Annotated in this window: 60 protein-coding genes (2 of these 60 cut by a window edge); 30 read left to right on the top strand and 30 right to left on the bottom strand. The window is 59.9% G+C overall.

Annotated features, from left to right (window positions below; translation table 11 throughout):
• A protein-coding gene (locus FNU79_RS01140; protein WP_143719080.1) for an acyl-ACP desaturase crosses the window boundary here: on the top strand, window positions 1-274 show its end. 821 nt of this gene lie to the left of the window's left edge; only the last 274 of its 1095 coding nucleotides appear in the window; the start codon falls outside the window, past its left edge; the stop codon is at window positions 272-274.
• Window positions 275-429: 155 nt separating this feature from the next.
• The gene (locus tag FNU79_RS01135; RefSeq protein WP_143719079.1) at window positions 430-1743 is read left to right on the top strand and encodes a VanW family protein; all 1314 of its coding nucleotides are present in this window, start codon (window positions 430-432) and stop codon (window positions 1741-1743) included.
• Window positions 1744-1804: 61 nt separating this feature from the next.
• Here FNU79_RS01135 and FNU79_RS01130 read toward each other — a convergent pair whose 3' ends face one another.
• From FNU79_RS01130 to FNU79_RS01105, 6 genes are all read right to left on the bottom strand, one after another.
• Complete coding sequence (locus FNU79_RS01130; protein WP_143719078.1) at window positions 1805-2650, bottom strand: ParB/RepB/Spo0J family partition protein; 846 nt, start codon at window positions 2648-2650, stop codon at window positions 1805-1807.
• Window positions 2634-3383 (bottom strand): ParA family protein, encoded by a 750-nt coding sequence (locus tag FNU79_RS01125; RefSeq protein ID WP_143719077.1) that lies wholly within the window; start codon window positions 3381-3383, stop codon window positions 2634-2636. The genes FNU79_RS01130 and FNU79_RS01125 overlap by 17 nt, the downstream gene beginning before the upstream one ends.
• Window positions 3384-3396: 13 nt before the next feature.
• Entirely contained in the window at window positions 3397-4161 is a 765-nt protein-coding gene (gene rsmG, locus FNU79_RS01120) for a 16S rRNA (guanine(527)-N(7))-methyltransferase RsmG (protein ID WP_225429800.1), read from the bottom strand.
• A 200-nt stretch (window positions 4162-4361) separates the two neighbouring features.
• Entirely contained in the window at window positions 4362-6248 is a 1887-nt protein-coding gene (mnmG, locus tag FNU79_RS01115) for a tRNA uridine-5-carboxymethylaminomethyl(34) synthesis enzyme MnmG (protein WP_143719076.1), read from the bottom strand.
• A gap of 91 nt (window positions 6249-6339) precedes the next feature.
• Complete coding sequence (locus tag FNU79_RS01110) at window positions 6340-7107, bottom strand: metallophosphoesterase (protein WP_225429799.1); 768 nt, start codon at window positions 7105-7107, stop codon at window positions 6340-6342.
• Window positions 7108-7115: 8 nt separating this feature from the next.
• Window positions 7116-7724 carry a single-stranded DNA-binding protein gene (locus FNU79_RS01105; protein WP_143719075.1) on the bottom strand — a complete coding sequence of 203 codons (609 nt, stop codon included), beginning with the start codon at window positions 7722-7724 and terminating at the stop codon, window positions 7116-7118.
• Between the two features lie 175 nt (window positions 7725-7899).
• On the opposite strand from FNU79_RS01105, the gene FNU79_RS01100 reads away from it, so the two are divergent.
• Genes FNU79_RS01100 through FNU79_RS01075 form a run of 6 tightly spaced genes read left to right on the top strand, consistent with a single transcriptional unit; the run spans window position 7900 to window position 12515 of the window.
• Window positions 7900-8811 (top strand): ABC transporter ATP-binding protein, encoded by a 912-nt coding sequence (locus FNU79_RS01100; RefSeq protein ID WP_143719074.1) that lies wholly within the window; start codon window positions 7900-7902, stop codon window positions 8809-8811.
• Window positions 8808-9356: a hypothetical protein gene (locus FNU79_RS01095; RefSeq protein WP_143719073.1), complete on the top strand. Its 549-nt coding sequence runs from the start codon at window positions 8808-8810 to the stop codon at window positions 9354-9356. The genes FNU79_RS01100 and FNU79_RS01095 overlap by 4 nt, the downstream gene beginning before the upstream one ends.
• A gap of 39 nt (window positions 9357-9395) precedes the next feature.
• Entirely contained in the window at window positions 9396-10187 is a 792-nt protein-coding gene (locus FNU79_RS01090) for an ABC transporter permease (RefSeq protein WP_143719072.1), read from the top strand.
• Between the two features lie 9 nt (window positions 10188-10196).
• Entirely contained in the window at window positions 10197-11369 is a 1173-nt protein-coding gene (locus FNU79_RS01085; RefSeq protein WP_143719071.1) for a sensor histidine kinase, read from the top strand.
• Window positions 11366-11968: a response regulator transcription factor gene (locus tag FNU79_RS01080; protein ID WP_143719070.1), complete on the top strand. Its 603-nt coding sequence runs from the start codon at window positions 11366-11368 to the stop codon at window positions 11966-11968. Before FNU79_RS01085 ends, FNU79_RS01080 begins: the two co-directional genes overlap by 4 nt.
• Before the next feature lie 40 nt (window positions 11969-12008).
• On the top strand, window positions 12009-12515 hold the full coding sequence (locus FNU79_RS01075) for a hypothetical protein (RefSeq protein ID WP_143719069.1): 507 nt from the start codon (window positions 12009-12011) through the stop codon (window positions 12513-12515).
• Here the strand turns inward: FNU79_RS01075 and FNU79_RS01070 are convergent.
• From FNU79_RS01070 to mutY, 3 genes are all read right to left on the bottom strand, one after another.
• Window positions 12509-12817, bottom strand: coding sequence for an AbrB/MazE/SpoVT family DNA-binding domain-containing protein (locus tag FNU79_RS01070; RefSeq protein WP_143719068.1), 309 nt, complete (start codon window positions 12815-12817; stop codon window positions 12509-12511). The genes FNU79_RS01075 and FNU79_RS01070 overlap by 7 nt on opposite strands.
• 94 nt (window positions 12818-12911) lie before the next feature.
• Window positions 12912-13760 (bottom strand): isoprenyl transferase, encoded by an 849-nt coding sequence (locus FNU79_RS01065; protein WP_225429798.1) that lies wholly within the window; start codon window positions 13758-13760, stop codon window positions 12912-12914.
• Window positions 13761-13800: 40 nt separating this feature from the next.
• Window positions 13801-14826, bottom strand: a complete 1026-nt coding sequence (gene mutY / locus FNU79_RS01060) for an A/G-specific adenine glycosylase (protein ID WP_143719067.1) — start codon at window positions 14824-14826, stop codon at window positions 13801-13803.
• 59 nt (window positions 14827-14885) lie between these two features.
• Here mutY and FNU79_RS01055 point away from each other — a divergent pair, with 59 nt between their 5' ends.
• Together FNU79_RS01055 and dnaE are read left to right on the top strand one after the other, a co-directional pair.
• Entirely contained in the window at window positions 14886-15554 is a 669-nt protein-coding gene (locus FNU79_RS01055; protein ID WP_225429797.1) for a DUF2270 domain-containing protein, read from the top strand.
• Between the two features lie 64 nt (window positions 15555-15618).
• Window positions 15619-19662: a DNA polymerase III subunit alpha gene (gene dnaE / locus FNU79_RS01050; protein WP_143719066.1), complete on the top strand. Its 4044-nt coding sequence runs from the start codon at window positions 15619-15621 to the stop codon at window positions 19660-19662.
• Window positions 19663-19826: 164 nt separating this feature from the next.
• On the opposite strand, the gene vapC is transcribed toward dnaE, so the two are convergent.
• Genes vapC through FNU79_RS01035 form a run of 3 tightly spaced genes read right to left on the bottom strand, consistent with a single transcriptional unit; the run spans window position 19827 to window position 22176 of the window.
• Window positions 19827-20237 carry a type II toxin-antitoxin system tRNA(fMet)-specific endonuclease VapC gene (vapC, locus tag FNU79_RS01045; protein ID WP_225429796.1) on the bottom strand — a complete coding sequence of 137 codons (411 nt, stop codon included), beginning with the start codon at window positions 20235-20237 and terminating at the stop codon, window positions 19827-19829.
• Entirely contained in the window at window positions 20234-20461 is a 228-nt protein-coding gene (locus FNU79_RS01040) for an antitoxin (RefSeq protein ID WP_143719065.1), read from the bottom strand. Before FNU79_RS01040 ends, vapC begins: the two co-directional genes overlap by 4 nt.
• Window positions 20462-20520: 59 nt before the next feature.
• Window positions 20521-22176 carry a ribonuclease J gene (locus FNU79_RS01035; RefSeq protein WP_143719064.1) on the bottom strand — a complete coding sequence of 552 codons (1656 nt, stop codon included), beginning with the start codon at window positions 22174-22176 and terminating at the stop codon, window positions 20521-20523.
• A 364-nt stretch (window positions 22177-22540) separates the two neighbouring features.
• Here FNU79_RS01035 and FNU79_RS01030 point away from each other — a divergent pair, with 364 nt between their 5' ends.
• The 4 genes from FNU79_RS01030 to FNU79_RS01015 all read left to right on the top strand — a co-directional run bounded on the left by FNU79_RS01030 (window position 22541) and on the right by FNU79_RS01015 (window position 25989).
• Window positions 22541-23206 carry a response regulator transcription factor gene (locus tag FNU79_RS01030; RefSeq protein WP_124870377.1) on the top strand — a complete coding sequence of 222 codons (666 nt, stop codon included), beginning with the start codon at window positions 22541-22543 and terminating at the stop codon, window positions 23204-23206.
• 283 nt (window positions 23207-23489) lie between these two features.
• Complete coding sequence (locus FNU79_RS01025; protein WP_143719063.1) at window positions 23490-23945, top strand: response regulator; 456 nt, start codon at window positions 23490-23492, stop codon at window positions 23943-23945.
• Between the two features lie 30 nt (window positions 23946-23975).
• On the top strand, window positions 23976-25496 hold the full coding sequence (locus tag FNU79_RS01020; RefSeq protein WP_143719062.1) for a potassium/proton antiporter: 1521 nt from the start codon (window positions 23976-23978) through the stop codon (window positions 25494-25496).
• A gap of 112 nt (window positions 25497-25608) precedes the next feature.
• Complete coding sequence (locus tag FNU79_RS01015) at window positions 25609-25989, top strand: Fur family transcriptional regulator (RefSeq protein WP_124870387.1); 381 nt, start codon at window positions 25609-25611, stop codon at window positions 25987-25989.
• A 267-nt stretch (window positions 25990-26256) separates the two neighbouring features.
• Here FNU79_RS01015 and FNU79_RS01010 read toward each other — a convergent pair whose 3' ends face one another.
• Entirely contained in the window at window positions 26257-26925 is a 669-nt protein-coding gene (locus FNU79_RS01010; RefSeq protein ID WP_124870390.1) for a response regulator transcription factor, read from the bottom strand.
• A 415-nt stretch (window positions 26926-27340) separates the two neighbouring features.
• Window positions 27341-28375: a response regulator gene (locus FNU79_RS01005; protein WP_143719061.1), complete on the bottom strand. Its 1035-nt coding sequence runs from the start codon at window positions 28373-28375 to the stop codon at window positions 27341-27343.
• Window positions 28376-28541: 166 nt separating this feature from the next.
• Between FNU79_RS01005 and rpsF the strand changes: the two genes are divergently transcribed.
• The 4 genes from rpsF (at window position 28542) to rplI (ending at window position 30688) form a co-directional block, all read left to right on the top strand.
• Window positions 28542-28853 (top strand): 30S ribosomal protein S6, encoded by a 312-nt coding sequence (rpsF, locus tag FNU79_RS01000; protein ID WP_124870396.1) that lies wholly within the window; start codon window positions 28542-28544, stop codon window positions 28851-28853.
• A gap of 144 nt (window positions 28854-28997) precedes the next feature.
• The gene (gene ssb / locus FNU79_RS00995; RefSeq protein ID WP_143719060.1) at window positions 28998-29891 is read left to right on the top strand and encodes a single-stranded DNA-binding protein; all 894 of its coding nucleotides are present in this window, start codon (window positions 28998-29000) and stop codon (window positions 29889-29891) included.
• Window positions 29892-29966: 75 nt separating this feature from the next.
• Window positions 29967-30239: a 30S ribosomal protein S18 gene (rpsR, locus tag FNU79_RS00990; protein ID WP_124870403.1), complete on the top strand. Its 273-nt coding sequence runs from the start codon at window positions 29967-29969 to the stop codon at window positions 30237-30239.
• Window positions 30240-30247: 8 nt separating this feature from the next.
• Window positions 30248-30688: a 50S ribosomal protein L9 gene (gene rplI, locus FNU79_RS00985; protein ID WP_143719059.1), complete on the top strand. Its 441-nt coding sequence runs from the start codon at window positions 30248-30250 to the stop codon at window positions 30686-30688.
• 191 nt (window positions 30689-30879) lie between these two features.
• Here the strand turns inward: rplI and xseA are convergent, their stop codons facing one another.
• Both xseA and crcB read right to left on the bottom strand, forming a co-directional pair.
• A complete protein-coding gene (gene xseA, locus FNU79_RS00980) occupies window positions 30880-32064 on the bottom strand; it encodes an exodeoxyribonuclease VII large subunit (protein WP_143719058.1) in 1185 nt (394 codons plus the stop codon).
• 37 nt (window positions 32065-32101) lie between these two features.
• On the bottom strand, window positions 32102-32488 hold the full coding sequence (crcB, locus tag FNU79_RS00975; RefSeq protein WP_124870411.1) for a fluoride efflux transporter CrcB: 387 nt from the start codon (window positions 32486-32488) through the stop codon (window positions 32102-32104).
• A 55-nt stretch (window positions 32489-32543) separates the two neighbouring features.
• Here crcB and FNU79_RS00970 point away from each other — a divergent pair, with 55 nt between their 5' ends.
• On the top strand, window positions 32544-33548 hold the full coding sequence (locus FNU79_RS00970) for a magnesium transporter CorA family protein (RefSeq protein WP_225429795.1): 1005 nt from the start codon (window positions 32544-32546) through the stop codon (window positions 33546-33548).
• Between the two features lie 27 nt (window positions 33549-33575).
• Here the strand turns inward: FNU79_RS00970 and FNU79_RS00965 are convergent, their stop codons facing one another.
• The 3 genes from FNU79_RS00965 to FNU79_RS00960 are packed head-to-tail and all read right to left on the bottom strand — an operon-like array spanning window position 33576 to window position 35181.
• Window positions 33576-34046: a hypothetical protein gene (locus tag FNU79_RS00965; protein WP_143719057.1), complete on the bottom strand. Its 471-nt coding sequence runs from the start codon at window positions 34044-34046 to the stop codon at window positions 33576-33578.
• Window positions 34047-34056: 10 nt separating this feature from the next.
• Complete coding sequence (locus tag FNU79_RS19010) at window positions 34057-34194, bottom strand: hypothetical protein (protein WP_185974569.1); 138 nt, start codon at window positions 34192-34194, stop codon at window positions 34057-34059.
• Between the two features lie 54 nt (window positions 34195-34248).
• On the bottom strand, window positions 34249-35181 hold the full coding sequence (locus FNU79_RS00960; RefSeq protein ID WP_124870416.1) for a magnesium transporter CorA family protein: 933 nt from the start codon (window positions 35179-35181) through the stop codon (window positions 34249-34251).
• Between the two features lie 390 nt (window positions 35182-35571).
• On the opposite strand from FNU79_RS00960, the gene rpoZ reads away from it, so the two are divergent.
• The 3 genes from rpoZ (at window position 35572) to argR (ending at window position 37707) form a co-directional block, all read left to right on the top strand.
• Window positions 35572-35871, top strand: coding sequence for a DNA-directed RNA polymerase subunit omega (gene rpoZ, locus FNU79_RS00955; protein ID WP_124873026.1), 300 nt, complete (start codon window positions 35572-35574; stop codon window positions 35869-35871).
• Window positions 35872-35987: 116 nt separating this feature from the next.
• The gene (gene coaBC / locus FNU79_RS00950; protein WP_225429794.1) at window positions 35988-37223 is read left to right on the top strand and encodes a bifunctional phosphopantothenoylcysteine decarboxylase/phosphopantothenate--cysteine ligase CoaBC; all 1236 of its coding nucleotides are present in this window, start codon (window positions 35988-35990) and stop codon (window positions 37221-37223) included.
• A 22-nt stretch (window positions 37224-37245) separates the two neighbouring features.
• Window positions 37246-37707 carry an arginine repressor gene (gene argR, locus FNU79_RS00945; protein WP_124870419.1) on the top strand — a complete coding sequence of 154 codons (462 nt, stop codon included), beginning with the start codon at window positions 37246-37248 and terminating at the stop codon, window positions 37705-37707.
• A 64-nt stretch (window positions 37708-37771) separates the two neighbouring features.
• Here the strand turns inward: argR and FNU79_RS00940 are convergent, their stop codons facing one another.
• Genes FNU79_RS00940 through FNU79_RS00930 form a run of 3 tightly spaced genes read right to left on the bottom strand, consistent with a single transcriptional unit; the run spans window position 37772 to window position 40192 of the window.
• Complete coding sequence (locus tag FNU79_RS00940; RefSeq protein WP_143719056.1) at window positions 37772-38518, bottom strand: PIG-L deacetylase family protein; 747 nt, start codon at window positions 38516-38518, stop codon at window positions 37772-37774.
• A 51-nt stretch (window positions 38519-38569) separates the two neighbouring features.
• Window positions 38570-39604 carry an endonuclease/exonuclease/phosphatase family protein gene (locus tag FNU79_RS00935; RefSeq protein WP_143719055.1) on the bottom strand — a complete coding sequence of 345 codons (1035 nt, stop codon included), beginning with the start codon at window positions 39602-39604 and terminating at the stop codon, window positions 38570-38572.
• A 6-nt stretch (window positions 39605-39610) separates the two neighbouring features.
• A complete protein-coding gene (locus tag FNU79_RS00930; protein ID WP_143719054.1) occupies window positions 39611-40192 on the bottom strand; it encodes a PadR family transcriptional regulator in 582 nt (193 codons plus the stop codon).
• Between the two features lie 77 nt (window positions 40193-40269).
• On the opposite strand from FNU79_RS00930, the gene FNU79_RS00925 reads away from it, so the two are divergent.
• Window positions 40270-40800 carry a DUF4188 domain-containing protein gene (locus FNU79_RS00925; protein ID WP_143719053.1) on the top strand — a complete coding sequence of 177 codons (531 nt, stop codon included), beginning with the start codon at window positions 40270-40272 and terminating at the stop codon, window positions 40798-40800.
• On the opposite strand, the gene FNU79_RS00920 is transcribed toward FNU79_RS00925, so the two are convergent.
• The 8 genes from FNU79_RS00920 to FNU79_RS00885 form a co-directional block, all read right to left on the bottom strand.
• A complete protein-coding gene (locus FNU79_RS00920; RefSeq protein ID WP_143719052.1) occupies window positions 40797-41639 on the bottom strand; it encodes an SDR family oxidoreductase in 843 nt (280 codons plus the stop codon). The genes FNU79_RS00925 and FNU79_RS00920 overlap by 4 nt on opposite strands.
• Window positions 41640-41771: 132 nt before the next feature.
• Window positions 41772-42512 carry an enoyl-CoA hydratase-related protein gene (locus tag FNU79_RS00915; protein ID WP_143719051.1) on the bottom strand — a complete coding sequence of 247 codons (741 nt, stop codon included), beginning with the start codon at window positions 42510-42512 and terminating at the stop codon, window positions 41772-41774.
• A 33-nt stretch (window positions 42513-42545) separates the two neighbouring features.
• Window positions 42546-43550: a hypothetical protein gene (locus FNU79_RS00910; protein ID WP_143719050.1), complete on the bottom strand. Its 1005-nt coding sequence runs from the start codon at window positions 43548-43550 to the stop codon at window positions 42546-42548.
• 241 nt (window positions 43551-43791) lie between these two features.
• Window positions 43792-44685, bottom strand: coding sequence for a pyridoxal kinase PdxY (gene pdxY / locus FNU79_RS00905; RefSeq protein WP_143719049.1), 894 nt, complete (start codon window positions 44683-44685; stop codon window positions 43792-43794).
• Window positions 44686-44704: 19 nt separating this feature from the next.
• Window positions 44705-45670 (bottom strand): NAD-dependent epimerase/dehydratase family protein, encoded by a 966-nt coding sequence (locus FNU79_RS00900; RefSeq protein ID WP_143719048.1) that lies wholly within the window; start codon window positions 45668-45670, stop codon window positions 44705-44707.
• A gap of 13 nt (window positions 45671-45683) precedes the next feature.
• A complete protein-coding gene (gmk, locus tag FNU79_RS00895) occupies window positions 45684-46316 on the bottom strand; it encodes a guanylate kinase (protein ID WP_225429829.1) in 633 nt (210 codons plus the stop codon).
• A gap of 568 nt (window positions 46317-46884) precedes the next feature.
• A complete protein-coding gene (locus tag FNU79_RS00890) occupies window positions 46885-47439 on the bottom strand; it encodes a DinB family protein (protein ID WP_143719046.1) in 555 nt (184 codons plus the stop codon).
• Between the two features lie 77 nt (window positions 47440-47516).
• Entirely contained in the window at window positions 47517-48554 is a 1038-nt protein-coding gene (locus tag FNU79_RS00885) for a tRNA dihydrouridine synthase (protein ID WP_225429793.1), read from the bottom strand.
• A 313-nt stretch (window positions 48555-48867) separates the two neighbouring features.
• Here FNU79_RS00885 and FNU79_RS00880 point away from each other — a divergent pair, with 313 nt between their 5' ends.
• From FNU79_RS00880 to FNU79_RS00850, 7 genes are all read left to right on the top strand, one after another.
• Window positions 48868-49353, top strand: coding sequence for a GNAT family N-acetyltransferase (locus tag FNU79_RS00880; protein ID WP_143719045.1), 486 nt, complete (start codon window positions 48868-48870; stop codon window positions 49351-49353).
• A gap of 40 nt (window positions 49354-49393) precedes the next feature.
• Window positions 49394-50143 carry an acetylglutamate kinase gene (gene argB, locus FNU79_RS00875; protein ID WP_143719044.1) on the top strand — a complete coding sequence of 250 codons (750 nt, stop codon included), beginning with the start codon at window positions 49394-49396 and terminating at the stop codon, window positions 50141-50143.
• On the top strand, window positions 50140-50793 hold the full coding sequence (locus FNU79_RS00870; RefSeq protein ID WP_143719043.1) for a histidine phosphatase family protein: 654 nt from the start codon (window positions 50140-50142) through the stop codon (window positions 50791-50793). Before argB ends, FNU79_RS00870 begins: the two co-directional genes overlap by 4 nt.
• 75 nt (window positions 50794-50868) lie before the next feature.
• Entirely contained in the window at window positions 50869-52104 is a 1236-nt protein-coding gene (locus FNU79_RS00865; protein ID WP_143719042.1) for an ABC transporter substrate-binding protein, read from the top strand.
• A gap of 8 nt (window positions 52105-52112) precedes the next feature.
• A complete protein-coding gene (locus FNU79_RS00860) occupies window positions 52113-54155 on the top strand; it encodes a beta-N-acetylhexosaminidase (RefSeq protein ID WP_143719310.1) in 2043 nt (680 codons plus the stop codon).
• Window positions 54156-54189: 34 nt separating this feature from the next.
• Complete coding sequence (locus tag FNU79_RS00855; protein WP_404825736.1) at window positions 54190-55125, top strand: carbohydrate ABC transporter permease; 936 nt, start codon at window positions 54190-54192, stop codon at window positions 55123-55125.
• Window positions 55126-55885 carry the 5' portion of a carbohydrate ABC transporter permease gene (locus tag FNU79_RS00850; RefSeq protein ID WP_143719041.1) on the top strand. It continues 158 nt past the right edge of the window, so only the first 760 of its 918 coding nucleotides appear in the window; the start codon lies at window positions 55126-55128; the stop codon falls past the right edge of the window.

The following is a 55885-nucleotide window of genomic DNA, read 5'->3' as shown; positions in this document are numbered from 1 at the left end:
AGTGGCTTTCCGCAATCTAGGTATCGAGAGCCGCAGAGCGCTGGAAGAAGGCCTGAAGAAGACCCGTGAAGTGCCGGATTTTGAAGGCGGCAGCTTCAAAACCACTGTTATTTGGGATACCTTCGACTACGGTATGGTCGAAGGAGATGTCAAGCGCCTTCACATCAAGATTCAGGATTATGAAAAGCTGATCGGCTTTGACACCATCGATCCTACTGAGTTTATTAACAATCCTGCCGTTCCCAAGAAAACGAGCCAAGCCGCAGACGATTGAGTTTGCTTTAATCCATAGTCAACGAATAACCGAAGTCGGGGCAAGTGCTCCGGCTTTTTTATTGGTGTTCGGCTTTCTTGGCCGGGCTCTTGAGGCGATGGGGGCAAAAGCTGAGTGTCACGTTTCAACTTTCTCGGCATGGAATACTGGGCGGCATGTCGTTTTTGCCTGCTTCCTCCCGCTTGCTGCTCACGGCGGCGCTGCTGATTTCGCCGCTGGTCGCCAGCGCCCAAGAGATCGCGCCCATTCCTCTTCCCTCGCCTACTGCGGCCCCTGCGCCCACCGCACCGGAGCAGCCGCCAGTGGTTCCCTCCCCCGCTCCAGCGCCGCCTGCGTCCGTCCCTGCTCCGACTTCTCCAAAGCCCGCTCAACCTCAGCCCAACACCACCGACAGCCTGACTTTGCGCTTTGAAGCGAGCTTGCCCGCCGTCATTGCCGGTAGAAAGACCGCTATTCCCTACCGTGAAACTTTGGTGATTGCGCCGGAACGGCTGGTGCAACTCCGCGCCCAAGGCAAAGTGACGGTCAGCTTGGACGCCGACCTGACGGCCTTTTTTAAGAAGCTGACGGCCCCGCCTACCGGTGCCCGCTTTGAAGAACAGCCGGACGGCCAATGGATTATCGTCCAGCACAACGGCTTTGACCTCAACCAAGCCGCTGCCCGCAGCGCTGTAGCCGCCGCCCTCAAAGACGGCCAGACCACTTTTGTCAAACTGACGCCCAGCAGCAGCGCCGCTCCAAAACGAGCTTTAGATTACTTTGTTTCACGTGGAATCACCGCGTTTCTGGCTGGTGGGCAAACTGGCTATGACGGTTCCAGCCCGGCCCGCGTCACCAATATCCATGTCGGCACACAGGCCTTTCAGGACAAGCTGTTTGAGGGCAAGGTGTTTTCGTTCAACCAGATGCTCGGCCCTATCAGCGCCAAAGCCGGATTCGTGCCGGGCTTGGTGATCGCGGGTGAGCGCACCGCCTCGGGCATCGGCGGCGGCATCTGCCAAGTCAGCACCACCGTGTTTCGGGCGCTGTACGGCGCGGGCCTACCTATTGTAGAGCGGCGCAACCACAGCTATCAGGTGTACTACTACGACCCGCAGGGCCTAGACGCCACCATTTATCAGCCGACCCAAGATTTACGCTTTGCCAACGACACGGGCGGGTCACTTTGGTTTCAGTCCGATTGGGACGACACCCAGAAGTTGCTGGTGGTACGGGTGTTCGGCAAAGCGCGTGACTTTGACGTAAGGGTGCAGGAGCCGCGTATTTTGAGCACCACCCCTTCTCCCGCCGATAAAACTGTCTTTGATGCCAGCCTCAAAAAAGGCGAGCGTAAGCAGGTGGATTGGGCGGCAGAAGGCGCAGTCATCGAAGTTGACCGCTTGTTTATCAGGAACGGCCAGACTTTCAAACAGGACACCCTGAAAAGCAGTTACCGGCCTTGGCCGAACATTTTTGCCGTGGGCCGCTAAAGAGAGCCTCCAAAATCAAGCGGGCCACCTTTGACTGGGTGGCCCGCTTGGCTATTGACCTTTACTCTTCAGCGGCGTAGCCGAGAAGCTCAAGCAGGCGCTCCAGCTCGTCGCGTGAGCCGTAATTCAGTTCCAAGCGGCCTTTATCGTCGCCAGTGATTTTGACTTTGGTGCCGGTGCGGCGGCTGAGGCTCAACTCGACTTGCCGCCAAGGGCGGGGCAGGTTGACTTTGATTGGGCGACTCTCCCCTCCCCTGCCGCGTTCCTCACGCTTGAGGGCCTCCGCGCCGCGTACATTCAGGTGGCGGCTCAAAATTTCGCTTAAGGCCCACAGCCGATCTGCTTCCGGCATCGCCAGAACGGCGCGGGCGTGTCCAGCACTGATTTCACCGTTTTCCAGCGCCACCAGCGCTTCGGGAGGCAAACTCAGCAACCTGAGCGCGTTGGCCACGGTGCTTCGCCCCTTGCCGACCGCTTTGGCCACCCCTTCTTGGTTCAGCCCCTGATCCAGCAAAGTTTGATACGCCCGCGCTTCTTCCAGCGGCCCCAAATCTTCACGCTGCAAGTTCTCGACGATGGCAATTTCAAGCGCGTCGCGGTCGGCGAGGTCACGGATCATCACCGGCACTTCAGTCAGGCCGGCCAGTTGCGCGGCCCGCCAACGCCGCTCGCCCGCCACAATTTCAAAGTGCTCGCCGCGTGGGCGCACTAAGAGCGGCTGCAATACCCCTTTGTCACGGATGCTCTGCGCCAGTTCTGCCAGCGACTCCGGCACAAAGACTTGGCGCGGTTGATAAGCGGCCTGCACGATCTGATCGATCTTGAGGTTTTGAGAAGCGGACAACGTGTTGGCTGGACGGCTGAGCAGCGCGTCTAGGCCGCGTCCCAAGCTAGATTTTTTCGGCACGCTGCATCACCTCCTCGGCGAGGCGCTTGTAAGCGGCCGCGCCGCTCGACAGGGGTGCGAACTGATTGATCGCCTTGGAAAAACTTGGCGCTTCCGAGAGCCGGACATTGCGCGGCACCACGCTCCAGAACACCAATTCCCCGAAATGCGCTCTGACACTCTGCTCGACTTCCTGCGCCAAATTGGTGCGCCCGTCAAACATGGTGATCGCCACACCCAAAATTTTGAGCTTGGGATTGAGTGCTTCTTTGACCCGCTCCACCGTTTCGGTGAGGCCCGCCAAGCCCTCCAGCGCGTAATACTCAGCTTGCAGCGGAATCAGCAGCGCGTCCGCCGCCGCAAGCACGTTGATGGTCAGCGGCCCCAAACTCGGCGGAGCGTCAATGATTACCACCTCAAAACCCTCGATTTGGCCGAGCAAGTCGCGCAGAGCATACGGCTCGTCTACCAGCTCCACACCCGCTCCAGCCAAATCTGGCGTGGCGGGCAACACGCTGAGCCGCTCTTGGCTGGTCTCGGCGATCCACTCAACCACTCTAGACGGCTCGCTGAGAGCTTGGTACAGTCCTTCTTTCACGCCGCGCAGGCCCAGGCCGCTGCTGGCATTGCCCTGAGGATCCATATCCAGCAGCAGCACTTTGCGCCCACCTGCCGCCAAATACGCTGCCAAATTGATGGCCGTGGTGGTTTTGCCCACCCCGCCCTTTTGATTCACAATACCGATTGTTTTCATTCCTTGTTTACCGTCATGCTTCTTTGTCCTCGCTGCGCTTGATCTGCTCGTTGCCCCAGAATAACGGTTGTTTGCTGGGAATACCTTCACGCCTCGGATAGCGGCTGGGCGTGGCGCTGAGTTTACGCATGACCACCACACTGCGCTGATCTCGTGAGATAGGCAATTCAAAGTGTTTCACATGAAACAACTCTGCGCCCAGCTCAGCGGCGGCTTGCTGGCCCGCTGCGAGTTCCTCAGCACTGAGCTGGCCTTTTTGGGCGATGAGTAGGCCGCCGATTTGCAACAGCGGAAGCGCCAACTCGGCCAAAACTGGCAAGGCCGCCACCGCCCGCGCTACCACCCGCTGATACTGCTCGCGGTGCGCCAAATCGCGGCCCAGCAGCTCGGCGCGGCTGGCCAAAACTTCCACGTTGCTTAGCCCGAGGGACGCAGCGGTGCGGCTGACATACTCTATTTTTTTGCGGGTGGCATCCACGGCCAAAAACTGGATGCCAGGATTGACAATCGCCAGCGGTAACGTTGGAAAGCCGGCTCCCGTTCCCAAATCAAGGACATGACCCGCTCCACTCAGCCAGCCGCCGATATCGCAGCTCAGCGAGTCGACGAAATGTTTCAAAATGATATCTCGCTCGGTGGTTAGTGCCGTCAAATTGAGTTGTCGATTGCCCTCAATCAACGCGCTCTGGAGTTGAGCAAATGCCGGTAAATAAGGCTTCAAATCAAGCTGTAATTCAGCGCCAGCGTCCATCAGCAACAATTCGCCTTCCGGCGTCACGAAAGCCGCGCACGGGGAGCAATCAAGATTCGCATTAAATTCTTCATTTATTGACCTCTTCTGACTCGTAGCCGAACACCGGCCACTGCCCAGCTCTCAGTTTCACGTGAAACAAGGCCGCTGTCAAATTACCGCACGACTAATCCTCAACGTTTCACGTGAAACACAGCCAGAAAAAGCCAGAGCAGCGGCGAATCTATTTAGATTGTTTCACGTGAAACGCGCTCGCGCTGCTTGAGATGAATCAGCAAACTGGAAACATCTCCATGCCGCACGCCCGGCAATCTCGACGCCTGAGCCAGCGTTTGAGGCTGGCTGCGGCGCAGCTTTTCGCGGGCCTCATTGGAGAGCGCACAAACCACTGAAAAATCTACGCCGACGAGGCTCAGCTCACGGGCTCTGTCTTCCGCCAGGAGTCGCCGCTCGGTGCGCTGAATATAACCCGCGTATTTGACCCGAATTTCCAGCGCTTCACGTTCGGCGCTGCTCAGCGCAGGCAACTCGAAGCCGACCGCTTCCAGATCAGCCAAGCTCATCTCGGGACGGCGCAACCAAGCGTCTCCGGTCTGCCCCTGAATCCGCTGCTTACTGAGGGATTCAGCACCAGTGGTGATCTTCTGGTATTTCTGCTCGACTGCTCGGAGACGCTGCTCATCAATCAGTCCCAAGCGGTGGGCTTGTTCACTGATCCGCTCGTCGGCGTTGTCTTGGCGCAGGAGTAAACGGTGTTCCACACGGCTGGTCATCATCCGGTAGGGTTCATCACTGCCTTTGAACACCAGGTCGTCGAGCATCACGCCGATGTAACTTGTTTCACGGGAAACAATCGGCGCTTGTTGTGGGTCCTGCGCCAACCCAAGCGAGCGCCGAGCAGCCGCCGTACCAGCCACCAAGCCCTGAGCCGCCGCTTCCTCGTAACCGCTGGTGCCGTTGAGCTGGCCCGCCGTAAAAACGCCGGGCAGCAAGCGTGACTCGAGGTGCAGGGTCAGCTCGGTTGAGTCCACCACGTCGTATTCGACGGCGTAGGCGTAGCGGTGAATCACGGCCCGCCCGAATCCCGGCAAAGAGCGCACCAACACGTCTTGCAGGCGCGGCGGCAAGCTGCTCGAAAAGCCTTGCAAATACACTTCGCTGGTCTCCAGACCTTCGGGTTCGACAAACAGCAAGTGGCGGTCATGGTGGGCAAACCGCACCACTTTGTCTTCGATGCTGGGGCAGTAGCGCGGCCCTAAGCCTTCGATGTCGCCCGAGTACATAGGTGATTCGTGCAGGTTTTCCTGAATCAAGCGGTGGGTTTCGGGGGTGGTGTGGGTTTGCCAAGTGGGGGAGAGCGTGGCGTTGGGGCCAGACATACCCGTGAAGCCGCGAGGGTTGGGATCAGCGGGAACTTCCAGCAGCTCGCTGAAATTCACGGCGTCGGCCCGCACACGCGGCGGCGTTCCGGTTTTGTAGCGCTTGAGAACGTGTCCGGCGCGGGCCAGTGGGGCCGACAAGAAACGCGAAGGGGGCTCACCTTGCCGCCCCTCAGCGCGGGATTGCCGTCCGTACCAGGTCAGGCCGCGCAAAAAAGTGCCTGCCGCGATCACCACACTGCGGGCCGCCAAACGCCGACCATCGGTGGTAACGACTTGCCAGCCCTCAGCGTCCGCTTCGAGGTCAGCCGCCTCGCCGCGCACCACTTCCAGATTCGGCGTATTGAGCAAGTATTCTTGGGCGTACTCAGCGTAAGCGTCGCGCTCATTTTGAACCCGCAGCGACTGCACCGCTGGCCCCTTGCTGGCGTTCAGCACGCGGGTGTGGATAGCGGTGGCGTCGGCGAGGCGCGGCATCAAACCGCCGAGCGCTTCGATTTCAAAGACCATCTGGCTTTTGCCGGGGCCGCCTACTGCCGGATTGCACGGCATTCTGCCGATGGTGGCCGGGTTGCTGACCAACAAGGCCACCGGGCCGAATTTGGCCGCCGCCCACGCCGCTTCGATTCCGGCGTGGCCGCCACCGATCACGATGACGTTCCAGCGCGGCTTGGAGAGGTGAAGCGGTGGGGAGCTGCTGGCTGAAGGTGCTGATAGGGGAGGCCGGGCCGTCATCCGGCCAGTTTAGCGGGTGGGCCAGGGCAGAGGGGTGCCACACGTGACACTACATTTTGGTGGGAAGGGGTTGCCCCAAACCCTCCGGCTGTTAGAACGGCACGGCCCTGACGCTGATGACCGGATCATGCTGCGAGGAATCGATCATCAGTTCCAAGTATTCGCGGTTACCAAGGGCGTCGATCATGGCAAAGCGGGCCGCCTCGTCCAAATAAATACCATCTGGCATTTGGGTGTGCCCATACACACCGTAAGCCAAATCGGCCATCATGACGTATTCAGGCGTGTCGTGCCACCAATGCTTGGGCGCTTTGTCGGTGTAAAACAGATCGTCGTAGTAAGCAAAAGCCGGCAGCGGCCCGACGTGGGCAAACTGCACCCGGCCCACCCGCAACTCGCGCACGAAGCCGCTGAACCAGTGCCGTAGGTGGTCGGGCAACCTCACGCCGCCGCGCTCGGGGTCGAATTCGTTGTGGGTCAGGCCACCAGCCGTCTGCAAGAGGTAGCGGTGGTGCAGCACGCCGTCATCGTGGTTGCCCAGCACGCAGTGCACCGACCTCGGCGCAGCTTCTTGAAACATCCGCACCCGTTCAAGTTCGCGCACCTGTACCCGCGCCGCCGCGAACAGGTGGTCTTCATCGCGGGGATTGAACTCAGCCAGACCCGTCAGGCGGCTGTAGTCGGCGAGCGTTTTGGGATGCACCAAATCGCCGATTAGCACCACCTGGTACAGGCCCTGCTGGACAGGGGGAGTGGGCAAGCCTGCGGCGTCTACGCAGCTCGCCGCCCGCAAAGCCGCCCACAAGAGATCGTAATCGCCGTGAACATCACCGATGGCAATAAACTTCCTGAGCATCATCTTGGCCTCTACCGCCGCTGAAGCGCCTGAAGCTCTTTGTAGATGGCGCGGCTTTCCTCGACCGTTTCGCCGTAGCCGCGCATCAGCAGTTTGATCGCCTCACCGCCTTTGCCACCCTGACGAAGCTGCTCCATCAAGGTGTCGATATGGGCGCGGGCACTCTCCATTTGCGGATCTTTGGGAGTGCTGGGAAGCGGCGTGACGGGCCGGACAGTTTCAGTCTCAGCGCCAAAATCACCAGCGCCGAGTTCACTGGTATTGGCTCCCTCTTCAGGATCGTAGTCGACCCAAGGAGCCTCCAGCGCCGAGTAGACGCCGAAATAACGAAAAGCGTCGGCCAACGCCAGCTTTTTGGCGTCTTCCAAGCGCTGGGCGCTGCTCAGCCCCTCACGCACCGCGCCGCAGAGCGTGAGACGGGCGCGAACCACAAAGGGCGCGGCACTTTCGCAGGCCCACGTCAGGCTCCAAGCTGGATCGACCGCCGCCAGGTGAGCACTTAGGGTATCGAGGTCAGGCGCGGGCAGCACGCGGGCTTGGTTGCCCCGCACTTCACTGACGGCCCAGCCGCTCAGCGCGGCACGCAGAGCCAGTTGAACAACGGCGGACGAATCGGACATGCCAGCCAGTTTAGCGAGTTTGGGCAGGCCGCAACCCACTTGGCCAACATTGCTTAAATTTATGGTGGGCCAAAGGCAAAAAGGCAAACGCAAAACGCTACGAATGACACTTGTCACCCCACTTGCCTGACACCCCGCACTATGCCGCAGAACCGCCGAAGCTCAAGCTAACTGCATGAACGACATCGTCTGCTTCGAGCACCTGACCCAGCGCTTCGGCACGCTCACGGCCCTGTCCGATCTCAATCTGGAACTGAGAGCGGGCCAGCTCAGCGCCCTGCTCGGCCCCAACGGTGCGGGCAAGACCACCGCCATCGACTTGATGCTGGGCCTCAGCAGCCCCACGCAGGGCACGGTGCGCGTGATGGGCAGCGACCCGCGCAGCACCACGACCCGTGCAGGCGTCGGCGCGATGCTGCAAGACATCAACGTGCCCGCCGGACTGAGCGTGCGCGAGTTGGTGGCCCTCTACGCCGCGCTGTATCCGAGCCCGATGACCGTAGACAAAGCGCTGACCCTTTCCGGCCTAACCGAGCAGGCCAAGCAGCGGGTGAGTGGCTTGTCAGGCGGCCAAAAGCGGCGCTTGAGTTTTGCTTTGGCGGTGGTGGGCCAACCCAAGCTGTTGCTGCTGGACGAACCGACGGTGGGAATGGACGTTCAGAGTCGCAACGCCTTCTGGCAGGGCATTGCCGAGTTGCGAAGCGGCGGCTGCACGGTGCTGCTGACCACCCACCTCCTCGAAGAAGTCGACCGCGCCGCCGACCGCGTAATTTTGCTCAACAAAGGCAAGCTGGTGGCCGACGGCACACCCAGCAGCATCCGCGAGCGGGTGGGCGTCAGCAAAGTGCGCTTCAGCAGCCAGCTCGCGGACGAGCAACTCCGCGCCCTGCCGGGAGCCGACACCTTTACCTTTGCCGCCGAAGGCCGGGCCAGTTTCAGCAGCCGCACGCCGGAACTTCTGGTGCGTGCCGCGCTGGACGCCGACCCCGACTTGAAGCACCTTGAAGTCTCGCAGGCCAGTCTTGAAGACGCTTTCCTGAGCCTGACCAGCGACAGTTTGACAAGCCCAGGGGCGGTGAGCGCATGACCGCTGCCGTTCATCCGAGTGTTTGGCCGCTGCTGGGCGGAGGCTTGCTGGTCGTCTGGATGCTGATTCGGCGCTTCCGGTTCACGGTAGGCCCGCAGCTTTTAGACGCCCGTGGTCGCCGCCGTCTGCTGATTCGCTCGCTCATTTTGGGCGCGTTGCTGCTGGCCACTTTGATTGCGCCGCACACCCTGGCGAGCTACGGCGCGGGTGCAGCGGGCTTGCTGATCGGCGCGGGGCTGGCCTCCTGGTCGCTGCACCACACCCGCTTTGAACGTGACGCGGCAGGCGAGGCGGTGCGTTACGTCCCGAATGTCTGGATCGGCGCTGCCGTGTTCGGCTTATTTGTGGTGCGGCTGCTGTGGCGGGTGGTGCCGATTGCATTGAGCGGCCAGTTTTACAACTCGGCGGGCAACTCGTTCGACCCCGGCCAGTTCAACGCCAGCAGTTTTACCTCCGGCAGCCCGCTGACCTACGCCCTGTTTGCCGTGTTCGTCGCCTACCAGATGGCTTACGCCTTCGGAGTACTGCGCCAGACCAAAGCTTAAATCGCCGCTCATTCCCAGACCCACACAGGAGAACCCAGCATGACCACATCCACGGCCAGCACCGCCCGCCGCTCTTCTTCCAGCTTGCGCCCCTTCTTGGCTCTGGCCCGCAGCGAAGTCACCAGACTTCTGCGAAACCGCGCTTACCTCGTTCCGGCCTTGCTGCTCCCGATTCTCTTCTTTGCTTTGTGGGGACTGTCCAATGCCAGCGGCAAGCTCAGCGGCGTCAACGCAGGGGCGTACATGTTGGTGTCGTACGCCGCCTACGCGCTGATCAGCACCGCCCTGTTCGGCTTCGGTGTGGCCGTGGCCGCCGAGCGGGCCTCGGGGTGGTGGCGGCAGCTGCGGGTCGCTCCGGTGACGCCCGCCATGCTGTTTGGAGCCAAGATCAGCGCCGCGCTGGTGATGGGTCTCCTCAGTGTGACAGCGCTGCTGCTGTTTGCCGGAATTGTCGGCCACATCTGGCTGAGTCCGGGCGTGGTGGTGGGCGTGCTCTTAAGGCTGCTGCTGGGCATGATCCCGTTCGCGCTGCTGGGCCTAGCGCTGGGCTTTCTGGTCGGGCCGGACGCGGCGGGCGGCGTCGCCAACCTGATCTCGCTGCCGATGCTGTTTGCCTCCGGCATCTTCATTCCGCTGGAAGTGGCCCCCGACTTCATCAAGACCATTGCCCCGTATTTGCCCGCTTACCATTACGGCCAACTCGGCTGGGCAGCGCTTGGAGCCAAGCCCGCCGGTGCCGAGTGGATTCACTGGGCTTGGCTGATCGGCTACGGCGCAGTGTTCTTGCTGATCGCGCTGTGGGCTGCCGGGCGCAACGAAGTGCGGCGCTAAACTCAGCGTATGCCGTCCGAACGAAAACAGGAAAAATGGGGACGCTTCTGGCGTCTCTTTCCGCTGGTCTGGCTGGTGTATCTGTATTTTCCCATCTCGGGAGTGCTCAGCAGCAGTACGCCGGGAACCTTCAAGCTGCTCACGGTGCTGGGCGTGGGCGTGTTCGTCTGGTTGTGGACGCAGCTCTACAACCAGCGCGAGGCCCGCGTCCGGCATGTTCGGCACTCCGAGACGCACCAATTCTGGGTGCTGGCGGCCTACTTGTGGTGCTTGGTGATGTTCGCCGGACTCACGCTGCTGCCCGGCGTGCTCAGCGGCAACGGCTTCACTTTTCTGGTTTACGGAGCCGCCGTCGCCGGATTTCAGCGCAGCTTCCGGGTGGCGCTATGGGGGCTGATCGGCGTGGTGTTTGCCATGTTCGTGCCGGGCTGGTTAGGGGCGGCTCCGCTGGGCATATTTGACATCGTGCAGGTGCTGCTGCTCTCCAGTTTCGCCATGTACGGCAACCACGCCGGATTTCGTCAGGGCATTTCTCAGCAGCGCTTGGAAGAAGTGCAGCTGGAAAAAGAGAAGCTGGCCGCCGACGCCGAGCGCGAACGGATTGCCCGCGACCTCCACGATCTGCTGGGCCACACCCTCAGCGTGATCGTGCTCAAGAGCGAACTGGCCAGCAAGTTGGCCGAGAAAAATCCGGCGCGGGCCGCTCAGGAAATCCGCGAGGTGGAGCGCATCTCCCGCGAAGCGCTGAGCGAAGTCCGCGCCGCCGTGCAGGGCTACAAAGGCAGCGGCCTGAGCGCCGAACTGGCCCGCAGCAAAGTGGCTCTCGACGCGGCGGGCGTGCGGCTGATTCTGGAGCGGCCCCCGCTGGAACTGCCGCCCGCCACCGAAGCGGGCCTGAGCATGGTGCTGCGCGAAGCCGTGACCAACGTGGTCAGGCACGCCCGCGCCAAAACCTGCACCATCCGGATTGAAGAGCAGGAAAGCGCGTACTGGTTGGAAGTCACCGACGACGGAGTAGGCGGCGAGACCCCTGAGGGCAGCGGTTTGACTGGAATGCGCGAGCGGGTGCGGGCGCTGGGCGGCGAACTAAAGAGAGAAGGGGAGAGCGGCACGCGGCTGAGCGCCAAGTTTCCCATCCAGACCCCGAGTGCGCTGCCCAATTTGGGTAAAGTCAGGGCATGATTCGTATTCTGCTGGCTGAAGATCAGGCGCTGGTGCTGGGCGCACTCTCGGCCCTGTTGTCGCTGGAAGATGACATAGACGTGGTGGGCGGCGCGGCGAACGGTGAGCAAGCGCTAGAACTGGCCCTTTCACTCAAGCCGGACGTCCTCGTGACCGACATCGAAATGCCCCGGATGAGCGGGCTGGATTTGGCCGCTAAGGTGCGTGAGTCCCTGCCCAGTGCCCGCGTCATCATCGTGACCACCTTTGCCCGCAGCGGTTACCTGCGCCGCGCCCTGGATGTGGGGGCACGCGGCTACCTGCTCAAAGACGCGCCCGCCGCCGAACTTGCCGACGCCATTCGCCGGGTTCACGCGGGCGGACGGGCGATTGATCCCACGCTGGCCGAGGGAGCCTGGGAAGCCGAGTCGCCGCTGACCGAGCGCGAGCGCCAAGTCTTGGCCGCCGCCGAAAGTGGAGCCAGCACCGCCGCGATGGCCCAGATGCTCAAGCTCTCGGAAGGCACGGTCAGGAATTATCTGTCGGAAGCGATTGGCAAACTCGGCGCGGGGGGAAGGGTGGAAGCAGCGAAAGCGGCGCGGGAAAAGGGGTGGCTGTGAATGTGAAATGATATGATGTGCAAAAGCGTATCATTCAGCAATGCAACCAGGCGTCTACGATTTGAGGAGTCTGCTCAAGTCTTATGCAGCCTCACAGGACGAACAAGAATATCCAGAAATGAGAGAATATCATGCTCGTTTTTATGATGCTCTATGCAAAACTTTGGGTACTAGCGTAGTTGAGATAATCACAATTCCAAATCAGATCACTGTTGTAACTGATAAGGTCGACTCGCGTAAACAAATACTCTACAGGCATTTTAGGTCAACAGTCAGGTCTTATTTGGCCCTAACTACACCGTATTCAGGTTATCTGGAAGCGGGTCTTCTGCACAAGACAATTGAAGAATTGGGCGATCAAGGACAAAAGATTCAGGACATTGAGAAAATTCTGATGGAGCATGCCTCAGCCCTAACAAAATGCCATTTAGACTCTATGGAAGCTATGTTTACTGTTCTTTATGGTGTAATAGAGAGGCAGGTCACACGTGATGAGCTGCTCAGTTACGGCTTTGACCCGCAGCAACGCCCTGACATTGATTATTGACCGCTACGTTTGATAATCCTATTTTGTCCTGTTGCCGCTTGCAAATCGCGTCGCTCCTCCGGTGTGTGCCGCATTTCGCTAATGAGTTCCTCAGCACTGCCCTCAATCTTCAGAATGCCAATAAAAGCGCTCAGATCACGTGGCGTCCGCGCCGCAGGCTGCAACACCACTTCACCGCCCCGCAAACGCAGCGCCACTTTGTCACCCGCACTCAGATGAAGTTCGTCACGCAACACTTTGGGCAAGGTGAGTTGGCCCTCATCCGTCAAGGTGGCGTACAGCGTTTCATCTTTCAGACTCATGGCTAAGTTTAGTGGTCACATAACGCCGCGAAAGTCTCTTGATTGACACTGCCCAAATCTACTTCCCAAACCACCGTTTGCGGTCTTGCGGTGTTTACTTCCCAAATCGCCGTTTGCGATCCTGGAAGTCGCGCAAAGCACGCAAAAAGTCCACACGGCGGAAGCCCGGCCAGTAAACATCGCAAAAATAAAACTCGCTGTAGACGCTTTGCCACAGCATAAAACCCGACAGCCGAATCTCGCCGGAAGTGCGGATAATAAAATCGGGGTCGGGCACGCCTGTGGTGTACATCTGGGCGCTGAGGTGGTCAGGATGCAGCTCGGCGGCGACTTCGGCTACGCTGCGGCCCGCCGCGCTCTGGGTGTCCAAGTGCGCTTTGACGGCGTCCACGATCTCTTCGCGCCCGCCGTATCCCACCGCGATATTGAGCAGCATGCCGTCGTAGTGGCAGGTTTTTTCCTCCAACTCGCCGAGCGCCGCCGTCACCTCGGCGGGAAAGTCGTGGTGCTGCCCAATCGCCCGCACCCGCACCCTGTTGCCGTGAATGCGCTTGTCAATCGATAAATTGCGGGCTTCGCGCTCAAACAGCTTCATCAAGTGGGCCACTTCGGCGGGGTCACGCTTGACGTTGTCGGTGCTCAGCACCCAGATGGTCGCCACCGGGATACCGAGCTCCAAGCACCACTGCAACACCTCGTGGGCCTTGTCAATGCCAAATTCGTAGCCGAGTTCGCGCTGCATTCCGGCAACTTTGGCAAAACGGCGATTGCCGTCCAAAATCAGGCCGAGATGCTGCGGCAAACGGGCGTGTGCCTTGACTTGACGCTCGAGGTGCTGGGCGTACCACCAATACAGCGGCGTGGCGGCAGCGTCGCGCAGTTTCAGGGCGGTTTTGGCTCCGCTGCGAATGAGGCTGTTGCTGCTTTTACTGCGGGTACTCACAGGGTTATTCTACGCCCAGAATTTCCAGCGTGTGCATAGATTAAAGCAGCCGTACTTGCACCGCGCCTTGCGGGGGTAGCAGTCCCAAAGCCTTGTGATCTAAGCGCGAAAGGGGGCGCTGGGCGACTTGCTGGCGCTCTTGGCTGGCCTGCGCAGCGTAGACGTGCAGCGTGATCTGGCGGTGGGTCATGCTGTGGCTGACCGTGCCGAGAAGCTGCGGCGAGTGGGCCGAGAGGCGCTCCAGCAAGCGCGGCAAAGCGGTTTGGATGCTGCCTTCTTCTAACGGCAAGCCGTACAGACCGCCCAGCAGCGTGCCGCCGCGTTGTTCCAGATAAGCGCATTCGGCGTCACCGATCAGCAACGCCACCGCTTCCACCGCTTTGACTTTGGCGGCGGGCTTGGGCAGCGGATAGAGGTTCGGCGCACCGCTCTGGAAGGCGGCGCACTGGGCGGTCAACGGGCAAGCCGGGCAGTTGGGCGTCTTGGGAAGGCAGACCGTCGCGCCCAAATCCATCAGCGCTTCGTTCCAGTCGCCGGGCCGCTGGGAGTCGAGCAGCGTATCGGCTTGCTGCTGCACCCAAGCGGCAGTGGGCTGGGCTTCTGCGTGCAGGCGCGACAGCACCCGCCGAACGTTGCCGTCGTTGACCGCCCGCGCTTCGCCGTAAGCCAAGCTGCTGATGGCCGCTGCCGTGTACGGCCCCACCCCCGGCAAGGCCAGCCAGCCGACGTAGGTCGTGGGGATTCCCTCAGCCGCCATCCGCGCCGCCGCTTTGTGGAGGTTGCGGGCACGGGCGTAGTAGCCGCAGCCCTCCCAAGCTTTGAGTACAGCTTCCAGCGGCGCAGCGGCCAGCGCTTCCACGCTGGGAAACTGCTCGACGAAGTTCTCAAAATAGATTCGGCCCCGCACCACTTGGGTCTGCTGCAGCAAAATCTCACTGACCCAGACGCGGTAAGGATCGCGCTTCCCCGCCGCGTCAACCATTCGCCACGGCAAATCACGGGCCGAGCGATCAAACCAAGCCAGCAGCGCTGCCCGGAGCTTTTTAAGTTGTGCGGAGCCGTTCATAGCACGTGAGTGTAGACCGACTTCACTTTGCTTGCCGCGCTCTGGGTTACGCTGGGGATGTGCCCCGCGTCGCGCCCCCTTCCACCTCGCCACAGCCGCTGACGGCGGCGAGTTACAGCACCAATGAAGCCAACGCGCTGATTCACCTCTACCGCGCTGAGGTCGGCAAAATGACGGCTTACCGCCAGCGCCTCGACATGACCACCAACTGGTCGGTGGTGACAACGGCGGGCCTGGCGAGCTTCGCGCTGGGCGACGATAACAACAGCCACGTGGTGTTTTTGTTCGCCATGCTGATGAATTACTTTTTTTTGCACCTGGAAGCGCGGCGCTTCCGCACCTTCGAAATCAGCCACCACCGTACCCGAATTATGGAAAGGTTTTTTTATCCGGCGATGCTGGGCGACAAAGTGGATCCGAATTGGCACCAGCTTTTGCTCGGCGAACTGGCCAAGCCGCGCAGCCCGATGAACCGCTGGGACTCGCTGGGCTGGCGGCTGCGGCGCAATTATCTGTGGATTTACGTGGGTATTTTGATCGCTTGGATTGCCAAACTCGATACGGTTCGCAGCAAGCAGCAGATTTTTACCCCGATCTCTTTAATCGACGCCGCTCACATCGGCACCTTTCCGGGCTGGGGCGTGTGGGTTTTGGTGGGGGTGTTTTACGCTTATCTGCTGCGGCTGGCGGTCACGGCGGGCCGGGCCTACCCGCTCGAAGAAGGCTGAAGAGGGAAAGCGTCAATCCCCAGCCTGCACAGTGCTTCTTGTGCTGCCGGCCTAGACTGGATTCATGACCGCCACCGACCAATCTGTTTCCCATCTCCACTTGCCCGACGGCTCTTGCTGCGCTCCCAGCGCTGATAAAGTGCAGCGGTTTGCCCACCTGCACCAGCACACCCAATACAGCCTCCTCGACGGCGCGGCCAAGCTCAAGGACTTGCTGAAATGGGCCAAAGAAGTGACGCCCGAAGGGTGTGCGCCAGCGATGGCCATGACCGATCACGGCAATATGCACGGCGCGGTGCATTTTTACAACTACGCGCAGGCCGCCGAAGTCAAGCCGATTTTGGGTTACGAGGCCTACGTCGTGCCCGGACACGGTACACGGCGCGACAGAAAGCCCGGCATCAGCGGCGAGAAGGGCATCTTCCATTTGACGTTGCTGGCCCGCGACTTCGAGGGCTACCAAAACCTCTGCCGCCTGAGCAGCCGTGGCTATACCGAAGGGTATTACTATAAGCCGCGCATTGACCATGAACTGCTGACTGAACATCACAAGGGCATCATCGCTTTTTCAGGCTGCCTCGGCAGTGAAGTGCAGCAGCTCTTGATGCAAGGCCGCGAAGCCGAAGCCAAAGCAAGACTACTGTGGTATCAGGATTTGTTCGGCGAGAATTATTATATCGAAATTCAAGACCACGGCTTGCCTGAGCAAAAGAGAAATAATCCGATTCTGAAAGCCTGGGCTGACGAACTCGGCATCGGCATGGTGGCGACCAATGACGGCCACTATGTCAAGAAAACCGACGCCACCGCCCACGAAACGTTGCTCGCCATCCAAACCAAAGCGGTGATGGCCGATGAAAACCGGTTCAAGTTTCCTTGCGACGAGTTTTATGTCAAGTCGCTGGACGAAATGCAACTTGCTCTGCCGCCGTCGGTGTGGGGTGAGCAAGTCTTTGACAATGCCGCCAACGTTGCCGATTTGTGCAATGTGGATTTGCCCGTGGGCAAAAAACGGGTGTATCAGATGCCGGCCCTACCCATTCCCGAAGGCCGGACTATGGCCGAGGAATTGCGCGTCCAAACGTACGCTGGCAGTGTCAAACGCTACCCGCACCACGTCACCGAAGCGCTGCTGCGTGAGTACGCCACGCGGAGTCTGGCGGCGCTGGAAGTAGACGAGCGCGAGCGGGTGTTGTCGCGCACGGACAGCTGCGACGCAGCCACTTGCGACTTAGATACCCTGCTGACCCTGACCGCTTTCATGGGCAGCGAGTGGGAAGCGCGTGGGAAGGCAGCAGGCGAAAAGTACACGCCCTATCCGGCCCTCGAAGTCATGGAAAAGAACGCTGAATCTGGCCCAATCCCCGACTATGCCTGCTTGGATTGGCAGCGCTCCAAAGGGGAAGCCAGCGATACGGCCATTGAATTAGACCCCGGCAGCGAAGAAGAAACGACCTGCCGCGCCCATCATCAACACGCGCTCGTTTTGCTGCGCCGCGCCGAATACGAACTGAGTGTCATCAATAATATGGGCTTTCCCGATTATCTGCTGATCGTGGCCGATTACATCAACTGGGCCAAAGATCACGGGATCAGCGTGGGCCCGGGGCGTGGTTCGGGAGCTGGATCTATCGTCTGTTATGCTATTCGTATCACCAATCTCGATCCGCTTGAATTTGACTTGCTGTTTGAGCGCTTCCTTAATCCTGACCGCATCTCCATGCCTGATTTGGACATCGATTTCAACGACGCTCGCCGCATAGAAGTAATCGACTATGTTCAAAAGAAATACGGCGAAGACAAAGTCGCTCAGATTTCTACCTTCGGAACGATGGCTTCTAAGGCCTGTCTTAAAGACGTGGCCCGCGTGATGGGTCTCGAATACGCCAAAGTGGATAAAGTCAGTAAGTTGATTCCCATTAAATTCGGCAAGAGCTTTTCTTTAGAGCAGGCCCGCGACGCTGTACCCGATATTCAGCAACTGCTGGCCGAGGACAAGCAACTTTTAGAAGCCTACGAATTTGCCCAGCAACTCGAAGGTTTGACCCGTCACGCTTCAGTACACGCGGCGGGTGTGGTCATCGGCAAGGAAAAACTCACCGACTTGGTGCCGGTCATGCGTGACGCTTCCGGCATCGGCATGGTCTGTCAGTACGACATGAAAGCAGTGGAAGACATCGGTCTGATCAAGATGGACTTCCTCGGCCTGCGTACTTTGTCATTTTTAGATCAAGCCAAGCGGATTTTGCGTGAATCGCAGCCAGAATATAAGACACAAGATATAGATTTCGACACCATTCCTTTTGACGACGAAAAGACCTTTGAAATGCTCAGCCGGGGCGACACCAAAGGGGTCTTTCAATTGGAAGGCGCAGGCATTGCCGACGCTTCCCGCCGCCTCAAGCCGCGCCGCTTGGCCGACATCATCGCACTCTCGGCACTTTACCGGCCTGGCCCGATGGAAAATATTCCCACGTATGTTCGCCGCCATCACGGTTTAGAGACAGTGGACTATGTGCGCGACGGGTTTCCCAATTCGGCTCAGTGGTTAGAGAAGATTTTGTCGGAAACTTACGGTATTCCGGTTTATCAAGAGCAAATCATGCAGATCGCTTCAGAAGTGGCAGGATTCAGCTTGGGCGGCGCGGATTTGCTGCGCCGGGCGATGGGTAAGAAAGATACGGCGGAAATGGCCCGTCAGCGTCAGATTTTCGTCGAGGGTGCAGGCGGTAAAGGCGTACCCAAAGAAGAAGCCAATAAGCTGTTTGATTTGCTGGATTCGTTTGCGAACTACGGATTCAACAAAAGTCATAGTGCCGCTTATGGTGTGATTACATATCAAACCGCCTGGCTCAAAGCAAATTACCCGGTTGAATTTATGGCGGCCCTTCTAACTGTTGAGAGGCGTGATTCGGACAAAGTGGCCGAGTACGCCAGCGACGCCCGCAAAATGGGTGTGGAAGTCTTGCCACCCGATATCAACCAATCGGGCGCGGACTTCAGAGTTCACGGCACGCAGATCTACTTCGGCCTCTACGCTCTCAAAGGACTGGGTGAAGCCGCCGTGGTCAAGATTCTGGACGAGCGTGAACGGGCGGGGGTGTACAAATCGTTCGCCGATTTCTGCTCACGCATCGACAACAAAACCTGCAACCGCAAGGGCCTGGAAAGCCTGATCAAATCGGGGGCCTTCGACGCCTTCGGGGAGCGCAAGCAGCTCTTGGAAAGCTTAGAAGACGCTCTGGCTTGGGCACAGGGCGCGGCGAATATGCTCAATTCGGGAATGGACGCGCTGTTTGGGATGGCGGAGACGGCCCCCGAACCCAAGCTGCGCGAGGGCGTGCCGCCGCTGGGCGAGTTGGAGAAGCTCAGCTTGGAAAAAGACGCGCTGGGCCTCTATATTTCCGGCCACCCGCTGGAGCAGTACGAGGGACTGCGTGAGGCGGCCACCGTCCGGATTGCCGTGCTGGAGGACTGGTTCATGGCCCAAATCCAAAAGCAACCGCAGAAGGCCAGCGCCAATGGGCGTGGCCCCCGCGTTAAGGCGGTCCTGGCGGGCATGATCGAGAACGTGGTCAAGAAGCCCACCAAATCCGGCGGGATGATGGCCCGTTTCAACCTCGCCGACGAGAGCGCCACCATCGAACTGGTCGGATTCAGCCGCGCTTACGACCGGATTCAGGACAAACTGGTGAACGACACGCCCGCCCTGGTCATCGTAGAAATTGAGAGCGAGGAGGGCGGCCTGCGCGTGGTGGCCGAGGAAGTCGTGACCGCCGAGCAACTGATCGACGTGCCCAAAGTCATGTACGTGGACATTGATCTGGAGCAGACCAGTCCCGACGCACTCAGCGAGTTTCAGAGTGTGCTGGACGAACACGCCGGGAGTATGCCGACCTTCCTGCGGATGGAGGGCGGCGAGGAATTCGTGGTGTATCAGCTCGAGCGGCCTGTGGGCAGCAGCGACGCCATTCGGGCACTGAACACGACCTTCGCCTGGAGCAAGTCGTATCTGGCCTACGATCAGGCCACCATTCTCAGCCGCTTCGCGCCCAAGCCGCCCGCATGGGCGAGTAGGCAGGGGGGAGGGAAGGGTTTTCAGGCGTGAATACATTGGACTTGGATTTCCCTCTCGCCCTCTGGTTTTACGAAGAATTCATAGCCAAGCCGCATCGTCAGAAGCGCCATCTGCGGCGGGCCTATGGCTTCAGCGAGGGCCGCCCCGGTTCGTCCGAGGACTGGGAACTGTTCGCGGCTATTTTGCTCAAGCCCTCACTCAGCCCAGTCCTCCACTTTCAGCTCCTCAATCCGTCCAAACTCGCCCACGTTATTTGTCACCAACACAGCTTCCAGCGCTAGCGCGTGCCCAGCGATCAGCAAATCATAAGGGCCGATAAGCTGGCCTATTTTTTTGAGGGCTGTTCGGTGAATGGCTGCTTGCTTGGCGGCATTCTCTTCAAAGGGCAAGACACTCAAGCCCGCCGCGAACGCCCGCAACCGTTCGCCATTTTCCTGCGGCTTGGCGCTGTTATAAACCCCAAATTGCAATTCGTGGAGCGTAATGCTAGAAACAGCAAGTCGGTGGCCCGCTCTGGTGGCGGCTTCCATGCGTTCCCGTACCCGCAAAGGCCGCGAGTTCATGATGAAGATGCAGATATTAGTGTCCAGCAAAAACAGCGTCACAGGATAGCTTCGCGTTCTTGCATCGGCGGTTGCTCACGCTCAATTGGCCCTTCAATGGCTGCTAATGCGTCAAACAGAGTCGCTCCGTTTTGCTGGGCAATCGGCGTAATTACCAACGTCTCACCCCGCCGAGTGATTTCCACCTCACCATAAGGCAAGGCCAGCTCCTGTGGAATGCGAACCGCCTGACTGTTTCCACTTTTAAAGACCTTGCTGCGCGTCATGAAAGAAGTCTAGCACGATGTATATACTGTTTATACACCGTGCCAGTTACTCTTTATTCCTAATCCACCAGAAGCGGAATCAGCACCGGATTGCGGCCCGTCACCTTGCGAACAAACCGCCGAACGGCTCCGTACATGTCGTCGCGGATGTCTTCCAGGCGCTTCTTGTCGCGGGTGCCCTGCTCCACCGCTTCCAAAGCCACTTTGCGAATCTGGTTTTCGAGTTCGCGGTTGCTGCGAATAAAGCCGCGTGACACGAGTTCGATATGCGGCGTCGGGTGCAGCACTGCCGTGATAATCAGCACCCCTTCCTGGCTCATGCTCATGCGGTCCATGATGATGTCGTCGCCGATATCGCCCACGCCGAGGCCGTCCACGTACACCGCGCCCGCCGGAACCGTACCGACCACCTTAAAGTCGTCGGGGGTCAGGCGCACGATGTCGCCGTTCTTGGCCACCAAGGTGCGTTGCGGCGGGCGGGTGGCTGTTTGAGCAAGGCGGGCGTGGTTGATCTGGTGACGCGGCTCACCGTGCCAGGGCAGGAAGTATTTGGGCCGGGCCAGATTCAGGATGTGAAGCTGCTCCTCGCGGCTGCCGTGCCCCGAAGCGTGAACCTTCTGGTTGGGCGGATACAGCACGTCCACGCCAATTTCGTAAAGCCGGTTGATGACGGTGTTGACCGCTTCTTCATTGCCGGGAATCGGGCTGCTCGACAAGATCACCGTGTCGCCGCGCTTAAGGGCGATCTTGGCGTGGTTGCCAAAGGCCAGGCGCGAGAGGACGCTCATCGGCTGGCCCTGCGACCCGGTGCAGATGTACAGCACCTGCGAGTCCTGCATGCTGCCGACTTCGTCGCTGGTCACGAGGGGGTCTTTGAACTCCATATAGCCGAGCTGCTGCGAAACTTGGGCGTACTTGAGCATACTGCGCCCTTCCATCACCACTCGGCGGCCCAGCTTCTCGGAGCTTTTGATGATGTTCTGAACGCGGTGCGTCTGCGAGGCGAAGGTGGTGATAAAGACCCGCCCCCGCGCCGCCTTGATGAGCTCTTCCATGTTCTCGGCCACTTCGGCTTCGCTGATCGACCAGCCGGGCCGCTCGGCGTTGGTGCTGTCACTGATCAGCAGCAGCACACCCTCGTCACCGGCCTTCTCGATGCGGTCGAGCTGGCTGAGTTTGCCGTCCGTCGGGGTGCGGTCAATCTTGAAATCGCCGGTATGCACCACTTTGCCCACCGGAGTGGTCAGCACGTAGCCCATGTTGTCAGGAATCGAGTGGGTAATCCGGAAAAAGTCCACCACGAAGTGCTGCCCGATTTTGACTTGAGCGTCGATTTCCACTTCGCGCAGGTCAGTGTCGGCTTCCTTGATCCCGAACTCGCTGAGCTTCTCGCGCAGCAGGCCCAAAGTCAGTGCCGCGCTGTACATCGGCACACGCGGCAGCCGGGGCATGATGTAAGGCAGCGAGCCGATGTGATCTTCGTGGCCGTGCGTCAAAATCCAGCCTTTGATCAGAGCGGCGTTTTCTTGCAGGTAATCGATTTTGGGAATAATCAAATCGATGCCGAGTTGGTGCGCTTCGGGAAAGGCGAGGCCGCCATCGACGACCAGAATTTCGTCGCCGTAGCGGTAAGCGAACATGTTCTTGCCGATTTCGCCCATGCCGCCGAGCGGGATGACTTCCAGGGCGTCGTGGGAAGTGGGTTGTGGATTCATGGGTATTCCTTGTCTCCGGCAAAACAGCCGGGGTGCTGAAGAGGACGGGAATTTAGGCTTTGCTCTTTGGCAATCGGCCGCCGAGCGTGGGCCATAAAAAAGAGGGACATCAAAAGAAAGGCAATCAAGCGTTCGGCGAGCAAAATGGGGTGCAGCAAATTTTTGCCGTCAAAGCCGTGAAAGGCGTCCGTAAACGCAGTGCAAACAGATTAACACGAATGCCGCCGCGCAACCGGAAGTTTCCTTGCCAACCCCCCAGTCCCTGTGCTGAGACCACGACAGCGCCTATGACCAGACTAAAAAAGTGCTCACTCCAAGTGAGAAGGTTTAAGGAAAACCAATCTTTTCGAGTACAATGTAGGGCGTGACCCGCCAACGCATACTTGTGATCGAGGACGATCTCGATATCGCCAACGTCTTACGCCTTGATCTCTCTGACGCAGGCTTTGACGTTGACCACGCCGACACGGCTATGACCGGCCTCATCAAAGCGCGTGAAGACCAGCCCGAACTGATTTTGCTCGATCTCGGCCTCCCGGATTTTGACGGCGGCGACGTGGTGCAGCGGCTGCGTAAAAACAGCACTGTCCCGGTGATCGTGCTGACCGCCCGCGACACCGTCGAGGAGCGGGTGAGGCTGCTGGGCCTCGGCGCAGACGATTACGTCATCAAGCCCTTTCACCCCGACGAGCTGCTGGCCCGCATCAAAGTTCAACTGCGCCAGCGCGGCTCGGAAAGCCTGACGCTGGGCGACCTCGAGCTCGATCCGCAAAAGCGTTTGGTGCGCTACAAAGGTGAAGAGTTGCGGCTCTCGCCCAAAGAGTTCGATATCTTGGCGCTGCTGATTCGCCAGCCCGGACGGGTCTACTCGCGCCAGGAAATCGGCCAAGACATCTGGCAAGGCCGCTTGCCCGACGGCAGCAACGTGGTGGACGTTCACATGGCCAATCTGCGGGCCAAACTGCGCGACCTCGACGGCTACGGCCTGCTCAGAACCGTGCGCGGCGTGGGCTACGCTCTGCGGAGCTAAGTACAACAACGTTTATCTTTAAGTAAACCGGGCGAAGCGGGCAGGCCAGAGAGGTGCGGCCAAGCGTCGTCATCGGCGCTGCTCTGGTTAAGAAGCCGTTCTACCCAAGAAGCAGAATCCCGAAACGGCAGTCTAGCTGTACCTAGTCATCGCGTCAGCTGACTGGCCTTCATATTTAGACGGAACTGACAATCTCCTCATAGAACAGCCGTTATCTTGAGCAAATGTTGAGTCCCGCTGCAATCACTGCGCCTGCTCCTGCCGAGCGAGGGGGGAAGAAGTAATGGAAACGGCGAAGCGGGGTGAGGCGCTGCATGTCCTTCTGATCGAAGACAACGAAGCCGATGTGGGCCTGATCTGGGCAGCTTTGGAAGAGCTGCAAGCTGTAGATTCGGCGGCTGGCTCCGTATGCTTGTACGTGGCCAGAGACGGCAAAGAAGCCAGGGAGCTGCTGCTGAGCGAAGCCCGCATCGGCCTAGTGCTGCTCGACCACCGCTTGCCCGGCGAGGACGGCTTGCAGTGGCTCGAAGCCATTAAAAATCACAGCGACCTCGCCCTGCGCCGCTTGCCGGTGGTGATGCTCAGCGGCAACGACACCGAAGAGCAAATTCGCCGCGCCTACCACGCCTACGCCAGCGCTTACCTGATCAAGCCCGCCGATCCCGACGGCCTGCGCCAGATGGTCGGCTCGCTGGTGGCCTTTTGGGGTCAGGTTGCCCGGTTGCCCAACCGCCTTTAAGATGACGAGCTTTAAGCGACAGCAGACAGCGTGAGCGGCGGCTTTTACATTTTGATCGCCGGAGCGCTGCTGCTGGCCAGCATCGTGGGCAGCAAAGCTTCGGGGCGGCTGGGCGTGCCGGGTTTGCTGCTGTTTTTAGGCGTGGGGATGCTGTCGGGCAGTGACGGCCCCGGCGGCATCGAATTCAGCAATTACTTGTTCGCGCAGTGGGCCGGAACAGTGGCGCTGTGCTTTATTTTGTTTCAGGGTGGTTTGAGTACCGAGTGGTCGCTGGTGCGGCCCGTTCTCAAAAAGAGCTTGTCGCTGGCAACCCTCGGCGTGCTGTCCAGCACCGGCTTGATGGGCGCGTTTGCCCACTTCGTGTTTGGAATACCCTGGCTCACCGCCCTGCTGCTGGGCGCAGTGGTCAGCTCCACCGATGCCAGCGCCGTGTTTACGGTGCTCAAGGAGCGGCGGCTGGGACTGCGCGGCGAAATTACCCCGCTCCTCGAACTCGAATCCGGCGGCAACGACCCGATGGCCGTCTTTTTGACGCTGGGCCTGATTACCCTGATCCAAAAACCTGAGCTGAGCGCTTTTTCCATCGTGCCGAGCTTTTTTCAAGAAATGCTGTTGGGGGCGCTGTTCGGCTACGTGCTGGGGCGGGTGAGCTTGTGGGCCATCAACAAACTCAACTTGCAATTCGAGGGCCTGTATTCGGTGATGGTGATTGCGCTGGCGTTGATGATTTTCGGCGCGGCGGCCAGCGTTCACGGCAGCGGCTTTTTGGCGGTGTATATCGCCGGATTGGTGCTGGGCAACGCCGACTTTATTCACAAGCGCAGCGTCCTCGATTTTCTCGACGGCGTGTCGTGGCTGATGCAAATTGCCATGTTCTTGATGCTGGGGCTGCTGGTCAATCCGCACGAACTGCTGCCCACCGCTGGGCTGGCGCTGGCCTGCTCGCTGTTTTTGGTGTTCGTGGCGAGGCCCGCCAGCGTGTACCTGAGTTTAGCCACTTCCAAAATGCCCAAGCGCGACAAAAGTATGGTGGCGTGGGTGGGCCTGCGCGGCGCGGTGCCGATTGTGCTGGCGACCTTCCCGCTGCTCTCAGGTGTTCCCGGCGCAAAAATCCTGTTTAACGTGGTCTTTTTTATTGTGCTGACCAGTGTGCTGTTGCAGGGCACCACCCTCACGGCGGTGGCCCGGCTCCTCAAAGTGCGCGAGGCGATTCCTGAGCGCCCGGTGTACCCGATTGCTTACCGGCCCACCGGCACAGGCCGGAACGACATGACTGAAGTGGACGTCAAGGTGGGCAGCGAGGCCGACGGCAAGCGGATTATGGATTTGAAATTGCCACCCGGTGCGCTGGTGATTTTGGTGCACCGGGGCGGCGAATTTTTGGTTCCCAAAGGAGCCACCACCCTTCAGGCCGGAGACAGCGTGTTGGTGCTGGCGATTGGTGAAGACTTACGGGCGGTGCAGGCCAAGCTGGGCGCGGAGACTTTGGTGAGCGCCAGTCGCATCCAGACCCTAGAGCTTCCGTCCCTGAGCAAAGAGGGCAAAGCTTGAAGGGCCCGTTCTTGGGAAAGGCGAAGGCGGTCAGCTTCAAGCTGTTGGCGCACCCCAAGACCCATCTCTCAACGTTACAAGCGTCCCGCCGCATTTTTGCTAGACTCGGTTCATGACGATGGTTCGAAATACGCGGCAAAGGCAGGCGGTGCTTCAGGCGCTGCAAACCACCCGCAGCCATCCTGACGCGGCTTCTATCCACAAAGCGGTGCGACAAGATTTGCCCAGCATCAGCCTCGGCACGGTGTACCGCACCCTTGACGCCCTGGTCGCGGGCGGCCTGGCCGTGACGATTGAGCGGGCCGGACAGGCCACCCGCTACGATTTTCGGCGCGACGATCACCACCACCACGCGGTCTGCCGCTCATGCGGAGCCATCTTCGATCTCGAAGTCAAAGACGCGCCGCACCTGCCGCCCAGCCAGTTGCCCAGCGGCTTTCAGGTGGCCGACGTGCGTTTAGAAGTTCACGGCTTTTGCGCCGAGTGCCAGTAATTCAGAAACAGAGCTTCCTTCCCATCTCGACAAACTCGGGGGCGTCTTTATCCGGCTTCACGATCAAGGCATAAGAAGAAGACCAGCGAGAGCAATGGCGATTCCTGCTATCCATTCACGGCTTTTCAAAAGAACCCTCGAATGTAGGAGTCATCTTGCTCTCACTGGTCTTGGTTTCTATAGATAGTAACGCCGCTAATCTAGCAAACATTGCTCATTTGAGATGCGGCGTCAACTTGTTCAAAGTTTAAAGATTTACTCGTCCAATCAGGGCGTCTTGAGTGCGTACCCGATTCCGCGTACCGTGCGAATAATTCCGTAGCCGTCGAGGTCGCGCAGCTTGGCCCGCATATTAGCCATATGGACGTCCACCACGTTGCTGTTACTGGGCAATTCGCCGTTCCAGACCTCGCGCTCGATTTCTTGACGCGAGTAGACCCGGCCCGGTTGCCGCGCCAGAAAAGTCAGCAGATCAAACTCTTTGGGCGAGAGGCGAACTTCGTGGCCGTTGTAGTGACACAGCCGCTTTTGCGGGTGAATTTCCAGTGCGCCGATCTGAATGACCTCGCCGTGCTGCTGATGGCGCAACTGCACTTTGACGCGGGCCACCAGTTCTTCAGGATGAAAGGGCTTGGTCATGTAGTCGTCAGCGCCGGCTTCCAGCAAGTTGACTTTGCGGTCTACCGCGTCCATCGCCGTCAGGATGATGATCGGCACCGCGCTGGTTTTGCGTAGGCGGCGGGCGATCTCAGCGCCGTCAAAGTCAGGCAGGCCGAGGTCGAGGATCACCAAGTCGGGTGCATTTTCACGGGCGCTGGTCAGGCCAGTCACGCCGTCGGGCGCGGTCAGAACGCGGTAGCCCGCTTGCTCGAGTTCGTACTGCACCACGCGGGTGATGTCGGGGTTGTCTTCAATCAGGAGAATACGTTGTTCCATAATAATTCATCTTCACTGAGGTGGGGAGAAGCCTCAGCGCCTTTCCGATGCTTAGGGGTCATCTTAATGAAGGTAGCCCCCCAGCGGTTAAGACTAGCCCCTGAGCTGATTTATACTCCCTTAATAAGCCCTTGGCGCAAAAAGAGCTGGGGATGTGAATTGGATAAAGGCACTCACCACTTGGAACTGGACGCGGGCCAAAAGACACGCCCGCGCTGAGCTCCATCCGGGCCTCTGGGAGCGGCTCACACAGCCGCATAAAAGTAGCGGAGACGAAACCACCAAAGCATGGCACTGGCCCCACCTCCACAAAAGATTGCCCTCTAGATTTGTAGTAACGCCTAATGCTAAAATACGGCGGGCAACGCTGCAAGCCGTCTTTTAGCATTAAAAAACGCCTTTCATTAAGTTAAAGTCAGTCTAAATCTACAGCCCACCACGCCTCACGCTGAGCAGCCAGCCTTGCGCGGGGATCACCGAGTGCGCTCAGCGCCTTGGCCAGCCCGTTCCAATCTTGCTCGCTGAGGGGGTCAATCGTCAGCGCCCGCTGGTGAAACTGCGCGGCGTCTTTGACCCGGCCCGCTTCTCCAGCGGCGCGGGCGGCGAGGCTCAGCACCGAGAGCTGGGCTTGCTCGAGGCGCGAGCGCACATCGTCAGCCCAAGGCGAGTCGACTCCCGGCAAAAATTCGCCGTACATGCTAGAGAGTTCACGCAACTCCTCCAAGCCGAGACTGCCCGCTTCGGCCTGCTTGGCTAAGAGTTCAAAGCGCTTGGCGTCGTAAGTGGGGTTGATTTCCTCGGAGAGGGTATAGCGGCGGTTGGTGCTGACCACCGCTTCGTTGCTCAGCGAACGCCTCAAGCGGTGCAGGGTCGTGTGAAACAAGCTGCTGGCCCGCGCTTCGTCTTTTTCGGGCCAGAGCGCCTCGGCAGCTTGCCAGCTGGTGACTTCTTTGTGTTCGAGCAAGTAAAAGAACAGCTCCAAGGCTTTGCGCGATACCCAAGAAACACCGTCACCCTTCCAGATGACTTGAGCGGTGCCTAGCGCTTTGGCTTCGGTGCCGCTGGCTCCCTGCGCGGCCAGACCCGCACGCCTTAAGCGGGCGTCGATGGCCGTCAGCAGGTCTTGGGGCGTGAACGGCTTGGGCAGGTAATCGTCGGCTCCCAAGTTCATACCGCGCCGCACGTCGCCGCGCTCGGCGTGGCTGGACAGCAGCATAAACGGCATGGCCGAGCGCTTTTCATTGGACCGCACCTGTTCCAGGAATTCTAAGCCGGTCATGTACGGCATCACCACGTCGCTGATGACGAGGTCGGGGGTAAACACGTTGAGCATTTCCAGCGCCTCAACCGGATGGCTGCTGGTGCGGACTTCGTGACCAGCCCGCGAGAGAATGACACTGATGAGTTTAAGGATGGCAGCGTCGTCGTCCACCACCAAGATACGCGGCATATGAGAAGTGTATCAGCTTGATACGCCCGCCCTGTCAGATAAACCGCACAAGGGGCGTGGGGGGCATAAGCCTTTGCGCTGCCGGGCGACACCTGCTACACTGTTAAATTGCGTGCTTGCTACTTTGCTGTTACGCGCCGAATCACGCAAAACAGGAGGTGAAACTATGCAAAATCAATACGATCTCAACTTGATCCTCAACCCCAATTTGAGCGGTGATCAGCTTCAAATCGAGAAAGACTACATCAGCAACGCCGTGCAAAACGCCGGAGCCGAAGTGATGAACCTCGACGACGCGGGTAACCGCCGGATGGCGTACCCGATTCAGAAAGACCGCGAAGGCTACTACTTGATGTACACCATCAAGGCCGCCGGCGATCCTGAAAAGGACATCGCTGCCAGCTTGCGTCTGCGCGACAACGTGCGCCGCGTCTTGGTGGTCAAAGACCGCCCAGAGTGGAAGACCAAGAAAGCTTGACCTGCTTTTTCCTTTGTTACGCTCTTGACGTAACGCCTCAATTTTGTTAGCCTTGCTTTACCTTCGTGTATTCGTACACCCAGGCCACGCCCGCAACCAGCCTCAAGCCCATTAGCTACGATTAGTACGTACAGGAGAACTCACATGGCCCGTGGAATGAATCACGTTTATCTGGTCGGCAGCCTTGCCCGCGACCCCGAATTGCGCTACACCCCCAGCGGGGTGCCGGTATTTGAAGCCACGATTGCTGGCGAAGATCACCTGATGGGCAATGACGGCAAAGAGCGCAAGTTGCCCTGGTATCACCGCGTTAGCATTTTGGGTAAGCCCGCCGAGTGGCAATCTGAGCGCAACCTCAAAGCCGGAGACCCGGTTTTGGTGGAAGGCACCTTGGATTACAGCCAGTGGGAAGCTCCAGAAGGCGGTAAACGCTCGCAGGTGCGCGTCAAAGCGCTGCGGATGGAATCGCTCGGCACTCAGCCAGAGCTGGTTCAGGACGCTGGCGGCGGCGTGCGAATGGGCGGCGGCTGGAACACCGTAATGGTGGTCGGCAACCTCGCCCGTGACCCCGAACTGCGCTACACCCCTACCGGGGACGCGGTTCTCGGCCTGAGCATGGCGGTGAACGAAACCTGGAAAGACCGGAACGGCAACCAGCAAGAGAAGACCCACTGGATCGACATTACCTTGTGGCGGGAGTTGGCAGAAGCTTGCCAAAGCCTCAGCAAAGGCGACCCGGTGCTGATTCAGGGACGGCTGGTCAACGACAGTTGGCAAGATAAAGACGGCAACAAGCGCAACACCACCAAAGTAGAGGCAACGAAAGTTGAAGCCTTAGCCCGAGGCGTGGGTGTCGGCACACCCGCAGCCACCTCCAGTGCGCCCCGTATGCAGGCCACGGGCAGCGCACCGACGCGCAGCGCACCACCAGCGCGGGCGGCAACACAAGCAACATCGCCGCAGGGGAACCGTTCGGCAGGCTTAGATATTGATCAGGGCCTCGATGATTTTCCGCCGGAAGAAGACTTGCCGTTTTAAACCTCAGCTTTTGCTGAACAGTCAATTTTACTGAACAGTTGAGGTCGGGCAGGATGCACCACCCTTAAGGACACCATGACCCAAACTGACCGTGACCGCAAACCGCGTGCCAAGGGGCCCAAGCGCCCCCGTAAGCCCAAGGTTGATCCGTTTGCCATCGGCGAACTCGAAATCACCGACTACAAAGATGTCAAGATGCTGCGCCGCTTTGTCTCTGACACCGGCAAAATCTTGCCCCGCCGCCGCACCGGCCTCTCGGCCAAGCATCAGCGCCGCATCGCCCAGACTGTCAAGTTGGCGCGTCAGCTCGCGCTCTTGCCCTACACCGAGAAACTGGTTCGGAAGTAAGGATACTTATGCAGATTATCTTGCTCGAACCGGGCCGACTGGGGCAGGTCGGTGAAGTGGTGGACGTCAAAGCTGGTTACGCCCGCAACTTCCTGATCCCTCAGGGCATGGCCCTGCCCGCCAACAAAAACAACATGCAGAGCTTAGAAGCGCGGATCAAGTCGCGTAACAAAGTGCTGGCCCAAGAGAAGAAAGCCGCCGAGAACATGGCTGAGCGCATGAAAGACCTCAGTGTCGAACTCAGCGTCAAAGCCGGCGAAGGCAAAATCTACGGCGCAGTGACCCACGCCGACGTGGCCGCCGCACTCGCCGCGAAGGGCTTTGAAGTCGACCGCCGCAAGCTGGATATGCCCAAAGCCGTCAAAGAAATTGGCGAGTACGAGATTGCTTACCGTGCCCACTCCGAAGTGAGCGTGCCGTTCAAGCTGATCATCCACGCCAAGAAGTAAGCTTTAAGCCTCACTTCCATTCAGAAGCACGCCCTTCCACTGCGGAGGGGCGTGCTTTTTTGGCTTTGGGGGATATGTGGGCTGCGGCGTTGAAGCCCCACCTTATGACGCCTTCTGAGGCCAGCGCTACACCACCGTCACCAGCAAGACAGCAACGGTCTAGACGTGTTCGTTCGGCTGTCTAAACTATCCTAGCCACCTGCCACCACATCCACCGCGCCGTCCACGAAGCTCAACTCAAGCGCCTGGCCCGCGCTGACTTGCCCGGCCCGCGTCACCACCTCGCCCGCCACGTTTCTGACCAGAGCGTAGCCGCGTGCCAGAGTGCGCTCCGGTGTCAGGCCGAGAACCTGGCGCATGGTGGCGTCCAGGCTGGCAGAAGCGGCGTCCAGCGTGGTGCGGGCGGCGCGGTGGATACGCTCGCTAAGCCGCGAGGTGCCGCTTTCGGCTTGACCCAGCACCTCGCTGCTGTACAAACGAATGGTCTGATAGGCTGCCAGCGTTTCCTCAACCCGCTCGACGACGGTGCCAACGATATAAGCCGCCGCCTTGCTGGGCGTATCTGTTCGCACGTTAGCGAGTTCGTCCAAAATGGTGTCGTCGCGGGCGTGGCCGATGCCGGTGATGACCGGAATGGGAAACGCCGCCACGGCGCGGGCCAGCGCTTCGCTGTTGAGCCACGCCAAATCTAAGCTGGCTCCGCCACCACGAATGATGACCAGCGCGTCGGCGGCCTCCTCCGCGTGGGCGTCGAGAGCCGCTGTTAGAGCGCCGAGCAAACTGGCTTCGGCAGCCACGCCCTGAAAGGTGGCTTCAAAATACTGCACGTCCAACACGCCCGCCCCCTGTAAGCGGTCAAGTTCACCCCGGAAGTCTCCGAGACCCGCCGCCTTGACCGAACTCAGCACCAGCAGGCGGGTAAAGTCCTGCGGGATGGGTAGCGAGCGGTTTTTGTCGAGCAACTTTTCGCGGGAAAGTGTCTTGCGAAGTTCGTCCAAGCGCAGCGCAGCGTCGCCCAAGGTGAATTCCGGCGAGGCGTCGAGGATGTGCAGTGAAAAGCCGTACTGCGGATGAAATTCGGCAGTGACGAACAGCAGCACGCTCATTCCGGCCATCAGCACGCCTCCGGTGGCGCGGCGGAACTTGGCTTCTAAGGCAAAGCGTTCGCGTGCCCACAGCGTTGCCCGGCACTTGGCGACTTCGCGCCCGTCTTCGCCGACTTGCACCAGATCGAGGTAAAGGTGGCGGCGGTCGGTGAGAGAAGCGATTTCGGCCCGCACCCACACCGCGCCGGGAATGCCGCGTGAAAGGACTTGCTCCACATAAAAAAGCAGGTCGCGCAAATTGAGGGTGGTTTGGGGAGCGGCGGAAGGCATAAGCGCAGGCTAGCGCACTGGCATTAACGTAAAGCCGTTAGCGTAAAGCCAGCAGCCGCCCCGCCAGCGCCGCTCCCATTCCCAGGCCCACGTTGCCCAGCAAGTAAAGCGCGACTCTGCCCCACTCGCCGCGCAGCAATAGACCATCGAGTTCCACGCTGAAGGTCGAAAAAGTCGTGTAAGCGCCTAGAAAGCCCACACCCAGTGGCAATCTCAGTTCGGGCGGCAAGACACCGCGCCCGATTGCAGTCAGCAAAAAAGCCAGCACGAACGAGCCGGAAACGTTGATCAGCAGCGTGGCGAAGGGAAAAGCAGCCCAAGCTGAGCGGCTCAACAGGCTCACGATCCACAGGCTCAGGGCGTAGCGGGTCACGGCCCCCGCTGCTCCACCGAGCGCGACGAGAAGGGCGGCTTGGGCAGTCATGCCCAGCAGGATAACGCCAGACACAGGCTTTGGCTTTAGGCACTAAACTTGCGGCGTGATACGCGTCAAAACACTCAGCGGTGAGGAGTTGGACTGGACGCAGGTGTTGGCCCTGCTGCCCGCCGCGCCCGCCAGCTCAGCCGAGCAAAAGACCTCCGATTCACAAAAACCCGTACCGCAAAACGTCTGGGTGGATGTGCAGGCTCCAACGCCCGAAGAATGGCAGTCCATTCGCGCCGCGTTTCCCCTGCACCCGCTGGCGATGGAAGACGCGCAGGAAGAAGGACATTGGAGCCGCTTCGAGTCGTATCCGGCCCACGATTTCATCACCTACCGCACCCTCTCCAAGCCTGAGGAGTGCGACGAATTTACCGAGCGGATCAGCTTGTTTTTGTTTCAAGCCAGCGCCCTGCACGAGGTCGGCAGCATCCTCAGCATTTCGCGGCGCGGCACGCTGTACTTGGGCGGCGTCTGGAAAATGGCGGGCCGCGAGACGGTCAACACGCCCGCCGAGGTGGCTTACGAGCTGCTGGATCACGGCACCGATACCTTCGGCCTTTATGCCAATGCACTGGAAACCCGCATTGAAGGAATGCAGGAGCAGGTCTTCAAAAACGAGCGGCGAGACCTGATCGCCACCGTATTTGAATACAAGCACGACCTTGCAAAGGTGAGGCGCTTGTGCAGCGACGCCCGCGAAGCGCTGCTGCTGCTGGTGCGTCACGGCCACGCCGAGGGCGGCGACGCCATTCTCTACCGCGACGCGCTCAGCAACCTCGACCGCGCCGTACTGCGTTTAGAGGGCGAGCGCGAGGCGCTGACCAGCCTACTCGACATGTCGCTGGGTTTTCAGGGGCAGCGCATGAACGAAGTGATCCGCACCCTGACGGTGGTCAGCACCATTTTTTTGCCGCTGACGTTTCTGGCCGGCGTGTGGGGCATGAATTTTAAGCTTATGCCGGAATTGCAGTGGCCCTACGGCTACGGCGTGGCTTGGGGCAGCTTCGTGCTGGTGGGCCTGATGATGGCGCTGTATTTCAAGCGCCGGGGCTGGTGGTGAGATGGGAGCCGAGTGAAGGAGGGCCGCTTAGCCTTTGCTGATCAGGCACCTGCTGCCGCCGTAATAACTGCTGTCGGTGCCGCTGTACTTGTTGATGATCGCCGTGATTTCGCTGTTGGTTCCCCGCAAAGACGAGCCCCGGTAGGGCAAACGGGTTTCGTTTTCATCCGGCACGCAGATCACATAGCTTGCGCCGACTTTCAACCAAGCTTCGGCAATGATGCCGCCGCTGTTGGTGACGAGGTAGCCTTTGTCAGCGTCCACGAAATACTGCTGCCGCGCCGGGCTGTACTGGGTTTTGGCCTGGGTAATCTTGAGTTTGCCGTCAAAGGCTTTGCCATTTTGATCGGTGCCCGTCAGCACGTACACGTCGCCGGGCCTCAGCGGATTGTCGGCAGTGTTGACTGAGTTGCCCGCAGTTTTGGTGGCGACGGGCGCACAGGCGCACAGCAGCGAAACCGTGAGCAGCAGGGGAGACGAGCGCAAGAAAGATTTCACGATAAGAAGTTTAGCGCCAGCGTCCCCGAACGTACATCAGGGCCACGCCCAGCACCGTCCAGAGTGCTCCGCGCCAATCGCCCGCCAGCATTTGCACCACCCCGATGGCAAAACTCGCAATCCCGCCCAGCAAACCCCATACGCCCATAGCGCCGAGTTTAGGCCGCCCGCTCTGGCAGACTTCTGACACTCACCATCCGCGCTAAAACACGTCCCAGCGCTTCATCAACCACACCACCAGAGTCAATGTCAGGCCCATAAAGATGAAAATTGCCAGCGTCATCCAAGCTTTGTCCTGGTAAGGCAGCGGTACATTCATGCCGAAAATGCCCGTGATGAGCGTCGGAATGGCGATCAAAATGGTGCTGATGGTCAAGAACTTCACCACCTGATTGACATTGTTGCTGATGATGCTGGCAAACGCGCCCGCCATGCTGGTCAGGATGTTACTGGCAATGCCGACCATTTCGATGGCCTGCAAGTTTTCAATCAGCACGTCGTCGAGGAGGTCGCGGTCTTCTTCGTAGAGTTCAAAAATACGGTCACGCTTGACCCGCTCCATCATGGCTTCGTTGGCCCGCAGACCCGTCATGAAATACACCAAGCTCTTTTCCAGCTTGAGAAGTTCCAAGAGTTCTTGGTTGCGGGTAGAGTTTTCCAATTTGTCTTCGGTGCGGTCAACTTGTTTGTTGATATGCCGCACATCGATCAAAAAGCGCTGGGCACTCCGCAAGAAAAGCTGCAAAGTGAGGCGGTTACGCTTGCCCGTGCTGACTTGCCTGACCATTCCATTGATCACGTCCTTGACCACCGGATTGGCCATTGAACAGACGGTCACCACGCAGTGATCGTTGTGCAAGATGCCCAGCGGCACGGTGTCGTAAGGAATGTCAGAGTCTTCGCCGAGGCGGTAACTGGTCTGCATGATGATCAGCAGTTGATTGTCTTCGCGCTCGAAGCGGGCGCGTTCGTCGGGATCGAGCGGGTAGCTCAGGTAATCAAGGTCTAGGCCCGTCTCACGCGCCACGCGGGCAAGTTCTTCGGCGCTGGGAGCCTGCGCGTCTATCCAGCAGCCGTCGGTGTAGGTGTCCAAAATGGTGAGCTTGCCGCCCACACTGCGGTAATAGGTCAGCATGGCAAAGCGCCGCAGATCACATCAGAATAAAATTTAAAGAGTGCAGCAAAGTAGCACATGGCAACCTCCGAACTGAAAACGGCAGCAGTAAAACACGGTGGCGCGGCCTAGTGGCCACAACGGAAGCCATACTGGGGGGTTGTTCGTTGTCGTTCACCATGCCGCTCACCTGCCTCTTGGGTGCTGAAGTTCTGGGCCGGACGCTGCGCTTTTGGCCGCCCGTCATGCTAGCCCAGCCTCTGGGGGTAAGGCAAGCCTCATTGGGGCGCTCCAAATGCGCTAGAGTGAGCGGCTGAACCGCTGCCCGCATTTGCTCCTCGCGGGCCGCGCCTGACTTTTTTTGCAGCGATTCCTTCTAGTTAAACTCCTGCGCGAGTGACGAGGTTTTTTATGGCCGAACAAGATATTGACAAGCTCCTTAGCCTGACCGACAGCAAGTACCGCTTATCGGTGGTGACGGCCAAACGCGCCATTCAGCTCAAAGCCGGTGCGCCCAGCGTGTTGCCGCCGGACGTGAAGGCCAGAACCCACAACCTCGTGACGCAGGCCATGCGCGAACTGGCCACCGGCAAGCTGACGGTGGGCGAGCAACTGATCGACGAAAGCCGCTTCCAGCAAGATTACCAGCGCCAGCGCCAAGCCCAGTTGCAGGCCCAGCTCAACGCCGAGCGCGAGCGCGAACGCGACTGATTACCTCGGCTGAGTCGATAGATTGAGCAATTAAGCTGTGAAAGGCGGCGGGAAAGAAGCGGAGAGAAGCTCTCCTTCCCGCCGCTTTCTTTTGTTCCTTCCGCTAAGCTGGGGCGGTGAGTACATCTGATTCTTCACCCCGCGCCCTCATCATCGTGGGGGGCAGCATGGCCGCCGTCAAAGCGCCGAGTGTGCTGAGGCGGCTGCGGGAAGCGGGTTTTGAGGTGGACGTGATCGCCACCCGCGCCGCGCTTGAGTTTGTCACGCCGCTGAGCCTTGCAACGGCGGCAGGGCGTGAGATCGCCACCGACGCGACTTGGTTTGAAGCCAGACCCGACGCCCAACACCTGACCCTCGCTCGCGCGGAGGTGAGCGTGATCGTGGGAGCCAGCGCCGACTTGCTGGCCCGCGCCGCACATGGCCTGGCCTCTGATCTGGCCAGCGCCACCCTACTGAGCGTGCGCGGCAAGGTGCTGTGGGTTCCGGCGATGAATGAAAAGATGTGGACTCACCCCGCCGTATCAGCCAACGCCCAGACCTTGAAAAATTGGGGCCACCACTTTTTGGGCCCGCAGCAAGGCGCATTCGGCACGCTGAGCGAGGGCGCAGGTGTAGGCCGGATGGCAGAGCCAGAAGAAATCGCGGCGGCGGCGCTGGAACTGCTCAAGGCTTCTGGCTCTGCCCACGCACCAGACCTCAAAGGGCTGAGCTTGGTCGTCTCGGCTGGCCCCACCCGCGAATACCTCGATCCGGTGCGCTTTATTTCCAATCCCAGCAGCGGCAAAATGGGGTATGCGGTGGCGATAGAAGCCCAAGCACGCGGAGCAGCCGTGACTTTGGTGAGCGGGCCAGTGAATTTGCCTAATCCGGCGGGCATCAAACTGGTCAAGGTCGAAAGCGCCCTAGAGATGCACGCTGCGGTGCTGGAAGCCGCGCAAGACGCCCAGATCGTGGTGATGACGGCGGCGGTGGCCGATTACCGCGCCGCCACCCCGAAGACCGAGAAGGAAGCCAAAACGGCGGGCGAGGTCAGCGTCCACCTGACGCCTAACCCCGACATTCTGGCTGCGCTGGGACGCGAAAAAGGCGGGCGGGTGCTGATCGGCTTTGCGATGGAGACGCACGCGGGCGTGGAGCGGGCGGCCCTCAAAGCGCAGCGCAAAAACGCCGACTTTATTTTGCTCAACTACCCCACCCAGCAAGGCACCTCGTTTGGCGGCGACGACAACCAAATTACCTTGGTGCGCCCGAACGGCAGCTTTGAAGAGTGGCCGCGCCTGAGCAAACGCGAGGTGGCCGCCCGATTACTCAACGAAGCTTTGCAAGTGTATATGCAGCACTCTACTGCATAATTATGCGCTAGAATACCCGCCTATGCTCAGCAAGGATCAGCGCCAAAAGCGTATTCAAGAAATTATTGCCCGCGAAAATGTCTCTACCCAGGGCGAGTTGGTAGAACGCTTACTCTCAGAGGGCGTTCAGGTGACGCAGGCCACCGTCAGCCGCGATATTAACGAGCTGCGCTTGGTGCGGGTGCCGATGGGCAAGGGGCGGCACCGCTACTCGCTGGCGCAGGTGCGCGGCAACGAAAACTTGGAAGGTGAACTCGCACGCCTGTTTCAAAACATGGTGCATGATGTTGACCGGGGCGAGAACATGCTGGTGATTCGCACCGCCGAGGGCCACGCTTCAGGCATTGCCCTGCTGCTCGACAAGCTCAGCCGCGACGACATCGTGGGCACCATCGCCGGAGAAGACACCATCTTCGTGGTGGCCCGCAGCATTGAGGAAGGCGAGACGCTCCTCGAAGAATTTCACGACTTGATGCTGGGGTGAAGACGCCCCACCTGAGTTGGTGACTCTGGCTGCGCCCACCCTAAGTCGGCGGCTGGTCTGAGGATCAGTCCAGAAAGTCCCGCGCCCGCAGGTGAGCCATTCGGACGTTGAAGCGCTCCGCTGCCTTGACGCCGCCGAGTTGCCCGGTGCGCTCACGGCCCTCGCGGAACTGCTCGGGACTCCAAGCCCACTTGTAAAAGTCTTGATAAAAGCCCATCACCTCAGCAGCCACGTCCAGCGTATCTTCCACGTTGATCAGGACTTCGGGATAGGGGCTGGCGGGCGCGTAATACTGGTAAAAACGGATGCTCTCGCGCCAAGGCTCGCGCTTCTGGACTTCTTCGCCGCTTTCCAAATTCGGCGTGTCGCTCAGATCGGGCGGCGGCAAAACCGGATCAGCTTCATTGATAATTTTAGGAATGCGGGCCAAGGTAATGGCGTCGTAAGCGATTTTGGCGCTCATGCGGTGGTCGGGATGGGGGTGGTCGTCGCTCCAGGTGATGACGGCATTGGGCCGAAACTGAGCGTAGAGGCGGGCGAGTTGCAACCCCTCGGCGCGGCTGCCGGTCATGCGGCTGTCGCCCATATCGAGAAAGTGGTGCTGAGCGCCGATCTTATCGGCCACCCACGCGCCGTGCTGGCGGCGAATTTTGGTGACTTCTTCGTGCGGGGCGTCGCCAAATTGTGAAGCGAGTTCGCCCAAAGTCGTCCAGACCAACATCACTTCGTCGCCGCGTGCCGCGTGCTTGGCGAGGGTGCCGATACAGCCTATTTCGTCATCAGGATGGGCAAACACAGCCATGATTCGCATAGCGGCCAGCATACTCCCGGCGCAGTGAGAGCGTAAACGAGACGCATCACTCTATGGGAGCTGGGTTTGTTGACGCGTAAAGCGCAGCACCACCAAGAGCGCCCGGTGATCGCTGCCGCCAGCAGGCTGCACTTCGGTGCTCACGGCACTGAGCTTCACAGCAGCGGAGCCGCGCGAGAGCACATGGTCAATCCGCAACACCGGCCAACTGGCCATGAAGGTGTAGCCAAAGCCCCGCCCAGCCGTGTCCCAAGCGTCACTCAACTCGGCGGTCAGGGCGCGGTAGATTCGTCCACGCGGCGGAGTGTTGAAGTCTCCGGCGACAATCAGCGGGCCGCTGATCGCGGCGGCTTCACGCTGCAAAATTTCTAACTGCTGTTGCCGGTTGTCGCGGGTGGTCATCGCTTCACCGTCTAAGACTTTGCTGAGCATCACGGTCGAAAGGTGCAGGTTGATCAGCGTCAATTCGCCCTGCGGGGTCTTGAGCCGCGTCACCAGAAAGCGGCGGGTGGTATTGGGCAAGCTCACTTCACGGGTGGATACCACCGGAAAGCGGCTGAGCGTGATGACTTCAGCCCCCAACGTGCCGGAGCGCGAAACGAAGTAGCCGGGCACCTTGGCCAAAAGCTCGTCGGTAAACGGCCAACGCACGCCGTTGGTTTCCTGCAGGGTGATGATGTCAGCATTTGCAGCGCGGATTTGGTTGGACAGCCGCTCGACGTTGCCGAGCCGTCCACGAGCGATGTTGTAGGTCAGCAGCTTGAAATCACTGGACTGGGGAGGTTCGGCGCTGTGCCAGGTGAAGCCCAGATAAAACAGTGCCGCCCCGCATGACAGTAGCGCCGGAAAAAGGCCGCGCACGTCGCCGCGCCGCACCAGTCTCAGCAGCACCAGCAGCAGCAAAATTGGCGCGGGCCAAGCCAGCAGCACCGGCGGCACGTAGGCCAGCAGCAAAGTCGGCAGCGTTCGCTCGGCCATCCACTCGCCCAGCGCCCAGACCAGCAGTAGCACCAGCAAATACGCCCAGTTGAGGCGAGATACGTTCAGCGGGGGCAGATGGAGGCGGGGCAACTTGAAGCGGCGCATCGCTCCCTACTTTGACATAGGCGGCCCTGGCACCAGAAGCGGCGGCACGGAAAGCGAATCCAAAAGCTCCGTCCAAAAGGTGATGTTGGCTTCCTGGTACAAAAAGCCCATCCGCAAGGTGTGCCGCCCAAACGCACTCGGGCCTGCCGATGAGTGCTCGGGAAGGCGGCTGAGCGCTTGATACACCGCCAAGCGCTCGCGGTGAACTTGCAGTTGCTCGGCAGCGAGTTGCCGCACCTGTTGAGGCGAGCCTTCTTCGGCAAAAAACAGCTTGAGCAGGCCGAGGTCGCGTAGTTCGGGAAAACCGGCAGGCTCAGACAGCCAGTCTTGCAGCGCCACTCTCCCCGCTGGCGTCACCTGATAAGTGCGTTTGCGCCGCCCGCCGTCTTCCTGCGTGTCGTCGAGCAGGCCCAGCGAAACGAGGCGCTGCGGCTCGGCGTACAGCTGCGAGCGCGGAAAGTTCCAGAAATGGCCCACCGATTCGTCAGCCCAGCGCTTGAGGTCGTAGGAGGTGCCGCTGCCGCACTGACTCAGCAGTCCCAGCACGATATACGCCGAAGGGCCAAGCACCTGACTTGCATCACTCACGCTGACAGTCTACACTTCCTTCAGACCGTCCAGAATAGACCATTTGAAATAGATGGTCAGCGGTCAGGGAGTAACCAATGACGCCCAGCAGCGCGACAAATGTCCTAGGAACACAGACGGTACACGCCCGTGCCAAGCCCGCACCCAGCCGCCTAACTGCCGAGCTCGACGGCGACTTCGTGGTGTTTATGATCGGAATGCGGATCAACAAGCCGTGGAAGGTATCGGCGTGGCTGCCGGTGTTTTTGGCAATGCCGAGAATGCTTGCCGAACTGGAGAAAGCGCCGGAACTCGGCCTCCTCGGCGGGCGCTTCGCGGGCACCACCCTGATTCAGTTCTGGCGCAGCAGCGAACACCTCAATGCTTACGCCGAGTCGCGCCAGCACGTTCACCTTCCGGCGTGGCGGGCCTTTAACCAAAGCGCCAGAACATCGGGCAGCGCGGTGGGCATCTGGCACGAAACTTACCGCGTGGCGGCGGGAGAGTACGAAACGGTGTACGTCGATATGCCCGCCTTTGGGTTGGGTCAGGCGGGCAAACTCGTGGCGGCCAGCGGGCGCAGGGCCACCGCAGCGGGGCGAATGGGCGGTGAAATCAAAGGAGCTTAGCTGGTTTTGGCTTTTTCCGCCGCCTGCATCGCCAAATACATCTGGTACTGCGGCGCACCGCCGAGCATGTTCTGGCCGCCGTCTACCGGCAAAATCACGCCGGTGATGTAGCTGGCGGCGTCAGAGACCAGAAACAGCGCGGCGTTGGCAATGTCCTGCGGCACCCCGAAGCGGCCCAGCGGCACGGTTCGGGTAAATTGCGAGCGCGTTTTCTCGTCGGGCGCGAGGCGGGCCATGCCCTCGGTACCGTCAATCGGGCCAGGAATGATGGCATTGACGCGCACGCCGCGCAGACCCCACTCCACCGCTAACGTTTGCGTCAGTGCGTCCACGCCAGCCTTAGCCGCCACCACATGCGCCTGCATCGGCACTGGCACACCATAAGCGCTGATGCTGAGGATGTTGCCGGGCTGCTTCAGGTGCGGGGCCGCCGCTTTGATGGTGTGGTAGGTGCCGATGAGGTCGATTTCCACCACCGTTTTGAAGCCGTTGGGGCTGATGCCGTCCACTGGGGCCGGGAAATTACCCGCCGCGCCCGCCAGCACGATGTCGAAGTCGCCCTGGGCGGCTATGGCCTGCGCGACTGCTGCCTGCATGGCCGCGAAGTCGCGCACGTCGGCGCTGACGCCAATGGCTTTTCCGCCCTGTGCCACAATGCCCGCCGCCGCGTTCTGGGCTTTTTCGAGGTTGCGGCCCAGAATCGTGATGGCGCAGCCGTGCGCCGCAAAGCTCTGGGCGATGCCAAGGTTGATACCGCTGCCGCCGCCGGTAATCAGGGCATGCTTGCCAGCCAGCAAATCAGGGCGGAAGGTCGAAGTTGCGGGGTGTGGCTGGTTCATGGTGTCTCCTTGAGATTATGGTTTTGGGGATTTGCGCCGCTCACGACCCTTAAAGAGGGAGAGAAAAAAGATGAAAGGCTTCGCTTTGAGCTCCGCTGGAAGGGGAGAGTGAGCACAGCGACTGAAGTTATTTCACTTCCGAAACGCCGCCGCCAACCCCTCCGCCGTCATGTGCTCGGCGTTCCAGTCCACCGCCTGACTCAAGCTTTCGGCGTGGGGCAAAGCAGCGTTCAGCACTTTTTTGGTGCCTTCCAGCGCCTTTGGCGGCAAAGTGGCGAGGTGAGCGGCCAACTCCGCAGCGCGGGCAAACAAGGCTTCGGGGTCGGGGAGCACTTCAGTGACCAGGCCAATGCGCTCAGCTCTAGCGGCATCTATTGGCTCTCCAGTGAGGGCCAGTTGCCGCGCCCAGCCCTGCCCCACGATGGCGGGGAGGCGCTGGAGACCGCCCAGATCGGCGGCGATACCGAGGCGCACTTCCGGCAAGCTGAAGCGGGCGTCCGCGCTACATAAGCGGATGTCACAGGCGCTGATCAGTTCGGTTCCCGCGCCAATGCACCAACCATGTACGGCGGCGATCACTGGAATGGGCAGCGCCGCCACGCCTTCAAAGGCCAAGTGCATCGGCGCGACTTGGGCGCGGAACTTTTCTAAATTGCCCAGTGACTCGCCGATGCTCTGGGCCGAGGCTTTAACGTCCAACCCGGCGCTGAACAACTCCTCGCCGCGAATGATCAGCGCTCTGGCCTGAGCAAGTTGGGGCAAGACTTCGGCCATTTCGTGCCAAAAGAGTGGCCCCATGCTGCCTTTTTTGGAAATGATGGTCAGGGTGGCGACCTCACCTTGGGAGGTGAGCCGAACGGTTTGGTGACTCATGGCCGGAGTTTAGCGCGGGAAAGTGAACTGGGTTCAGGGATAGACGGTTGGTGGTTTGTCCCGCCGTAGCCGCTGCCAAAGCACCCACACCAGTACCGCCACCGAGAGAACGGGCAGAACAGATTGGAATGCGGCTTGGAGGCCATCCGAAAGCCCCTTGACAGACAAGCTTTGTCCCATCACAATCAGCACAAATACACCGACAAGCACAGCATTGCCCACGCTGACCCACCAAGCTTCACGTCCCCACCAGTGAGCCAGACGCGACGGTATCAGCAAGGGTGCGCCAGTGAGCAGCAGCCGAGCGAGTTCACCGAGCGCACTGACAATGACGGGCACCCAACTGTCGTTGGTGGTCGGACAGCAATTCGTCGGGAAGAGTAGCGCTGTGGCCACCAGCACCATGCCTAAACCCATCCCTATACCACCCACTATCCGGCTACTCGGCAACTTAAAGGTGGTTAGCAGCAACGTGAGACTGCCCACAAGAAAAGCAAGAACGCACCCCAGAATGAAGCCAAGTGGTTGAGGCAGCGTCGGTGGACTGGGCGGCTCTTTTTGCAAGTTGGGCGGCTTGAGTGTCAACGTAGCAGGCATCACCACCGCTTCACCGCCCAGTTTGGGCCAAACAGTGACTTGGTAGCCTTCCTCAGTATCGGGACGGAATGTAATGAGACTTTTCTCAATGGCCGCGCTGTTGCCCGCTGCCACCAAGCCAACTTCAATACAGCCTTTACCCTTCCATTCAGGTTGAAGTCGTTCAAGATTGTTCACTTTGTAAATCTCTATGGCCGTGACGCAACTTCGGGCTGTATTTTGGGCTGCGACTTGGTACGCCGCTGCTTGAGCTTGAGCAAGCCACTGCGGGGAAGGGGGCCGGGGCTTGACCTTGGGCCTATTCGACTCGGTGCCAGTCCAGACTTTGCCGCTAATGTCTGTGACCGTCACTCTGAAGTCTCCAAGCTTGCCCGCGCCCAAGTTGACTCGGCTTCCAGCGACGGCAGGGCTACTCGACTCGCCGTAATACGATTGGGCCATGTCGAAGGCTGGGGAGTCGCAAGATAGCGGCCCGGTTAGCGTGTCAGCGAGGCTCGGTTCCCTGACTTCCGCAACTGCAATTGAGGTAATGCAGCCTTGCAAGTACCGTTGCGCTTCCAGTGGGACGTTTAGACTGGCCGCCTGCGAGAGTGATCCGATCAAGGGGAGCAATACGGCCAAGCTTGGCAACAGCATCTTCATGGAGCGAATCGAGCGCTGACTGAACTGGCCTCAATCTGACTCACCCCACCCGCTCCGCTTCAAACACCCGACTTGGCCGCTTATATTCGTCCTGCGCGGCCACCAGCTGAATTTCACGGCTGTCAGCGGCGTGGGTGATTTCTAGCAGGGCATACAAAGCGCTGGTCGCCAAGCTCAGCGCCTCGCCCGCTTGGTTGCTGCTCAGGTACTGTCCCAGAAACAGCGCGGCGATGGCGTCTCCGGTGCCGTTGCGCGGCGGCTCAAGCGGCAGCAGCGGCGTAGAGCACAACCAAGCGCCCTCAGCGGTGACGGCGAGGGTTTCAATACACTCAGTTGGTGCATCCGAACGCACCAAGCTGGTCACGACCACCACGCGGGGGCCGGCCCCACGCATCCGCTCTCTGAGTTGGCGCGAAGCCTTCAGGGCGTCTTCCAGCGTCTCTATCTTCTGATTTGTCAGCAGTTCCAGCTCAAATTGGTTGGGCGTCAGGATGTCGGCTTCAGGGATGGCCAGCGCCGCGATGCGCTCCGGCAACTCGGGCCGCACGAAGACGCCGCGCCCGTAATCGCCCATCACCGGGTCACAGCAGTACAGGGCCTCAGGGTTGGCGGCCCTAATCCGTTTCACCGCGTCCACCACCGCCGCCACCGTGCCTTCACTGCCCATGTAGCCGCTCAGCACCGCGCCGCACGTCGGCAACACGCCTCTGGCTTCTATGCCGTCTATCAGCTCGGCCACCATTTCCGGCGCGAACACTGGCCCCGTCCAAGCGCCGTAGCCGGTGTGGTTGGAGAACTGCACCGTGTTGATGGCCCACACCTCAAAGCCCAGCCGCTGAAGTGGGAACACGGCGGCGGCGTTGCCGACATGCCCGTAACTGACCCATGACTGAATGGAGAGGATATTTTGCGGCAAAATTGGGCGCTTGGTCATGGCACAAGAATAGCGCTGCTCAAGTCGGGTCAAGTCTGCTGAGCACCTGCGCTTCGCGTTCGGAAGTCAGGGTAAAAGGCATCGGCTGACGGCTGCACCAAATTCGCGTGTCCCGCGCCGTGACTTCGGGAGCCGTCAGCGTAAAGCCCGCTTTGATTGCCCGGTCGAAGCTGACGTTCATGCGTCCCGCCTGCGGATCGGTGTCGGCCACATACAAGCTGAGTTCTTCGGTATCCGGCAGCGCCCGTTTGAGTGTGTCCGCATCTACCCAATGCACGTCCGTAGCGCCGCAGCGCCGCAAAAAATCGGCCCAAGTCAGGCGCGGCCCCGCCAGGTTAAAGACTCCAGAACGCCCGTCTACGATCACCTTCAGCACAAATCGGGCCACGTCGCGCACGTCGGCGACTTGCAAATGATCGGAGCCGTCACCGGGAGCCAGCATCACGCCGCCCGCTGTTGTCCGCACCGCCCAGTACGGGTAACGCAGGTTGGAATCATACGGGCCGACCACGATTTGAGGCCGCAGAATGGTATAGGCGTCGGGGTAGAGGGCTTGCACAATTTGTTCGCAGACCACTTTGAGCGGCCCGTAGGTTTCACCGTTGATCTCGGTTATGTCTTCGGCAGCGGGTGCTTGCAAGGCCGACTGCTCGGTGATGAGCAGCGGACACGGCTCGGCGTAAATGGCCCGCGAGCTGATATACACGTAGCGCCCGACTTGCCCGCTGAGCAGTTCGGTGCTGGCCCTGACCTGCTGGGGCAGGTAACCGCTGACATCCACGCAGGCGTCCCACTGGCGGCCCACCAACGCGGTCAGGCCCGCTTTGCCCTGATCTCTATCGCCGCGCAGGCGCTCGATTTCGGTAGGCAGCTCATCCGGCGACTGGCCCCGGTTGAAGACGCTGACTCGGTGCCCCGCCGCGAGGGCGGCTTCCACGGTGTGCCGCCCGATAAACTGAGTTCCACCGAGAATCAGCACGTTCACGGGCGCTTAGCCTTCACTGATCTACGATGCTTTGCAAATCGGCGGCGCTGTAGCGCTGGGCCTTGAGCCGCTCGGCCCGCTGCACGGCGCATAAATCGTCCACGGCACGGTCCAAATCGTCGTTGACCACCACGTAGCGGAAATGATGGGCTTCCAAGATTTCTTCACGGGCGCGGGCCAGCCGCTTTTCAATTCGCTCGGGAGTCTCGGTGGCGCGGCCTTCCAAGCGGCGGCGCAGCTCGGTGAGGCTCGGCGGCATGATGAAAATCAGCACCGCTTCGCTGGAATGGGCGGCCACCTGCATGGCTCCCAGCACTTCCACTTCCAAAATCACGTCTTGGCCGCGTGAGAGCGCTGCGTCAATCGGGCCTTTGGGCGTGCCGTAGCGGTTGCCGACAAACTCGGCGTGTTCCAAAAAGCCGCCGGACTGAGCGTGGGCTTCAAACTGCTCCGGCGTTACGAAGTGGTAATCAAGGCCGGGACGCTCTCCGCTGCGGGCGGGGCGGGTCGTCCACGACATCGAGTAAAAAACGTCTTGGTCGTTGAGCCATTTTTCGCGCAGGGTGCCTTTGCCCACCCCTGAAGCGCCGGTCATGACGATGAGTAAACCGCGCTGAGGCTGATGCGTCAGGCGGCTTGCTGGCACGGGTTGAGGAGTTGTTGGTGGGGCGCTATTAGAGGGGCTGGAGTGCGTAGGCCGTTCGGTGGTTTGGAGCGTTGCCGACATCTGAAAAGCATACCCCTTCTGACGCCGCCTCTGCACGGTCAAACGACTGGAACGGCGGTCGACTTTCAGGTCGAGTGGGTATCAGAAAATAGAGAAAGCGAATACAAGTGAGCAGGCCTTACCCTCTCGCCAACTGCTTACCTTTTTCACCACGCCGATGGGCCAATTGCGCAGTACAAAGTAGCGTTGCGACAATGAGTAAACTCAGCTAAAATGGGAGCTATCTGAGATTCAGGAGGTGAAATATGAAGAAAACCATCCTCGCGTTGCTGGCCCTCGCTTTGGTCGGCGCAGCGTTTGCCAGCCCCACCGTTGATACCACCAAGCAAACCAACGGCTCTCGCAGCATTTGGGCAAGCTAAGGCCACATTCCACAACCAACCGAGATTGATTTCGACGCCCCCTTATTGGTGGGCGTTTTCTTTACACTCCATAAAAGTTCCCAACCGCGAATCAGCAGTCAGATCATTCCTCTTGCTGATCAGTTTTACTCTTCGCCCTCAAGGCCCGCGTCATCTTCAAGGGCAATTTCGGGCATTTGGGGCCGCACGAAGCGCAGGTAATCAAGCCAAGGCGGGGTGTGGCCGAGTTGACGCACCAAGAGCGCAATTTGAGCGGTGTGGCGAACCTCGTGGGTCATCACGTACCACAGCAGTTGATCCAAAGTGGCGTTGGCCGAGGCCGGATCGTCTTGAACCAGCTTGACGGAGGCGCTGAAATCCGGTTGCGACTCCAGAAAATCCTGAGTGCGCCTTTGCACAGCTTTGCCGTAATCCAAAATCCACGAAAGCTGGTACTGCTCAGCCTGCGGCCTGACCCAATCGTGCTGAAAAGCGCTGGCCTCAAGGCCGTCTCCACGTGCGATCACGTGCACCCAATGGTCTTCAATGTCAATGGCGTGCAGCAAGAGGTCTTTGATGTTGTGAAAGCGGTCGCCATCAACAAGGGCAGCATTCAGATCATCTTCTGGAAGTGCACGCAAAAAATTCCACAGTTGCTCGCGTGCAGCAGCAAGGTACGTGTAATATTCGCGGACATTCATGAGGGCATTAAAGCATACTCGCCTGACACCTGCCGTAATCAGAACTTATTCGCTTTCACTGTTCAGCCAGCTTTTATTCAGGCACTTACCAAGTTGGCCCGCTCGTCTTCCATCTGACCTGCCAAAGGCCGCAGCAGCGCCTCGGCCTGCGGCAAGGTGTCGAGCCGCACCAAAGCGTCGCGCAGCTCGCTCGACAAAGGCTCAGCGCCGGCCAAGTAGCGCGGCAAAACTTTTCTCATCTGCTTCATGCCGCGCCATTCGCCGTACCATTGGGCGTTTAAACGGGCGTGGCGCAGCGCGGTAGACGCCCGCGCCTTCAAGTCGGGAAGCGCAAAACCGTCTTCCAGCAGTTCGCTGAAAATCCACGGCTGACCCACCGCGCCGCGCCCGATCATCACGGCGGCCACGCCAGTTTTGAGGCGATCACGGGCCTGCTCGGCGCTCAGTACGTCGCCGCTACCAATCACCGGCACGCGGACGCTGGCGGCCACTGCCGCAATCGCGTCCCAATCGGCCTGTCCGGTGTAGCGCTGGGCTGAGGTGCGACCGTGAACGGTGATTAAGCTCACGCCCGCTGCCTCGAGGCCCTGCGCCACTTCCACAGCGCGGTTGGTATCGAAGCCCAGCCGGATTTTGGCGCTCACGTCCAATGGCACGGCCCCGCGCATGGCCGAGATCAGGGTGTAGGCCACTTCGGGCGTTTGGAGAAGGCAGGCTCCGCCTTTGCCGCGCACTTTGGGCACGGGGCAGCCCATGTTGAGGTCGATGGCGGCGGCGTCAAACCACTCGGCGGCTTTGCTGGAGGCTTCAGCCAAGATGTCGGGGTCGGCTCCGAAAAGCTGCACAACGCGGCCCACTTCACCTTTGTATGGTTTGCCGATAATCAGGTCAGCGTCTTCATTGCCCAGCACCAGGCCGCGTGAGCTGATCATTTCGCTGACCGTCCACAGCGCCCCGGCCTCAGCGCAGAGCTGGCGCATCGGGGCGTCACTGTACCCGGCCATCGGAGCCAGCACTGCGCCGGGAAACTGCGGCGTGCGGGCTTCTAAGCGGCGGGCATAAAAGCCGCGCTGGTTGGCAACGGGTGGGGCAGACTCAGGAAGTGGAGCGGTCATACAAGCATGGTAGCAAGGAGGTCTTATTTGAAATGGAGTCAGGGCAGCGGGCAGGAGTTGCGCACTGCGGGGTTATAGGTGGGCCGATCTCAGCCGCCAGTCAGGTCGCTCACCGTTCATTTCCCATAGCCGTTTGGTACGGAAACAGAGACAGGGGACTCAGGGGGCCAGCACCTTACCCCCACCACCATATAAGCCCTTTTCACTTTTCATTTGACACCGGAGGGTATGCTGGTGGGGTCTTAAAGTTCGTCCGCGCTCGTATTTCCCCTGTGTAGGGTGCTTCCTTATGCGGGAAGGGGAGGAATGACCCTTGAAGGTACAACCCGTCGCTCTGCACCACGCACCTTTGCTCCACCACCTGTACCAAGCCACGCCCAGCTATTTTGCGCTGCTGGGCAGCCGGGTACCGTCTCTGCAAGAAGTCACGCGGGACATCGAAACCGCGCTCTACGATTCGCGCCGCCACTTGGAGCTGCTCTATCAGGGCGGCGAAGCGGTGGGCAGCCTCGATTACAAACTCAATTACCCTTACGCGGGCGACGTGACCATCAATTTGCTGCTGATTCGCGGCGATATTCAGTCACGCGGGCTGGGCGAGCGGGTCGTGCGCGACCTGGAAAAGCGTCTGCCCGACAGTCGGCGGCTGCTGGCCAGCGTACTGGGCGACAACCAAAGGGCCGTCAAGTTCTGGGAGCGCCTCGGGTTTACTTTCGCCACCGACGCCCGCCCAGTCATGACCTGGTATGCCAAGACGCTTCACTGCCAGCCTGAGCCGCAGCCTGCCGCGCTGAGTTGAGCGCTGACTTCGAGCGGCCCGGCGCTTTATCCTGAGCAGCATGATCGTCAAGTACGGCGGCAACGCCATGAAAAATGTGGAGCTGCGGCGCACGGTGGCCCACGAACTCGCCGCTCTTCGCCGTGAGCATCCGCTGGTGGTCGTTCACGGCGGCGGCCCCGTCATCGAACGCGAACTGGAGCGGCGCGGCCTGAGAAGTGAGTTTGTGCGCGGCCTGCGCGTCACCACGCCCGAAGCCATGCAGGTTATCGAAATGGCGCTGGGGCAGCTCAATAAAGAACTGTCTTACGAAATCGGCAGCGCGGTGGGCCTGATGGGCCACGACAGCAACTTGCTGGTGGCCGAGCCGCTGGGCGGTGAACTGGGAAGAGTCGGCAAAATCGTCAGTGTCAACGCCGAACTGCTCCGCAAGCTGCTGAGCGTCGGGATAACGCCGGTGGTGGGCTGTGTGGCGGTGGACAAGAGAGGAGCAGCACTCAACATCAACGCCGACACGGTGGCGGGCGCAGTCGCCGGAGCGCTCGGCGAGGGCGTGATCTTTTTGACGGACGTGGACGGGGTGTACCGCCATTTTCCCGACCCTACATCACTGGTGGAGCAACTCAGCCGCGAGGAAGCCGAAGAAGGCATTGCGGAAGGTTGGATCGGCGGCGGGATGATTCCCAAAGTGCGGGCCGCCCTCGACGCCCTCAGGCGCGGCGCGGCTTACGCCACCATTGCCAGCGGAATGCAGGCGGGCGTGCTCAAACGGGCGGCGGCGGGCCAAGCCGGAACCCGGGTGGTGCCGTGAGCGGCGCAGTGAGCACGTTGCTGCTGGCACGGCATGGCCGCACCGCCCACAACAGCGCCGGTAAAATACAGGGCCGTTCTCAGGTGCCTTTGGACGAAACGGGGGAGCAGCAAGCGAGGCAACTGGCCAAACACATCGCTGGGTTAGAAAGCCGCCCCAGCCAAATCTGGGCCAGCGATCTGCTGCGGGCCGGGCAAACGGCGGGCGAGGTGGCCGCACGGCTCGGTTTGCCCATCACCACCGATGTAAGGCTACGCGAACAGGAATTTGGCGAGTACGAAGGCCACCTGCTCAGCGAACTTTTGGCCGAGAATCCCCAGTTTGCCAAGGCCTGGACGCAGGATTTCAGCTTACTGCACCCGCCCGGCGGCGACAGCTTTGCCCAGACCACCGCGCGGATGCTGGACTGGTTTGAGACGGCCCGCCCCCGAAAGGCCGGTGAAGTGGTGCTGGCGGTGTCGCACGGCCTTGCTCTCACGGGCCTGCTGTGTGCCCTGAGTGGGTTGACTCCGCGTGAAGCGATGCGGCAGGAATTGTTTCGCCATGCCAACGCCGCTTATACCGTCCTGACTTTGGACCACGAGTCCGGCGAAGTCTTGGGGTGCAGCTCGGTGCAGAATGGGCACCTGACCCTGCTCGCCACCAGTTGACCGTGATTTGGCTGACTGGGCTTGTCTGATTCAGCTTCTTACCTCAAGCGGCTAAAGACAGGATAAATTGGCTAAATGTTAAAAAGGAATCTGCTGCTGAGCGCCGCTTTGCTCAGCGTTTCTGCGGCCAGCGCTCAAAAGACCACTCTCGAATTCTGGACGATCTCGCTCGCGCCGCTGTTTAACGACGAGATGAACCGCTTGTCTACCCAGTTTGAAAAAGAAAACCCCACTGTGGAAGTGAAATGGGTAGACGTGCCCGCCACCGCCATCGAGCAAAAGTTGCTGGCCGCCGTCGCCGCTGGTCGCCCGCCCGCCGTGGTGAATTTGAGCAGCGACATGACGGTGAAAATGGTGCAGCAAGGCGCACTGGAAGCCATGCCGCTCAGTGACGCCCAGAAGAAACTCTATTTCGCTTCGCCGCTGTCCACTTTTACTTTTGACAATAAAGTCTACGGCACGCCGTGGTACTGGGCACCCAAAGTCGTCGCTTACAACACCGACATTTTCAAGAAAGCCGGACTCGATCCCAACAAACCCCCACTGACCATCCAAACCATGATCGCCGCCGCCAAGCAAGTCAAAGACAAAACCGGCTTGTACGGCTTTATGCCCAACATCAATGGCACGGGCTTGCTGTACTTGTTTCAGGAAGCGGGCTTACCGATTTTGAGTGGCGACAAGAGCAAAGCCGTATTCAACTCGGACAAGCACATTCAGCTGCTGCAAACCTACGTCGATCTCTACAAAAAAGGCTACATTCCTGAAGACACCATGCGGCGCGGTTATGTCGGAGCCACCGAGCTGTATTCATCAGGCAAGCTGGCGATGCTGATTACCGGGCCGCAATTTATTTTGCGGGTCGCCAACGACAACAAAGATGTCTACAATTTGACCAAAGTCGCGCCGTATCCGATCAATATTGCCGGGAACCTGATCCACACGCCTCTGATGGGTATGGTCATTCCTAAAGGGGTGAAAGATAAAGAACTCTCTCAAAAACTCGCCCTCTTCTTGACAAATGACACCAACCAACTGGCTTTTTCCAAAGTCACGCAGACAACCTTTCCTTCCACGGTCAAAGCCAGCGGCGACAAGTATTTCAAAGCGGGCGGCACTAACGCCACCGATCAGGGCCGACTGGTCAGCAGCAAAGAACTCAAAAAAGCCAAAGACTTGACTTTGATTTATCCTGACGCTTCCAAACTCAACAAAGTCTTCAAAGACAATGTCGAAGCGGCCATGTTGGGTCAGAAAACGGCCAAAGCGGCGCTGGACGATATTGTAAAAGCTTGGAACGCCAGTTTGTGATTGGACTTGTGGGAAAGGGAAGAAAGAAGGTACTCCTTACCGCCGCCCTTCTCCTCACACCCGCTCTCGCCGCGCCCGCTGCCCTCACCCCTGTGCCGGACGCGCTGGCCGCTTCGCCCAGCCAGGTGCTGATTCCTGCGCCGCAGAAAGCCGAGTTTCCCGCCGGAACATTGCCGCTCACGAATCTGGGCCTCAAATTAGTGGGAAGCGCACCGGAACTGAGCTGGGCGGCGCGTGATCTGAGAGCCGAGTGGCAAACCCGCCTGGAACAAAAATTAGCCGACAGTGGCAAGCTGAACATCACCATCGGCACCCGCTCGGACGCTGACCTGGCCGCCAAAGCCAAAGCGGCAGGCCTGTATACCGAGCAGCCGGAAGGCTACGCGCTGTGGGTAGACGCATCGGGGGCGTATATCATCGGAGCCGATGCCAAAGGCGCTTACTACGGCGCTCAAACGCTGCGGCAACTGCTGACGCCTACGGGGCTGCGCTTTGCCCGCATTCAGGATTTTCCGGGGCTGAAACAGCGCGTGGCCATGATCTACCTCGACTCGTACAGCAAAGGCGTCAATGACCGCCTGATCCCGATGCTGGCCGAACTCAAATACAACGCCGTGCTGATCATGAGCAATTACGTGCAGTGGGACGTGGCCAGAGCGGGCGGCTGGGCCTCGGCGGGCGGGGCCAGCAAGGCGGAAGCGGCGCGGGTGGCCGAGCTGGCCCGCAGCTACGGCCTGGAGCCGATTCCGCTGATCGAGACGCTGGGTCACGTCGCCTGGATGTTTCAGGGCGGCAAGAATCTGGACCTTGTGCAAGACCCACAGTCGCAAAACCCCTATGCCTACGACACGCTCAACCCCGAAACCTACAGCCGCGTGCTGTTTCCGGTGCTGAAGGAAGCGGTGGAAACCTTCAGGCCCAAGCAAATCCACCTCGGCCACGACGAAGTCAGAAACCGTGACCGCTTCCCGGCCCGTGAGAACGGCAAAGCGGTGGGCTTCGAGAAATTGTTCGTGGACGACACCATTAAGCTGCACGATTACCTGAAGTCTCTGAACGTGGGCACGATCATCTGGCACGACGCCGCCTTTGCCGATTCGGTGGTGAGCAGCTTGCCCGCTCAGCTTCCCAAAGACATCACCGTTTCTTCGTGGAATTACAATCCGGCTCCAGATTACCCGATTCTCAGCACCATCAAGGACGCCGGATTCACCGCTTTGGGCGCGAGCTGGGGCGACCCACTCAATACCGAGACGTATGCGGCGGCAGCGCTGAAACGCGGCGCAAATGGCATGATTCAAACCCGCTGGACCGGCTACTTTGGCAATCCCAGCATCTGGGACGGTCAGGCTGATCAGGGCGTCAATTATGTGCGCGGCGGCAACAGCTTCTGGAATCCGGGGGCCAAGCCGCTGGCCGAAGTGGACCCCACGCTGGCCGAAACGACTTACCGCGATCTCTACGCGCCGACGCCTTACGCTCAGCACGCCGGGCAACTGGTTGATCTCTCCAAGCTGGTAACGCGCACACTGGCCGACGCCAATGAAACCGGCTGGATTCACAAGGGGCCGGACATTGACCTCTCTAAGTTGCCCACTGGAAACGTCAAGATCGGCGCATACCGCTTTGCCATCAGCGGCGCGGTGATGCTCAAAGGTTCGCGGGGCGCGGCGTCTGATCTGCCGAGTCAGGCCACCATTGAGCTGAACCAGAAAGCCGCCCGCCTCGCCTTCCTGCACACCACAGGCTGGACCACTCCAGTCAACCGCGAGCTGATAGGCCGCTACGAAATCGTCTATGCCGACGGCAGCAAAATCGTGCAGCCGCTGGAATATGGCCGCCACATCCGCGCCTGGACGGAGCTGACGCCGAGCAGCATGGTGCAGGCTCCGGGCTGGCGCGGCCAAACCAAAGATGGGCTGGCCGTGAATCTGGGTGTGCTGGATTGGGTCAATCCCAAACCCGACCAAGTGATTAAATTGGTGACGCTGGTGAGTGAAGGCAAGCAGGCCAATCCGACGCTGGTTGGGCTGACGGTGGTGGGAAAGTGAGGTTGGGAGCAGTCAGCACCCCAGAGGAAACGACTTGAGCCTCACCCGTCCCCCCCTCCGCCAGAGCACGGACACCCCCCAAAGCGCAGGCCGCCGCAGCCGCACCATTCGCACTACGCTGCTGGCCTACGGTTTCATGCTGCCGTTTCTGGCACTGCTGATGCTGTACCACACCTGGCCGGTCATCTTCGGCACGTATCTGGCGTTTACCAAGTACAACATCATCTCGCCGCCGGAGTTTGTCGGGCTGGACAATTTCCGCGAACTCATCAAGGATCAGCAGTTCTGGAGCGGCGTCGTCAACAGCCTCAAGTACCTGCTGGTGGTGCCGTTTATCCAGCTTCTCAGCATTGGCGTGGCCATGCTGGTCAACCGGCCCCTGAAAGGCATCAGCTTTTTTCGCACTGCCTACTATGTGCCCGTGGTGACCTCGTTCGCGGTGGTCGGCCTGATCTGGACCTGGATGTACCAGCAGTCCGGCCCGGTCAACTTCGTACTGATGCACCTCGGCTTGATGCAGCGCGACAGCAGCCTGCTCAACAACCCCGGCTCGGCGCTCTACGCGGTGATGTTCGTGACGCTGTGGAAGGGCATCGGCTATTACATGGTGCTGTATCTGGCGGGCCTGCAAAGCATCGGGCGCGAGCTGGAGGAAGCGGCGGTGATCGACGGAGCCACGCGCTGGCAGGTCTTTGTAAATATCACCTTGCCGGGCCTGCGCCCCACCATTTTGGTGTGCAGCCTGATGAGCACCATCAGCGCCGTCAAAGTCTTTGAGGAAATCTTCGTGATGACGCAGGGCGGGCCAGTCGGCAGCACCTATACGGCCCTATTTTTTAATTATGCCAAGGCCTTTCAAGACTTCCGCTACGGCTACGCGGCGGCGGCGGGCATCGTGGTGGCGGTCATCAGTCTGGTGTTTGGGCTGATCAACTTCAAGATGACTCGCGGCGGGCGGGTGGACGGTTAAATGACCACTTCTCCCAAGACTGACCCCACCACTTCGCCCCAAGCCGCCCAGCTCAGAGCACAGCGGCGGCGGCGCACGCGCCTGCACAACTTCGCGGCCTATACGGTGCTGACCGTCATCGCGCTGGTGATGCTCTACCCGTTTTACTGGACGCTGATTACCAGCCTGGAGCCGACCGGCAACATCTACGAAGCCAAGCTGCTGCCCAGCGGTGTGAGTTTGAAGAATTACGCGGCAGTGCTGAGCGGCACCACCGTTCCCTTTTTGCGGATGGTGCTCAACAGCGTCGTGATTTGCACGGTGGGTGTGATCGCCAGCGTCACTTTTGCGGCGCTGGCAGCTTACCCACTCGCCAAGATGCGCTTTCCGGGCCGCGATCTGATTTTTTACGCCATTCTCGCTCTAGTGGTACTGCCCAACGAAGCAGGACTGATCGTCAATTACATCACCACCATCAAGCTGGGCCTCTTGGAGCAGCGCGGCCCCGTCTGGGACACCATTACCCAGTACGCCGCCATCGTGCTGCCGAGCGTGGCGAGCATTATCGGGCTGTTTCTGATTCGTCAGGCGTATATGGGCGTGCCGATAGAACTGATCGAGGCCGCCCGCATCGACGGCGCAAAAGAGCTGACCATCTGGCGGCGGATCATGTTGCCGCTCTCGATGCCGACCATCGCGGCGTTTGCCATTCTAGAATTCGTGGCGCTGTGGAACAGCTTTCTGTGGGCGCGGATTTTGCCGCTCGACCCGCAAATGCTGC

This window comes from Deinococcus detaillensis (assembly GCF_007280555.1).
In the GTDB taxonomy this organism is placed as follows: Bacteria; Deinococcota; Deinococci; order Deinococcales; family Deinococcaceae; genus Deinococcus; species Deinococcus detaillensis.
Note: the sequence above shows the minus strand (reverse complement) of the source record. Positions and strands in the feature narration are given on the sequence as shown.

Bases quoted from the DNA above. Each gene is read 5' to 3' on its own strand.
- rplI (WP_143719059.1), top strand. From the start codon at position 30,248: ATGCAGATTATCTTGCTCGAACCGGGCCGACTGGGGCAGGTCGGTGAA.
- argB (WP_143719044.1), top strand. From the start codon at position 49,394: ATGATCGTCAAGTACGGCGGCAACGCCATGAAAAATGTGGAGCTGCGG.
- FNU79_RS01095 (WP_143719073.1), top strand. From the start codon at position 8,808: ATGACCGCTGCCGTTCATCCGAGTGTTTGGCCGCTGCTGGGCGGAGGC.
- FNU79_RS00890 (WP_143719046.1), bottom strand. From the start codon at position 47,439: ATGAATGTCCGCGAATATTACACGTACCTTGCTGCTGCACGCGAGCAA.
- FNU79_RS01105 (WP_143719075.1), bottom strand. From the start codon at position 7,724: ATGTCCGATTCGTCCGCCGTTGTTCAACTGGCTCTGCGTGCCGCGCTG.
- FNU79_RS00910 (WP_143719050.1), bottom strand. From the start codon at position 43,550: ATGGCCCAATCGTATTACGGCGAGTCGAGTAGCCCTGCCGTCGCTGGA.
- rpsF (WP_124870396.1), top strand. From the start codon at position 28,542: ATGCAAAATCAATACGATCTCAACTTGATCCTCAACCCCAATTTGAGC.
- FNU79_RS01035 (WP_143719064.1), bottom strand. From the start codon at position 22,176: ATGAATCCACAACCCACTTCCCACGACGCCCTGGAAGTCATCCCGCTC.
- mutY (WP_143719067.1), bottom strand. From the start codon at position 14,826: ATGAACGGCTCCGCACAACTTAAAAAGCTCCGGGCAGCGCTGCTGGCT.
- FNU79_RS00935 (WP_143719055.1), bottom strand. From the start codon at position 39,604: ATGCGCCGCTTCAAGTTGCCCCGCCTCCATCTGCCCCCGCTGAACGTA.
- FNU79_RS01110 (WP_225429799.1), bottom strand. From the start codon at position 7,107: ATGATGCTCAGGAAGTTTATTGCCATCGGTGATGTTCACGGCGATTAC.
- FNU79_RS01085 (WP_143719071.1), top strand. From the start codon at position 10,197: ATGCCGTCCGAACGAAAACAGGAAAAATGGGGACGCTTCTGGCGTCTC.
- FNU79_RS01005 (WP_143719061.1), bottom strand. From the start codon at position 28,375: ATGCCGCGTATCTTGGTGGTGGACGACGACGCTGCCATCCTTAAACTC.
- FNU79_RS00940 (WP_143719056.1), bottom strand. From the start codon at position 38,518: ATGCGAATCATGGCTGTGTTTGCCCATCCTGATGACGAAATAGGCTGT.
- FNU79_RS01090 (WP_143719072.1), top strand. From the start codon at position 9,396: ATGACCACATCCACGGCCAGCACCGCCCGCCGCTCTTCTTCCAGCTTG.
- rpoZ (WP_124873026.1), top strand. From the start codon at position 35,572: ATGGCCGAACAAGATATTGACAAGCTCCTTAGCCTGACCGACAGCAAG.
- argR (WP_124870419.1), top strand. From the start codon at position 37,246: ATGCTCAGCAAGGATCAGCGCCAAAAGCGTATTCAAGAAATTATTGCC.
- FNU79_RS01100 (WP_143719074.1), top strand. From the start codon at position 7,900: ATGAACGACATCGTCTGCTTCGAGCACCTGACCCAGCGCTTCGGCACG.
- dnaE (WP_143719066.1), top strand. From the start codon at position 15,619: ATGACCGCCACCGACCAATCTGTTTCCCATCTCCACTTGCCCGACGGC.
- mnmG (WP_143719076.1), bottom strand. From the start codon at position 6,248: ATGACGGCCCGGCCTCCCCTATCAGCACCTTCAGCCAGCAGCTCCCCA.
- rpsR (WP_124870403.1), top strand. From the start codon at position 29,967: ATGACCCAAACTGACCGTGACCGCAAACCGCGTGCCAAGGGGCCCAAG.
- FNU79_RS00920 (WP_143719052.1), bottom strand. From the start codon at position 41,639: ATGAACCAGCCACACCCCGCAACTTCGACCTTCCGCCCTGATTTGCTG.
- FNU79_RS01010 (WP_124870390.1), bottom strand. From the start codon at position 26,925: ATGGAACAACGTATTCTCCTGATTGAAGACAACCCCGACATCACCCGC.
- FNU79_RS00915 (WP_143719051.1), bottom strand. From the start codon at position 42,512: ATGAGTCACCAAACCGTTCGGCTCACCTCCCAAGGTGAGGTCGCCACC.
- pdxY (WP_143719049.1), bottom strand. From the start codon at position 44,685: ATGACCAAGCGCCCAATTTTGCCGCAAAATATCCTCTCCATTCAGTCA.
- FNU79_RS19010 (WP_185974569.1), bottom strand. From the start codon at position 34,194: ATGGGCGTATGGGGTTTGCTGGGCGGGATTGCGAGTTTTGCCATCGGG.
- FNU79_RS01075 (WP_143719069.1), top strand. From the start codon at position 12,009: ATGCAACCAGGCGTCTACGATTTGAGGAGTCTGCTCAAGTCTTATGCA.
- xseA (WP_143719058.1), bottom strand. From the start codon at position 32,064: ATGCCTTCCGCCGCTCCCCAAACCACCCTCAATTTGCGCGACCTGCTT.
- FNU79_RS01135 (WP_143719079.1), top strand. From the start codon at position 430: ATGTCGTTTTTGCCTGCTTCCTCCCGCTTGCTGCTCACGGCGGCGCTG.
- FNU79_RS00925 (WP_143719053.1), top strand. From the start codon at position 40,270: ATGACGCCCAGCAGCGCGACAAATGTCCTAGGAACACAGACGGTACAC.
- FNU79_RS01070 (WP_143719068.1), bottom strand. From the start codon at position 12,817: ATGAGTCTGAAAGATGAAACGCTGTACGCCACCTTGACGGATGAGGGC.
- FNU79_RS00885 (WP_225429793.1), bottom strand. From the start codon at position 48,554: ATGACCGCTCCACTTCCTGAGTCTGCCCCACCCGTTGCCAACCAGCGC.
- crcB (WP_124870411.1), bottom strand. From the start codon at position 32,488: ATGACTGCCCAAGCCGCCCTTCTCGTCGCGCTCGGTGGAGCAGCGGGG.
- FNU79_RS01080 (WP_143719070.1), top strand. From the start codon at position 11,366: ATGATTCGTATTCTGCTGGCTGAAGATCAGGCGCTGGTGCTGGGCGCA.
- FNU79_RS01025 (WP_143719063.1), top strand. From the start codon at position 23,490: ATGGAAACGGCGAAGCGGGGTGAGGCGCTGCATGTCCTTCTGATCGAA.
- FNU79_RS01125 (WP_143719077.1), bottom strand. From the start codon at position 3,383: ATGAAAACAATCGGTATTGTGAATCAAAAGGGCGGGGTGGGCAAAACC.
- FNU79_RS01040 (WP_143719065.1), bottom strand. From the start codon at position 20,461: ATGACGCGCAGCAAGGTCTTTAAAAGTGGAAACAGTCAGGCGGTTCGC.
- ssb (WP_143719060.1), top strand. From the start codon at position 28,998: ATGGCCCGTGGAATGAATCACGTTTATCTGGTCGGCAGCCTTGCCCGC.
- FNU79_RS00865 (WP_143719042.1), top strand. From the start codon at position 50,869: ATGTTAAAAAGGAATCTGCTGCTGAGCGCCGCTTTGCTCAGCGTTTCT.
- FNU79_RS00960 (WP_124870416.1), bottom strand. From the start codon at position 35,181: ATGCTGACCTATTACCGCAGTGTGGGCGGCAAGCTCACCATTTTGGAC.
- FNU79_RS01015 (WP_124870387.1), top strand. From the start codon at position 25,609: ATGACGATGGTTCGAAATACGCGGCAAAGGCAGGCGGTGCTTCAGGCG.